Annotated in this window: 53 protein-coding genes and 5 tRNA genes (1 of these 58 only partly in view); 26 read left to right on the top strand and 32 right to left on the bottom strand. The window is 67.0% G+C overall.

Annotated elements, in window-relative coordinates; translation table 11 throughout:
* The 3 genes in view from yidD to rpmH are tightly spaced (each overlapping or abutting the next) and all read right to left on the bottom strand, a layout consistent with a single transcriptional unit that may run on beyond the window.
* Positions 1 to 31 carry the start of a membrane protein insertion efficiency factor YidD gene (yidD, locus tag ACOGI5_RS04985; RefSeq protein ID WP_419863357.1) on the bottom strand. The gene continues 254 nt to the left of window position 1, outside the view, so only the first 31 of its 285 coding nucleotides appear in the window; the start codon lies at positions 29 to 31; the stop codon falls past the left edge of the window.
* Entirely contained in the window at positions 28 to 372 is a 345-nt protein-coding gene (gene rnpA / locus ACOGI5_RS04980) for a ribonuclease P protein component (protein ID WP_419865431.1), read from the bottom strand. The genes yidD and rnpA overlap by 4 nt, the downstream gene beginning before the upstream one ends.
* Positions 372 to 506, bottom strand: a complete 135-nt coding sequence (rpmH, locus tag ACOGI5_RS04975; RefSeq protein WP_323673719.1) for a 50S ribosomal protein L34 — start codon at positions 504 to 506, stop codon at positions 372 to 374. Before rpmH ends, rnpA begins: the two co-directional genes overlap by 1 nt.
* Before the next feature lie 399 nt (positions 507 to 905).
* Between rpmH and dnaA the strand changes: the two genes are divergently transcribed.
* The 10 genes from dnaA (at position 906) to ACOGI5_RS04925 (ending at position 12,662) form a co-directional block, all read left to right on the top strand.
* On the top strand, positions 906 to 2,600 hold the full coding sequence (dnaA, locus tag ACOGI5_RS04970; RefSeq protein WP_419863356.1) for a chromosomal replication initiator protein DnaA: 1,695 nt from the start codon (positions 906 to 908) through the stop codon (positions 2,598 to 2,600).
* Between the two features lie 324 nt (positions 2,601 to 2,924).
* Complete coding sequence (gene dnaN, locus ACOGI5_RS04965; protein ID WP_419863355.1) at positions 2,925 to 4,034, top strand: DNA polymerase III subunit beta; 1,110 nt, start codon at positions 2,925 to 2,927, stop codon at positions 4,032 to 4,034.
* Complete coding sequence (gene recF, locus ACOGI5_RS04960) at positions 4,031 to 5,113, top strand: DNA replication/repair protein RecF (RefSeq protein ID WP_419863354.1); 1,083 nt, start codon at positions 4,031 to 4,033, stop codon at positions 5,111 to 5,113. The genes dnaN and recF overlap by 4 nt, the downstream gene beginning before the upstream one ends.
* Positions 5,110 to 5,448 carry a DciA family protein gene (locus ACOGI5_RS04955; RefSeq protein ID WP_419863353.1) on the top strand — a complete coding sequence of 113 codons (339 nt, stop codon included), beginning with the start codon at positions 5,110 to 5,112 and terminating at the stop codon, positions 5,446 to 5,448. Before recF ends, ACOGI5_RS04955 begins: the two co-directional genes overlap by 4 nt.
* A gap of 123 nt (positions 5,449 to 5,571) precedes the next feature.
* Complete coding sequence (locus ACOGI5_RS04950) at positions 5,572 to 7,530, top strand: DNA topoisomerase subunit B (RefSeq protein WP_419865430.1); 1,959 nt, start codon at positions 5,572 to 5,574, stop codon at positions 7,528 to 7,530.
* 34 nt (positions 7,531 to 7,564) lie between these two features.
* Positions 7,565 to 10,168: a DNA gyrase subunit A gene (gyrA, locus tag ACOGI5_RS04945; RefSeq protein WP_419863352.1), complete on the top strand. Its 2,604-nt coding sequence runs from the start codon at positions 7,565 to 7,567 to the stop codon at positions 10,166 to 10,168.
* Between the two features lie 102 nt (positions 10,169 to 10,270).
* Positions 10,271 to 10,696 carry a hypothetical protein gene (locus ACOGI5_RS04940; RefSeq protein WP_419863351.1) on the top strand — a complete coding sequence of 142 codons (426 nt, stop codon included), beginning with the start codon at positions 10,271 to 10,273 and terminating at the stop codon, positions 10,694 to 10,696.
* Between the two features lie 17 nt (positions 10,697 to 10,713).
* On the top strand, positions 10,714 to 11,361 hold the full coding sequence (locus ACOGI5_RS04935) for a DUF3566 domain-containing protein (protein ID WP_419863350.1): 648 nt from the start codon (positions 10,714 to 10,716) through the stop codon (positions 11,359 to 11,361).
* 54 nt (positions 11,362 to 11,415) lie between these two features.
* Positions 11,416 to 11,489 (top strand) — tRNA-Ile (locus ACOGI5_RS04930).
* Between the two features lie 186 nt (positions 11,490 to 11,675).
* Positions 11,676 to 12,662 (top strand): NAD(P)-binding domain-containing protein, encoded by a 987-nt coding sequence (locus tag ACOGI5_RS04925; protein WP_419863349.1) that lies wholly within the window; start codon positions 11,676 to 11,678, stop codon positions 12,660 to 12,662.
* 7 nt (positions 12,663 to 12,669) lie between these two features.
* Here the strand turns inward: ACOGI5_RS04925 and ACOGI5_RS04920 are convergent, their stop codons facing one another.
* Positions 12,670 to 13,407 carry a maleylpyruvate isomerase family mycothiol-dependent enzyme gene (locus tag ACOGI5_RS04920; protein WP_419863348.1) on the bottom strand — a complete coding sequence of 246 codons (738 nt, stop codon included), beginning with the start codon at positions 13,405 to 13,407 and terminating at the stop codon, positions 12,670 to 12,672.
* A gap of 51 nt (positions 13,408 to 13,458) precedes the next feature.
* Between ACOGI5_RS04920 and lgt the strand changes: the two genes are divergently transcribed.
* Positions 13,459 to 14,364, top strand: a complete 906-nt coding sequence (gene lgt, locus ACOGI5_RS04915; protein ID WP_419863347.1) for a prolipoprotein diacylglyceryl transferase — start codon at positions 13,459 to 13,461, stop codon at positions 14,362 to 14,364.
* On the opposite strand, the gene ACOGI5_RS04910 is transcribed toward lgt, so the two are convergent.
* From ACOGI5_RS04910 to ACOGI5_RS04895, 4 genes are all read right to left on the bottom strand, one after another.
* Complete coding sequence (locus tag ACOGI5_RS04910) at positions 14,287 to 15,183, bottom strand: TIGR03564 family F420-dependent LLM class oxidoreductase (protein ID WP_419863346.1); 897 nt, start codon at positions 15,181 to 15,183, stop codon at positions 14,287 to 14,289. The two genes, lgt and ACOGI5_RS04910, sit on opposite strands and share 78 nt — an antisense overlap.
* Positions 15,184 to 15,256: 73 nt before the next feature.
* The gene (locus tag ACOGI5_RS04905) at positions 15,257 to 16,159 is read right to left on the bottom strand and encodes an LLM class flavin-dependent oxidoreductase (protein WP_419863345.1); all 903 of its coding nucleotides are present in this window, start codon (positions 16,157 to 16,159) and stop codon (positions 15,257 to 15,259) included.
* 56 nt (positions 16,160 to 16,215) lie between these two features.
* Positions 16,216 to 17,253, bottom strand: a complete 1,038-nt coding sequence (locus tag ACOGI5_RS04900) for a methyltransferase domain-containing protein (RefSeq protein ID WP_419863344.1) — start codon at positions 17,251 to 17,253, stop codon at positions 16,216 to 16,218.
* 10 nt (positions 17,254 to 17,263) lie between these two features.
* The gene (locus tag ACOGI5_RS04895) at positions 17,264 to 18,478 is read right to left on the bottom strand and encodes an MFS transporter (protein ID WP_419863343.1); all 1,215 of its coding nucleotides are present in this window, start codon (positions 18,476 to 18,478) and stop codon (positions 17,264 to 17,266) included.
* A gap of 53 nt (positions 18,479 to 18,531) precedes the next feature.
* On the opposite strand from ACOGI5_RS04895, the gene ACOGI5_RS04890 reads away from it, so the two are divergent.
* The 4 genes from ACOGI5_RS04890 (at position 18,532) to ACOGI5_RS04875 (ending at position 21,210) form a co-directional block, all read left to right on the top strand.
* A complete protein-coding gene (locus ACOGI5_RS04890) occupies positions 18,532 to 20,253 on the top strand; it encodes a solute carrier family 23 protein (protein ID WP_419863342.1) in 1,722 nt (573 codons plus the stop codon).
* Between the two features lie 90 nt (positions 20,254 to 20,343).
* Positions 20,344 to 20,643, top strand: coding sequence for a DUF1330 domain-containing protein (locus ACOGI5_RS04885; protein WP_419863341.1), 300 nt, complete (start codon positions 20,344 to 20,346; stop codon positions 20,641 to 20,643).
* 74 nt (positions 20,644 to 20,717) lie between these two features.
* Positions 20,718 to 20,794 (top strand) — tRNA-Ala (locus ACOGI5_RS04880).
* Entirely contained in the window at positions 20,794 to 21,210 is a 417-nt protein-coding gene (locus tag ACOGI5_RS04875) for a DUF1801 domain-containing protein (RefSeq protein ID WP_419863340.1), read from the top strand. The genes ACOGI5_RS04880 and ACOGI5_RS04875 overlap by 1 nt, the downstream gene beginning before the upstream one ends.
* Positions 21,211 to 21,261: 51 nt before the next feature.
* Here ACOGI5_RS04875 and ACOGI5_RS04870 read toward each other — a convergent pair whose 3' ends face one another.
* The 5 genes from ACOGI5_RS04870 to ACOGI5_RS04850 are packed head-to-tail and all read right to left on the bottom strand — an operon-like array spanning position 21,262 to position 26,670.
* Positions 21,262 to 22,557, bottom strand: a complete 1,296-nt coding sequence (locus tag ACOGI5_RS04870; protein WP_419863339.1) for a tetratricopeptide repeat protein — start codon at positions 22,555 to 22,557, stop codon at positions 21,262 to 21,264.
* Positions 22,558 to 22,612: 55 nt separating this feature from the next.
* Complete coding sequence (locus ACOGI5_RS04865) at positions 22,613 to 23,611, bottom strand: WD40/YVTN/BNR-like repeat-containing protein (protein WP_419863338.1); 999 nt, start codon at positions 23,609 to 23,611, stop codon at positions 22,613 to 22,615.
* Positions 23,612 to 23,656: 45 nt separating this feature from the next.
* On the bottom strand, positions 23,657 to 24,544 hold the full coding sequence (locus ACOGI5_RS04860; RefSeq protein WP_419863337.1) for a UGSC family (seleno)protein: 888 nt from the start codon (positions 24,542 to 24,544) through the stop codon (positions 23,657 to 23,659).
* Positions 24,541 to 25,620 carry a hypothetical protein gene (locus tag ACOGI5_RS04855; protein WP_419863336.1) on the bottom strand — a complete coding sequence of 360 codons (1,080 nt, stop codon included), beginning with the start codon at positions 25,618 to 25,620 and terminating at the stop codon, positions 24,541 to 24,543. The genes ACOGI5_RS04860 and ACOGI5_RS04855 overlap by 4 nt, the downstream gene beginning before the upstream one ends.
* A 54-nt stretch (positions 25,621 to 25,674) precedes the next feature.
* Positions 25,675 to 26,670: a homocysteine S-methyltransferase family protein gene (locus ACOGI5_RS04850; RefSeq protein WP_419863335.1), complete on the bottom strand. Its 996-nt coding sequence runs from the start codon at positions 26,668 to 26,670 to the stop codon at positions 25,675 to 25,677.
* Between the two features lie 58 nt (positions 26,671 to 26,728).
* Here ACOGI5_RS04850 and ACOGI5_RS04845 point away from each other — a divergent pair, with 58 nt between their 5' ends.
* A complete protein-coding gene (locus tag ACOGI5_RS04845) occupies positions 26,729 to 27,481 on the top strand; it encodes an enoyl-CoA hydratase/isomerase family protein (protein WP_419863334.1) in 753 nt (250 codons plus the stop codon).
* Positions 27,423 to 30,050, top strand: coding sequence for a CoA transferase (locus ACOGI5_RS04840; RefSeq protein ID WP_419863333.1), 2,628 nt, complete (start codon positions 27,423 to 27,425; stop codon positions 30,048 to 30,050). Before ACOGI5_RS04845 ends, ACOGI5_RS04840 begins: the two co-directional genes overlap by 59 nt.
* A 122-nt stretch (positions 30,051 to 30,172) precedes the next feature.
* Here the strand turns inward: ACOGI5_RS04840 and ACOGI5_RS04835 are convergent, their stop codons facing one another.
* Positions 30,173 to 30,943, bottom strand: a complete 771-nt coding sequence (locus tag ACOGI5_RS04835; protein WP_419863332.1) for an SDR family NAD(P)-dependent oxidoreductase — start codon at positions 30,941 to 30,943, stop codon at positions 30,173 to 30,175.
* A gap of 38 nt (positions 30,944 to 30,981) precedes the next feature.
* On the bottom strand, positions 30,982 to 32,010 hold the full coding sequence (locus ACOGI5_RS04830; RefSeq protein WP_419863331.1) for a TIGR03617 family F420-dependent LLM class oxidoreductase: 1,029 nt from the start codon (positions 32,008 to 32,010) through the stop codon (positions 30,982 to 30,984).
* Between the two features lie 112 nt (positions 32,011 to 32,122).
* Between ACOGI5_RS04830 and ACOGI5_RS04825 the strand changes: the two genes are divergently transcribed.
* Complete coding sequence (locus ACOGI5_RS04825) at positions 32,123 to 33,754, top strand: class I adenylate-forming enzyme family protein (protein WP_419863330.1); 1,632 nt, start codon at positions 32,123 to 32,125, stop codon at positions 33,752 to 33,754.
* A gap of 145 nt (positions 33,755 to 33,899) precedes the next feature.
* Here the strand turns inward: ACOGI5_RS04825 and ACOGI5_RS04820 are convergent, their stop codons facing one another.
* Positions 33,900 to 35,204 carry an acyl-CoA dehydrogenase family protein gene (locus ACOGI5_RS04820; RefSeq protein WP_419863329.1) on the bottom strand — a complete coding sequence of 435 codons (1,305 nt, stop codon included), beginning with the start codon at positions 35,202 to 35,204 and terminating at the stop codon, positions 33,900 to 33,902.
* 179 nt (positions 35,205 to 35,383) lie between these two features.
* Here ACOGI5_RS04820 and ACOGI5_RS04815 point away from each other — a divergent pair, with 179 nt between their 5' ends.
* Positions 35,384 to 35,770 carry a DUF3499 family protein gene (locus ACOGI5_RS04815; RefSeq protein WP_419863328.1) on the top strand — a complete coding sequence of 129 codons (387 nt, stop codon included), beginning with the start codon at positions 35,384 to 35,386 and terminating at the stop codon, positions 35,768 to 35,770.
* On the opposite strand, the gene ACOGI5_RS04810 is transcribed toward ACOGI5_RS04815, so the two are convergent.
* Positions 35,767 to 36,027, bottom strand: a complete 261-nt coding sequence (locus ACOGI5_RS04810; RefSeq protein WP_419863327.1) for a hypothetical protein — start codon at positions 36,025 to 36,027, stop codon at positions 35,767 to 35,769. The two genes, ACOGI5_RS04815 and ACOGI5_RS04810, sit on opposite strands and share 4 nt — an antisense overlap.
* A gap of 37 nt (positions 36,028 to 36,064) precedes the next feature.
* Between ACOGI5_RS04810 and ACOGI5_RS04805 the strand changes: the two genes are divergently transcribed.
* Entirely contained in the window at positions 36,065 to 36,322 is a 258-nt protein-coding gene (locus ACOGI5_RS04805; RefSeq protein ID WP_419863326.1) for a hypothetical protein, read from the top strand.
* 90 nt (positions 36,323 to 36,412) lie between these two features.
* On the opposite strand, the gene ACOGI5_RS04800 is transcribed toward ACOGI5_RS04805, so the two are convergent.
* The 7 genes from ACOGI5_RS04800 to ACOGI5_RS04770 form a co-directional block, all read right to left on the bottom strand.
* Positions 36,413 to 36,679 carry a cell division protein CrgA gene (locus ACOGI5_RS04800; RefSeq protein WP_419863325.1) on the bottom strand — a complete coding sequence of 89 codons (267 nt, stop codon included), beginning with the start codon at positions 36,677 to 36,679 and terminating at the stop codon, positions 36,413 to 36,415.
* A gap of 93 nt (positions 36,680 to 36,772) precedes the next feature.
* On the bottom strand, positions 36,773 to 39,109 hold the full coding sequence (gene pknB / locus ACOGI5_RS04795; protein ID WP_419863324.1) for a Stk1 family PASTA domain-containing Ser/Thr kinase: 2,337 nt from the start codon (positions 39,107 to 39,109) through the stop codon (positions 36,773 to 36,775).
* A gap of 65 nt (positions 39,110 to 39,174) precedes the next feature.
* A complete protein-coding gene (locus ACOGI5_RS04790) occupies positions 39,175 to 40,455 on the bottom strand; it encodes a penicillin-binding transpeptidase domain-containing protein (RefSeq protein ID WP_419863323.1) in 1,281 nt (426 codons plus the stop codon).
* Complete coding sequence (locus ACOGI5_RS04785; protein ID WP_419863322.1) at positions 40,452 to 41,780, bottom strand: FtsW/RodA/SpoVE family cell cycle protein; 1,329 nt, start codon at positions 41,778 to 41,780, stop codon at positions 40,452 to 40,454. Before ACOGI5_RS04785 ends, ACOGI5_RS04790 begins: the two co-directional genes overlap by 4 nt.
* Positions 41,781 to 41,827: 47 nt before the next feature.
* On the bottom strand, positions 41,828 to 42,667 hold the full coding sequence (locus ACOGI5_RS04780) for a protein phosphatase 2C domain-containing protein (RefSeq protein ID WP_419863321.1): 840 nt from the start codon (positions 42,665 to 42,667) through the stop codon (positions 41,828 to 41,830).
* A gap of 49 nt (positions 42,668 to 42,716) precedes the next feature.
* Positions 42,717 to 43,184, bottom strand: a complete 468-nt coding sequence (locus ACOGI5_RS04775) for an FHA domain-containing protein (RefSeq protein WP_419863320.1) — start codon at positions 43,182 to 43,184, stop codon at positions 42,717 to 42,719.
* Positions 43,184 to 43,462 carry an FHA domain-containing protein gene (locus ACOGI5_RS04770; protein WP_419863319.1) on the bottom strand — a complete coding sequence of 93 codons (279 nt, stop codon included), beginning with the start codon at positions 43,460 to 43,462 and terminating at the stop codon, positions 43,184 to 43,186. The genes ACOGI5_RS04775 and ACOGI5_RS04770 overlap by 1 nt, the downstream gene beginning before the upstream one ends.
* A 50-nt stretch (positions 43,463 to 43,512) precedes the next feature.
* On the opposite strand from ACOGI5_RS04770, the gene ACOGI5_RS04765 reads away from it, so the two are divergent.
* Positions 43,513 to 43,596, top strand: a tRNA-Leu gene (locus tag ACOGI5_RS04765).
* 25 nt (positions 43,597 to 43,621) lie between these two features.
* Here the strand turns inward: ACOGI5_RS04765 and ACOGI5_RS04760 are convergent.
* The 5 genes from ACOGI5_RS04760 to ACOGI5_RS04740 form a co-directional block, all read right to left on the bottom strand.
* The gene (locus tag ACOGI5_RS04760; protein WP_419863318.1) at positions 43,622 to 44,332 is read right to left on the bottom strand and encodes a DNA alkylation repair protein; all 711 of its coding nucleotides are present in this window, start codon (positions 44,330 to 44,332) and stop codon (positions 43,622 to 43,624) included.
* A gap of 48 nt (positions 44,333 to 44,380) precedes the next feature.
* Positions 44,381 to 44,872, bottom strand: coding sequence for a methylated-DNA--[protein]-cysteine S-methyltransferase (locus tag ACOGI5_RS04755; RefSeq protein WP_419863317.1), 492 nt, complete (start codon positions 44,870 to 44,872; stop codon positions 44,381 to 44,383).
* A 65-nt stretch (positions 44,873 to 44,937) separates the two neighbouring features.
* Positions 44,938 to 46,383, bottom strand: a complete 1,446-nt coding sequence (locus ACOGI5_RS04750) for an AlkA N-terminal domain-containing protein (RefSeq protein ID WP_419863316.1) — start codon at positions 46,381 to 46,383, stop codon at positions 44,938 to 44,940.
* Positions 46,384 to 46,463: 80 nt separating this feature from the next.
* Positions 46,464 to 47,717 (bottom strand): DUF4349 domain-containing protein, encoded by a 1,254-nt coding sequence (locus tag ACOGI5_RS04745; RefSeq protein WP_419863315.1) that lies wholly within the window; start codon positions 47,715 to 47,717, stop codon positions 46,464 to 46,466.
* Positions 47,718 to 48,036: 319 nt separating this feature from the next.
* On the bottom strand, positions 48,037 to 49,209 hold the full coding sequence (locus tag ACOGI5_RS04740; protein ID WP_419863314.1) for an acyl-CoA dehydrogenase family protein: 1,173 nt from the start codon (positions 49,207 to 49,209) through the stop codon (positions 48,037 to 48,039).
* 92 nt (positions 49,210 to 49,301) lie between these two features.
* On the opposite strand from ACOGI5_RS04740, the gene ACOGI5_RS04735 reads away from it, so the two are divergent.
* Positions 49,302 to 50,060, top strand: a complete 759-nt coding sequence (locus ACOGI5_RS04735) for an MBL fold metallo-hydrolase (RefSeq protein WP_419863313.1) — start codon at positions 49,302 to 49,304, stop codon at positions 50,058 to 50,060.
* On the top strand, positions 50,060 to 50,890 hold the full coding sequence (locus tag ACOGI5_RS04730; RefSeq protein ID WP_419863312.1) for a sulfurtransferase: 831 nt from the start codon (positions 50,060 to 50,062) through the stop codon (positions 50,888 to 50,890). Before ACOGI5_RS04735 ends, ACOGI5_RS04730 begins: the two co-directional genes overlap by 1 nt.
* Positions 50,891 to 50,924: 34 nt before the next feature.
* Here the strand turns inward: ACOGI5_RS04730 and ACOGI5_RS04725 are convergent, their stop codons facing one another.
* From ACOGI5_RS04725 to ACOGI5_RS04715, 3 genes are all read right to left on the bottom strand, one after another.
* On the bottom strand, positions 50,925 to 51,671 hold the full coding sequence (locus tag ACOGI5_RS04725) for a nitroreductase family protein (RefSeq protein ID WP_419863311.1): 747 nt from the start codon (positions 51,669 to 51,671) through the stop codon (positions 50,925 to 50,927).
* 27 nt (positions 51,672 to 51,698) lie between these two features.
* Complete coding sequence (locus tag ACOGI5_RS04720; protein ID WP_419863310.1) at positions 51,699 to 53,372, bottom strand: chloride channel protein; 1,674 nt, start codon at positions 53,370 to 53,372, stop codon at positions 51,699 to 51,701.
* Between the two features lie 33 nt (positions 53,373 to 53,405).
* Positions 53,406 to 53,496, bottom strand: a tRNA-Ser gene (locus ACOGI5_RS04715).
* Positions 53,497 to 53,610: 114 nt separating this feature from the next.
* On the opposite strand from ACOGI5_RS04715, the gene ACOGI5_RS04710 reads away from it, so the two are divergent.
* From ACOGI5_RS04710 to ACOGI5_RS04700, 3 genes are all read left to right on the top strand, one after another.
* Positions 53,611 to 53,698: transfer RNA gene (locus ACOGI5_RS04710), tRNA-Ser, on the top strand.
* A 66-nt stretch (positions 53,699 to 53,764) separates the two neighbouring features.
* Positions 53,765 to 54,160, top strand: a complete 396-nt coding sequence (locus ACOGI5_RS04705; protein ID WP_419863309.1) for a RidA family protein — start codon at positions 53,765 to 53,767, stop codon at positions 54,158 to 54,160.
* Between the two features lie 261 nt (positions 54,161 to 54,421).
* Positions 54,422 to 56,218: a DUF262 domain-containing protein gene (locus ACOGI5_RS04700; RefSeq protein ID WP_419863308.1), complete on the top strand. Its 1,797-nt coding sequence runs from the start codon at positions 54,422 to 54,424 to the stop codon at positions 56,216 to 56,218.
* Positions 56,219 to 56,247 lie beyond the last annotated feature (29 nt).

Raw genomic sequence — 56,247 nt, 5'->3', positions numbered from 1 at the left:
TCAGCACCCGAGCGAGCGGCCCCGATGTCACGGTCGGCTGCTGCCCGAGTCGCTCAGGGCTCCGGCGGCTGACAGCAATCGCGTCAATTCGGCTCGAGTCCGCCGGTAGGTCAGCATCGATGCTGCCACGCGCACGCCGACGAGATAGCGGCCGGGCGCCAGATCGGTTGCGAATTCGCGAAACAGTGCTCTCAGCCGGCGGCGAAGTCGATTGCGCACCACTGCAGTACCCCGGTGTCGGCTGAGCGCAAACGCCACGCGCGGCCCGCTCAGACTGCGGTCGGCCGAGAAGGTCAACCACAGCAGCTCGCTGTCGAATCGACGACCGCGGCGCAGTGCTGCGAAGTCGGCCCTGCTGCGGCACGAATCGATCAGGCGCTCAGCCGTTGCCGGCCCTTGCGTCGGCGAGCGTTCACGATCGCCCGGCCCGCACGAGTGGACATGCGATGGCGGAAGCCGTGGCGGCGGGCCCGTCTGCGGTTATGGGGTTGGTACGTGCGCTTCACGCTGCAGCCTCCTGGAAGTTCAGGCCGCGGGCAGGTCCGCGAAATGCGGTGCGGCGGCCGGAGCGTGCCCGGGTGTCGACCCGAGAGCACTGACAGCCTACGGGTGCCGGTCCCCTTCGATGCGCGGTGAGGCACGCCTTCCGCGCGTCGGTGTCGGCCCGAGCGCGCGCGACGACGGCCGGCGCTCGCGCACCGAGCCGTCTCCGGCGTGCCGGACACCGGCGACAGCGCTCGTCACCAGAGCAGCAAACTTCGATGTCATCCCCTTGTTATGCGGGTGTTAGGGACCTGTCGCTGAACTGCCAAGCCCCCGTCAAGTCGCACAGGGTGCAGACGCCCAAAGACGCGCTTGCAGCAGTACCGACGCGGCCATAGGTTCCGACCACCGGATGCCGCTTGGTGCCCCGCAGGCGAACAACAGGTTCCCCGGGTGCACGACGGACAGAGGCGAACGAGGTTGTCGTGGTGAGTACTCCGCAGGCAGGTGCCACAGCGCATGAACCTGAGGATCAGCACCACATCTCGCACTCGGAGGATTCCCTGACGGCTGCTCATGTGGCTTCGGATACATCTCCGGCTGCTCATATGACTTCCGGTACCGCACCAGCAGCGCCCGAGACCACCCGCGCGAATACCGACGAGCTGTGGTCGCAGTGCCGTGACATTCTGCGAGCGACCGTGTCCGACGCGCTCTGGCTGGGCTACTTCCGCCACTTGCAGGCACTGCATATCGACACGGAACTGGCCGTGCTGATCGCGCCGAGCAACATGATCCGAGATCGCATCCAGCGGCGGTACATCCCCATGCTTCACGCCGCCTTCGAGCAACTGCCCGTACGCCCCCAGACCTATGAGATCGAGACCCGTCCCGAGCTCGGCGATCTGGACAGCGCCAACGGCACCGATGCAGACCCGCACGACGTGGACGCGACGCCCGAAGGTGATGCTGCGAGCCCGGGCGACGACGAGACCTGGCACCCTGCGACCGGTTCCGCCCGCCCGCCGGCAGAAATCGAGAGCGCCGTCACCGAGACGCCGGCGTCAGATACCAGCGCAACGCCTCGCAGAGTGCCGGGCGTTGACATCACCAATCCCCGGTACACCTTCGAGAGTTTCGTCACTGGCAGCAGCAACCGGTTCGCGCAGGCGGCGGCACTTGCAGTTGCCGAGACCCCCGGCATCGCCTACAACCCCCTGTTCATTCACGGCGGCACCGGCCTCGGCAAGACCCACTTGCTGCAGGCCATTGTGAACTTCCTCGGCACCACCCTGCCGGGGCATCGTGTCCGATACGTCTCTACGGAGACCTTTCTCTCAGAGTTCATCGAAGCCATCCGCACGAACACGACGCCGGCGTTCAAGAGGCGCTACCGCGAACTCGATGTGCTGCTGCTCGATGACATTCAGTTCATGGAGGGCAAGGAAGGCCTGCAGGAGGAACTGTTCCACACGTTCAACTCGTTGCATGTCGCCGGTCGCCAGATCGTGATCTCTTCCGACCGCCCGCCTCGCAGTATCTCCACTCTGTCGGATCGCCTGCGCAGCCGATTCGAATGGGGCTTGATCACTGACATCCAGCCGCCCGATCTCGAAACCCGAGTGGCCATCTTGCGGAAGAAGACTGAGCACGGCCATGTGCCCGATGAAGTGCTCGAGCACATCGCACATCTCATCACGAACAACATCCGCGAACTCGAGGGCGCGCTGGTGCGCGTCACGGCGTACGCCAGCCTCACCAGGAATCCTGTCACGCTGGAGATGGCACAGCAGATCCTGAGCGATGTCCGTGAGCCGCAGGAGACGCCGATCACTACCGACCGGATTCTGAACATGACCGCAGACATGTTCGGCTACGACGTGAGTGAGCTCACCAGCCAGCGCCGTCAGCAAGGCCTGGTCAACGCTCGCCAGATCAGCATGTACGTCATGCGGGAACTCACCGACCTGAGTTACCCGGCGATTGCCAGTGTCTTCGGCGGGCGAGATCACACGACCGTCATGCATGCCGTCAAGAAAATCAACAGCCTGCTGCCTGCTGAACGCAAGGTGTACGACCAGGTCGCTCAACTGATAGCGCGCGTTCGGGCTGCTTGAGGCTGATCCGCCGGGTGCTGTCCGCTGCGGGGCCGGTGACTGGATCTAGGGTGTCTCCACACGCTGTGGACAATGAGTGGAAAAGTTCTCGACAAACCTCGGGAAAAGTCGTGCTTTTCCACGATCGCGCCGGCCGTGCAAGAAAAGGAAGGGTGCAACTGTGGACGCGCAGGCAAGACTGTTGACAGGCCACGTGGCGCTGATCTGCGACAACGGCTGGATATCCACAATTCACAGCCCCTACAACCACTACCGAATAAGTCTCAACCTTCTCATTGAGGATGATCTGTCTCATCGGTCTTGCACGGCCAAGGAGAACTGCCCGTGAAATTGCGCATTGAACGAGACGCACTGGTCGACCAGCTGACTTTGGCGAGTCGGGGGGTCAATGTGCGCGGCGGCGGCTTGTTCGTGCTGACTGGATTGCACCTGCGAGCCGACAGTGAGGGTCTGACGGTCACGGGCACCGACCTCGATCTCACTGTTCGTACGCAGCTGCGTACGGCAGTGGAGGCGGAGGGCGAAGCCGTGGTGCCGGCCCGGCTGCTGACCGACATCGCTCGAGCGTTGCCTCCGGGCGAAGTGGATGTTCAGGTTCACGATGACGAAGTCCAGATCACCAGCGCGAGAGCGCAGTTCTCCGTGCGGACGCTGCCGACTGCCGATTTCCCCACCCTTCCGCGACCGACGGGAGACGACGTCACGGTGCCCGCTGGCGACTTGGCACAGGCCTTCCGCCAAGTGGTCCGCGCAGCAAGTTCGGATGATGCCCGGCCGATCCTGACCGGTGTGCTCATGGCGGCTCGCGGCGACGGATTGCGGCTGGTGGCGACCGACTCGTACCGGCTCGCCCTGCGGGACCTGCCCGAGGCTCAGGTGCTCGACCCAGGACAGCAGGTACTGGTGCCGTCTCGGGCTCTGGAGGAACTGGGTCGCATCCTCGATTCCAGCAAAGACGTGACCATGCGGCTCGGAGAACGGGAGGTCTCCTTCGAAGTCAGTGACGATGCTCAATCGGCCCAGGTGACGTGCCGTCTCATCGCGGGTGACTTCCCCAGCTACGAGCCGTTGATTCCCGATTCTCACGACAACCGGCTGGAGGTAGACCGAGCTGCGTTGCTTGACGGAGCACGCCGGCTGCGCCTGCTGGCCCGTGACACCAATGCGCCGCTGCGAATGGAGCTGCGTCCTGACAGCATCGAACTGACGGTCATCAGTCAGGATGTCGGCAGCGCGAGCGAGGAAGTTGATGCCAGCTACGAGGGAGAGCCGACCACTGTTGCCTTCAATCCCGACTACCTCATCGAAGGGCTCGACGCGGCTGGCGGCGACACTGTCGAGCTGGTGCGTCTGGATGCCCTGAAGCCCGCTGTGCTGCGGACGCCCGGGCAGGGCGAATTCCTGTATCTGCTGATGCCCGTCCGGGTGTCGTGATCATTGCTTGGCTGAGCATCGAGAATTTCCGGAACCACCGGTCCACCAAGCTGCCGCTCGACGCAGAGCGGACGCTCGTAGTCGGGCCCAACGGACACGGCAAGACCAATCTGCTGGAAGCCATCGCACTGCTGGATGGCTCGGGTTCGTTCCGCGGGGCGAGTGCGGAGACGCTGGTGCGTTCCGGCTGCGATCAGGCCTTCGTGCGTGCTGAGATCCGGCGAGAGCGCCGGACGCGCCTGGTGGAGATGGAGATCGCAGCGGCCGGCAGATCGCGGGCGCAGGTGAACGGGCAGCGGGTCCGGTCATTGCGCGACCTCGCCGATGTGGTCAGCACAGTGGTGTTCTGCCCGGCCGACCTGTCGATCGCTGCGGGCGGACCTTCAGTGCGGCGTGAGCTGCTCGACAATGTTCTGACCAGTACTGACCGTGAATACCGGGCAAAGCGGCTCGATTTCGAGCGGGTGCTGCGGCAGCGCAACAACCTCCTGAAGCAGACCGGTCATCGCGCCGACGACGAGGCCCTCGCAACGCTTGATGTCTGGGATGCGCAGCTCGCGGACGTCGGCGAGGCCATCGCGCAACGGCGCGACGCGCTGTGCACAGCGTTGGCATCTCCGGCCCAGGACGCGTACTGCCAGCTCGCCGGATGCGATGCGAGTCTGAGACTGTCCTACGCGGCTGAGTGGCGCGACAGCGGCCTCGCGACCTCACTGGCGCAGGCCCGCCCGGACGACTTGCGGCGCGGCACCACCACCGTGGGCCCGCACCGCGACGACATGACGATCTGCCTGGACGGCCTGCCGGCACGCACTCACGCCTCGCAAGGGGAGCAGCGCAGCATTGCCTTGGCGCTGCGGTTGGCCCAGCACCGGTATGCAGCGCAGACCAGCGGGATCGAGCCGGTTGTGCTGTTGGATGACGTGTTCTCCGAACTTGACGAAGGCCGGGCCCGACGTCTCGTCGCTTGCCTGCCTGCCGCGCAGACTGTGGTCACCTCGGCCACTGGTCACGTTCCTTCCGGAATCGAAGCCCACAGCCATGTCCAGATCCGCGACGGCGAGGTGATCTCAGGATGAAGAAACGCCGTCGCGCAACAGGCGGCCGTGAGCCGCGGTCGATCGGCGATTCGCTCAAGGCGGTTACTGCCGGTTTCGGTTCGCGGGGCCGCGCGATCGACCTCAACGAGCGCTGGACCGAGGCCGTCGGCGAGGCCATCGCGGTGCACGCGCAGCCCGAACGGCTCGAAGCTGGCCGGTTGACGGTCGTTGTCGACGATCCCGCCTGGGCGACCGAATTGCGCTACCACTCGAACCGGATTCTGGCCGCGCTGAACGCCGAATCGGGAGCGGTTGCGATCTCTGAGCTGCACCTCCGTGTCCATCCTGGAGCTGGACACAAAAAACGTCTCTGACCTGCGGGTTTACTGGTACTGAATCGGGTGCTCCTTCACCGAGAATCGCCCCCCGTCCGGTAGACTGGCCGCACTGTGACCGACACGACCCTGGCACCCGCGTCGGCACGCACCGGCGACGGCATGGTGGGTGCAGGCGGCGCTGACGACATCGTTGCCGGCGACTACAACGCCGATGCGATCACGGTGCTCGAGGGTCTCGAGCCGGTCCGTGAACGTCCTGGGATGTTCATCGGCTCGACCGGCCCCGGAGGTCTTCACCATCTCGTCTACGAGGTGGTGGACAACGCCGTCGACGAGGCAATGGCAGGGCACTGCAGCTCCATCGAAGTCACCCTGCGAGCAGACGGCACGTGCAGCGTCACCGACAATGGTCGCGGCATCCCCGTCGAGGCTCATCCGCAGTATCCCGAGAAGTCGGCCGCCGAGGTGGTCCTGACGGTGCTGCACGCCGGCGGCAAGTTCGGCGGCACCGGGTACAAGGTGTCGGGCGGGCTGCACGGCGTCGGCGTGTCCGTGGTGAACGCCCTGTCCTCCGAACTGGAAGCCGTCATCGATCGGGATGGCCGGCGCTGGAAGCTGCAGTTCCGCGATGGAGGCGAGCCGGTCGGCGAGCTGACCGACATCGGTCCGTCGCCTGAGGGCAGCACCGGCACCACCATCACGTTCAAACCCGATTCGACGGTGTTCGATCACGTCGAATTCCGGGCCCAGACCCTGACCGAGCGGCTGCAGATGATGGCGTTTCTCAACGCCGGCCTCTGCATCGGCTTCACCGACGAGCGGCGACCCGAACCAGTCCGCCACGAGTATTGCTACCCAGGCGGCATCCGCGACTTCGTCCGCCATCTCAATGAGTCGTCCGAAGCGCTGTTCGACGAGGTTGGATTCCTCTCGGCAGCCGAAGACGGCGACGAGGTGGAGATCGCCTTCCAGTGGAACACCGGCTTCAACACCGATGGCATTCACAGCTTCGCCAACGGCATCAACACGGTCGAGGGCGGCATGCATGCCGAGGGTTTCCGCTCGGCGCTGACGTCCGCGATGAACAACTACGCCCGTGATCGCAAGATGCTGCGCCCCGACGACGACAACCTTCAGGGCGATGACATCCGCGAGGGCCTCACCGCGGTGGTGAGCGTTCGCTTGGAAGCACCGCAGTTCGAAGGTCAGACCAAGGCAAAGCTGGGCAACACCGCTATGCGCAGCCTCGTTCAGAAGGCCGCCTACAGCGGGCTCAGCGAATGGCTCGAAGAACATCCGACCGAGGCCAAGCTGGTGACCGGCAAGGCCATCGATGCTCGCCGGGCACGCATCGCCGCGCAGAAGGCGCGCAATACAGTGCGCAAGTCGGCCCTGGGGGGTGTCGGCCTGCCTGGCAAGCTCACCGACTGCTCCTCAGGCGACCCTGAAGAGGCCGAGTTGTACATCGTGGAGGGCGACTCGGCCGGGGGATCGGCCAAGGAAGCGCGCGACCCCGCGACTATGGCGATCTTGCCGATCCGGGGAAAGATCCTCAACGTTCAGCGAAGCCGTCCCGAGCGCATCTTTGACAACAACGAGATCAGCGCGCTGATCTCAGCGATCGGTGCCGGCGTCGATGGCGCGACCGGCGAGAACGGTTTCGACGACACCAAGATCCGCTACCACAAGGTGATCCTGCTGTGCGATGCCGATGTCGACGGCAGCCATATCCGGACGCTGCTGCTGACGTTCTTCTTTCATCGGATGCGCAAGCTGCTCTCGGGCGGCTATGTGTACATCGCCCAGCCGCCGCTGTACTCCACCAAGGTCGGCACCGAGACGGTGTATCTCAAGGACGACCGGGCCAAGGACGCCTTCCTGTCGGACCGGCCCAACCACCGCAACGAGTTCCAACGCCTCAAGGGTCTCGGCGAGATGGATGCCCAGGAGCTGTGGGACACCACCATGGACCCAGCCAGCCGGACCTTGCTGCGCGTCTCACTCGAAGAGGCCGTCACAGCTGACCGCATCTTCAGCGTCCTCATGGGCGACGACGTGGATGCCCGCCGGGGCTTCATCCAGGACAACGCCAGCGACGTTCGCTTCCTCGACGTCTGATCGTGGCAGGCAGACGGATCCGGCTGGAAGCGCCATGAGCGACGGCGAACCCGACACCAGCCCTGGCTCGCCTGACGAGAGCGGCGCCATCGGCAGCGACGGCTCGCTTGCAGCCGGCGGCATCGGCAGCGACGGCTCGCTTGCAGCCGGCGGCATCGGCATTGTGGACGTCGAGATCCAGACCGAGATGGAGCAGTCGTTCCTGGATTACGCCATGTCGGTCATCACCTCGCGGGCGCTGCCCGATGCGCGTGACGGCCTGAAGCCGGTGCACCGCCGGATCCTGTGGTCGATGTTCGACACCGGTCTGCGGCCGGACCGGCCCCACAAGAAATGCGCCACGGTGGTCGGCGATGTCATCGCCAACTACCACCCTCACGGCGACGGATCGATCTACGACGCGCTCGTGCGGATGGGTCAGTCGTTCAGCTTGGCCAACACCTTGATCGATCCGCATGGCAACTTCGGCTCGCCGTCGGACCCGCCTGCTGCCTACCGCTATACCGAGTGCCGCCTGACCGACCTGGCCATGACCATGGCCGAGAGCATCGATGAGCAGACGGTGGACTTCGCTGCGAACTTCGACGGCTCCCGCACCGAACCGATGGTGATGCCGTCGCGGTTCCCGAACCTGCTCGTCAATGGCAGCCAAGGCATCGCGGTGGGCATGGCCACCAACATCCCCACGCACAACCTCGGCGAGATCATCGACGCCACGATTCACCTCATCGGGAGTCCCGAGGCCTCCGTTGAGGAATTGATGGAGTTCGTGCACGGGCCCGACTTCCCGACTGGCGGGCGGATGCTCGGCCGAGCCGGCGCCCGTGAAGCCATGGCAACCGGACGCGGCTCAGTGAAGCTGCGGGCCCGAGCCGAGATCATCGAGAACGGCAAGCGGCCGAGCATCGTGGTCACCGAGATCCCGTACCAGACCTCCATCGAGAACATCGAGCGCAAGATCGCCGATGCGGTGAACCGCAAGGTCATCGAAGGCGTCACTGCGCTGCGCAACGAGTCCGCACGGGGTGAGATGCGGTTCGTCATCGAGCTGCGACCGTCGGCGCCGGCGAACGTGGTGCTGAACAACCTGTGGAAGCACACGCCGCTGCAGTCCAGCTTTGCCGTGAACATGGTGGCGCTGGTCGACGGGGTGCCCCGCACGCTCAATCTCAGGGAAGCCCTGGTCGCGTATGTCGACCACCAGATCGAGGTGGTGACGCGGCGCAGCCAGCACCGGCTGGACGAAGCCAGGGCGAGAGCACACATCGTGCAGGGCCTGCTGCGCGCGCTCGACCTGATCGACGAGATCATTGCCCTGATACGCGCCAGCGACGATCGGGCCGCGGCACTCGCGGCGCTCTGCGACGAGCCGATGTCGTTCAGCGCCGAGCAGGCCAATCACATCCTTGACATGCAGCTGAGCCGCCTGACCCGGCTGGGCCGCGCGCGGCTGAGCGCCGAGCTGGCCGAGTTGACCGAGACGATTGCTGGGCTGGAAGCGATCTTGGGCTCGGACGAGCGGCTGCGACAGGTGATCATCGACGAGCTGAGCGCGTTGCGCGACGAGCATCACACGCCTCGCCGCACCGAGATCGTCACCGATCCTGGCGAGATGGACGCAGAGGATCTCATCGAGGACGAGCCGTTGGTGGTGACGCTGACGCGTGAGGGATACGTGAAGGCGACGTCGCCGGACATGTTCCGCACCCAGGGACGGGGCGGCCGCGGGGTGCAGGGCGCCCGGCTGAAGGACGACGACGTCGTGGTCCGCGTCCTGCTGACCACAGCGCATGCCTGGCTGCTGTGTTTCACCAACCGTGGCCGGGTGCACCGGTTGAAGGCCTACGAGGTACCTCTCACCAACCGCACAGCCCGGGGCACGGCGCTGGTGAACCTGCTACAGCTCGCGGCTGACGAACGAGTCGAGGCTGTCGTGGAAGCGCGGGAATTCCCGTCGGATCGGTACCTGATGTTTGTGACTCGTCGCGGTCAAGCGAAGAAGACACCGTTGAGCGCGTACGAGAACATCCGCGCCAATGGCTTGATCGCACTGAGCCTGCGTGAAGGTGACGAGCTCGTGCGCGTGCTCGAGACATCCGGCAATGACGACGTGTTGGTGGTGTCGCGAGCGGGCCAAGCCATGCGGTTCGCTGAAGATGACGTCCGGTCGATGGGCCGCAACGCAGCCGGCGTGCGGGCCATGCGGTTGCGCGAGGGCGACGTGGTGGCTTCGGCCGACGTATTGGACCCCGAAGATGCCCGCGACCTCTTGGTGGTGACCAGCACCGGAGCCGCAAAGCGCACGGCGGCCAACGAGTTTCCACGCAAGGGTCGCGGCGGCCTCGGCGTGATTGCCGTCAAGTTGCCTGATGCCGAAGCCCACATAGTGGGGGGCCGTCTCGTCGACGCCGACGATGAGGTGCTGTTGGTGTCGTCCAGCGGCGTGTTGATCCGAACGCCGGTGAGTGAGATTTCCCAACAGGGTCGCCTCGCGACTGGCGTGCGAGCCATGGCGCTCGACGACGACGAGGCTGTCGTGGCCATCGCGCTGGTGGAGCTTCCGGACATTCCAGAGCGCGACAATTCCGGCAGCGAGCCCCGCGAAAACCCTGCGGGCGAGGTGAGCTCGACGGCATAGCTTCGGCCGATGCCCACGACGAGACAGAGCCCCGGCTTCCGAAGATGCCGAGGCTCTGTCGAGTTTCTGTGGGGCCGCTGGCAGGTGCCAGGGCGTCACGGCTTGCCACCCTACGTCGAGGATTCGAGTCCCTCCGGCTCCACGCGCTCACGGTATCACGGCGGGCAGGCGGCGCTGCCGGTGGCGTTGCTGGCGCTTGCACTGCTCGTCAGCATTGGCCTGGTGGCTCGCTGGGGTCAGGCCGCGCTGGCGAGCTCACGGGCCCAAGCCGCCGCGGATGCCGCAGCGCTGGCGACACTCGTTGCCGCCGATGGCGTCGCGATCGCACACGGCGCTCTCCCAGATGACGCAGTCGCGGCGGCCGTGGCCCTCGACGCCGGCGGGGAGTTGGCATCGTTCGAGCTGCGTGTCAGTGATGGCACGGTGCAGGTGGAGGTCATGGTGGAACTCGACGGCCAGCGGGCGTCCGCTGGCGCCGCGGCACCGTTGCCATTGACGGATCCGGCGACCGGGGGTGCCGCGGGCTGACTCCTACACTGCGAAGCGTGGCCGATGCGACATCGGGTGGGGAGCCGCCGTCGCCGGAGCCGGGCGGGCCGACTCCCACCGACGAACTCTTCGCCGAGGCGCTGGGGATTACCCCAGCGAGCAGCACCCGTCGTCGCCGTGGCCGCACGCCCGTTCCGCAGAACCCGGCGCCCGGCGCTCCCGTGCCGCCCCAGATCCCCCCGTCGCAAGGTCAGATGGTGCCGCCCCCCTCAACCTCCGCATCTTCCGAAGAGGCCCCGGCGGTGCGCTGGACATGGTTGAGCCAGCGTCGAGCCCGCGTCCGGCGAACCCACCGGATCCTGCGTCATATCGATCCGTGGTCGGTGTTCAAAGTGTCGGTGCTGCTGTACGCGTGCCTGTATGTCGCGGTGCTGGCGGCGGGCGTGCTGCTCTGGAATGCGGCGCAGCGCTCAGGTCTCGTCGACAAGGTGGAGTCGTTCATCACCGAAGTCGGCTCCTATGAGAGCTGGACCATCGACGGCATGGTGATCTTCCGGCGCGCCAGGATCATCGGGCTCATCGTGGCCACGGTTGGCGTGGCCTTCAACGTGGTCATGGCGATCATGTTCAACCTGATCAGCGATCTCACCGGCGGCGTTCGGGTCACCGTCCTCGAAGACGAACGCCGCCCCCCCGCCCGCTGACAGACACAGCGGCCGCAACTCTCGGCGCGGGAGCTGTAGTGTGTGCGGCTCCGCGGGGCTATAGCTCAGTCGGTTAGAGCGCACCCCTGATAAGGGTGAGGTCGTTGGTTCGATTCCATCTAGCCCCACACATGGACCAGCAGCCGGCACCGTGAGCTTTCTGCGTCGGGCGCTGCTCGCCGTCGTTGTGGGTGGATTAGTCACGGTCGTTCTGCGGCTGCGTTCGTCGCAGGACATTCCTCGCCGTGAAGGCAGCTGGCGGGAGCTGGCCGGGCCCGACCTGCGGTGATCGCTGAACGCATGAGCCCAATTTCATGAGCACAGTCGCGGTCATCGGCGCAGGCGCGGTAGGGCAGCGAATCGCTCGCCAGCTGGCTTCACGGCCCGACGTTGATCGTCTCGTGCTGGGATCGCGCCACACTGCTCGACTGCGCGGCCTCGCTGCACAGCTGCTCGACGTGGATGTGGAGGTGCTGGAACCCGGTGCATTGCCCGAAGCTGACGTAGTCGTGCTCAGCTTGCCGAGCGGCGGCCACGCCGCGCTGGCCAACAAGGCTCTCGAACGTCATGCGCACGTGGTGTCACTGTCGGGTGCTGTGGCCGACGTTGAGCAGTTGCTGGATATGAACAAGCGAGCCATGAACGCCAAACGGTCCGTCGTGGTGGGTGCGGGCTTCTCGCCGGGGTACAGCTGCCTGCTCGCCCGCCACGGCGCGGCCAGATTCGAGCTGGTCACCGAGGTGCACATCGCCCGGGTCGGCACCGGAGGCCCGGCATGCCAGCGGCAGCTGCACCGTGCCAGGACTGGAACATCGGTGGACTGGCGCGACGGGCAGTGGCGTCGCCGTCGCGGCGGATCGGGCCGGGAGCTTGTGTGGTTCCCGGATCCGCTCGGCGCCCACGATTGCTACCGGGCGGCGTTGGCGGACGCGCTGTTGCTGGTGCCGGCGTTCGGTGATGTCGAGCGGGTAACCGCCCGGGTGGCGGGCACGCGACGCGATCGCCTCACGGCCATGCTGCCGATGTTGCGGCCGCCCCATCCCGAAGGCGGGCCGGGGGGCGTACGGGTGGAGCTGCGCGGCGTACGAGACGGCCGCCACTGCACCGACGTGCTCGGCGTCATCGATCATCCGAGCGCTGCTGCTGCTGCGGTGGCGGCCACCGCTGCGGGCTGGGCACTGGCCGACGAACTGCCGACGGGGGCGTGGGGGCTCGGCATGCTTGACGATCCATTGCCGTGGCTCACTGAGCTAGCCGAGCGGGGCGTCCGCGCCGCCGCCTACGAGGGAGCGCGCCTGTAGCGCTGCATCAGAAGCGCACGTCCCGCTGCCAATCGTCCAGCAGGTCGGTACGGCCGAACGTTTCGAGCCGGTCGGGGCCGATGCGACCCCACACGAAGAGCAGGAGGTCCTGCGCCGGGCCCCGGGCCGCGACATCGGACTTCGCATGCGCACGCTCGACCTGCATGCCGTCGGGTGTGCGGGTGATGACCCATTCTCCGTGCGCGTCGGTGGCGTGCAGGTGCACGGTTTCGCCGTTGCCGGCGAATGCGTCCGGTCGTCTCAGGCGCACGTAGACGTCGAAGAGTTCGTCGACACCGTCGACAGCGAGTTCGGGTGCTATCGATGCCGGCGTGATGCCCAGGGCGGCTTCAGCGTCCCACCGGTGCATCGTGCATTCGTGTGCCATGCGCCGCCACCAGAAGCTCATGGACTGTTCTTCGGGATCCCAGGTCCAAGCTTCGGCGTCAGGCGGGCGTCCAGTCATGAGACCGGTGAGTGCGTCGAATGCGTCTGCGTGCCACTGCGACACGGAACCGGGAGGTCTGGCGACGGTGGCGGGGTCAACGCGCGCTCCTGCGGTGATGCTGCTGCGCACAAATGTCCAGACCGTGGCGCAGTGCGCGATGAGCGCTTCGAGGGTCCAGTCCCCGCAGCTGGGGACCCGCCGGCTCCACATGTCCGGCGATCGTTCGGCATCCGCGGCGATCTCGTTGAGTCGCGCGCCTTCCGCAGCCCGCAACCCTGCGTACTCTGTGGCGTTCATGGCCTGTGATCTCCTGCTCCTGCCGGTCGCGCCATCGGCCGCAGCCATGACGTGAGCGGGCTCTTGGCGTCGATCCCGAGCCCGTCGCGCAGCTACATCTCGCTCGGCCCGCTGGACATTCGAGCCTATGGCGTTGCTATTGCAGTGGCGGTGCTGGTCGCGCTCTGGATTACTTCCCGCCGCTGGCGCAGGGCCATCGCAGACCGGGACGATGCGTACCGGGCTCCCGCCAACGACCTGGTCGGGACGATCGCAATCTGGGCGGTTCCTGCCGGCCTGATCGGCGCCCGGCTGTATCACGTCATCACTGACTTCGATCGATACCAGGGCAACCTCGTCGATGCGCTGAAGATCTGGCAGGGCGGCCTGGGCATCTGGGGCGGCATCTCGGTTGGCGTGCTGGTTGCGGTGTGGATGCTGCGCCGTGGCGGGCACAGCACCGGGGCGATGCTCGACGCGCTGGCGCCCGCGCTCGCGGTGGCGCAGGCCATCGGCCGGCTGGGGAATTGGTTCAACCAGGAGTTGTACGGCCGTCCCACGGACCTGCCGTGGGGGCTCGAGATCGACGAGGCGCACCGCGTCGCGGGCTTCGGCCTCGAAGAGACGTTTCATCCGACGTTCGCCTATGAGGCCCTGTGGAATCTGTGCCTGGCGGCGACGCTCGTCTGGGTGATTCCCAGGGTGCTGCCGCAGCTGCGCACCGGCTACCTGTTCGCGGTGTACGTGCTGGGTTACACCGTCGGGCGGCTGTGGATCGAGTTGCTGCGCATCGACACGGCCAACGAGCTGTGGGGCGTGCGGATCAACGTGTGGACCAGCATTGTCGTCGGCTTGGCAGCGCTGATTGCGGTGCTGGTGGGCCTGCGCCGCGGCCCCGAATCAGCGCAGCAAGCCGATCAGGGTCTCGCGGGTGGCGGCCTGCTCGTCGAGGGTGCCGAACGCCGACCCGGCGAATGACGTCACGCCGCAGTCGGCCAGCGCATTGATGCGGTCGCTGACCTCGGCCGCACTGCCGATGACGGCGATGTCTTCGGGCCCGCTGAGACCTTCCCGGTCGAGCATTGCCCGGTAGCTGGGCAGCGTTCCGTACACCACCAAGTCCTTGGCGGCACGCTCCCGGGCGGTGTGCGTGTCATCGGTGACGCACACCGGGAAGCCGGCCACCACTTGCGGCGCTGGCCGCCCGGCCTCGGCTGCTGCCTCGTTGATGGTCGGCGCGGTGTGATCCCGCAATGTCGCGGGCCCGGTCATCCAAGTGAACGTGCCATCGGCCATGCGGGCGGTCAGGCGCAGCATCTGGCTGCCCAGCGCCGCCACGAACACGGGCGGTGCGTCGGCAGCAGGGGGAGTGATCTCGCCGCGCCCGACGACCGCGTCGCCGCCGTGAGAGACGCGACGATCGGTGATCAGCTTCGTCAAGATCGTCAGGTAGTCGCGCATGTGCGCTATGGGCCGGTCGAACGAGTAGCCCCACATGCCCTCGACTACTGGTTTGTGCGACGGGCCGATGCCCAAGTCCAGCCGGCCGCCGATCACGGCCTGGGTCGTGAGCGCCTGCTGGGCCAGCATCATGGGATGCCGCGGGTACGTGGGCACCACCGCGGTGCCGAGGCGGATGCCCGGCACCCCGCGGCCGGCCACGGCGATGGTGGTCAGCGCGTCATGGCCGAAGATCTGCGGCGTCCAGTAGCGCCGGAAACCCTGCTCGGAGGCCTCGCGGATGCTGGCCTCGAAGCGCTCAGGAGTGGTGTCGAATCCGAACAGCTCGATGTGCATGCCCGGCAGCGTAACGGTGCTCGGTGGCGTGACCGAGTTGTCGCCTGGCCTCCAGATGCTCAGGTGTCAAGTCTCAGGCAAAGGTGTCGAAGAGCTCCTCGAGCGCCTTGAGCTGGCCGCCGCTGGTGCTGGAGGGCACAAGGATCGGCGTCTTGCAGCCGGCGTCGAACCATGCCTCGACACCGTCACGGACCTGAGCGGCCGAGCCGTACAGCGTTGCATTCGACAACCATTCGTCGGTCATCGCCCGGTTCAGCGCCTCAGTGTCGCCCGCAGCGATCGCCGTCTCGGCTGCTTCCATCTCGTCGATCCAGCCCGCTTGCTTCCAGTAGTTCCGGTAGTTCGGCAGTGACACGTAGCCGGCGAGCGTCTTGCGATTGCGGGCTGCTCCAGCGGCCCGGTCGTCATCGATGACGGTGGGGATCATGTTCCCCACGAAGAAGTCATCGCGACTCGCCGCGTCGCCGAGGTGCGCCACCGAATTCTGGAAGTCGTTGCAGCTCGCGTTCGCCCACACGGCTCCGGAGCTGATCTCGGCCGACAGCTCGGCCATGCGCTGGCGCAGCGTGGCCAGCACGATCGGCGGCAGCTCGCCGTGCTGCGCTGACGCCGCCTGCATCTCAGCGATGTACTCGCGGATGTCGCTGAGCGGCTTGCCGGGCGTGATGCCGAGACGTTCGTGCACCGGGCCATGGGTGACGCCGATGCCCAGCCAGAAGCGTCCGCCCGAGATCTCATGGATGAACGCAGCGGTCGAGGCCATGTCGACGGGGTTGCGGAAGTAGATCGGCTGCACCGAGGTGCCGAAGTGGATCTCGTTGGTGACGTGTGCGATCGCCTGGCACAGCGCCACTGGGTCGCCCATGGACGGGCAGTAGATGCCGCTGAATCCTCGTTGCTCGATCTCGGCGGCGATTTCCAGGGTGCGTTCACGGCGGCCGCGCACGGCGGCCAGCGAGATGGCAGGCATGTTCATGCGGGGTTTCCTAGCAGACGTGCCCGATTGTCGCCGTTGGCTGTGCCGCGGGGCTCTCAGGGAGACTTGCGGGCCACGAAGCAGTACAGCGTCGTGAAGATTCCCGTCTTGCCGCCGGCGACGTAGGCGTCGGCGGTGCGATCGAGCAGCTTGGCGATCTCGGCGGTGCCTCTGGGCAGGATCCTCAACGTTTCAGCCACGCGTGCAGCCCGGATCGCGAGTTGTCGACCCAACGGTGTTCCTCGCAGGGTGATGCGGCGTGTACCGCTGCGCGCCTCCATGGGCTGATACCACGGCGTTGTCGATCCGTTTGCTGTGGTTCCGCGGTCAATTCCTTCGATGACTTCGAATCCTGCTGTTTCGAGTGCTTGGTTGACTTCGGCGAATGTTGCGATCTGCTTGAGCGCGATCCCGCGCATCAGTTCTCGCTTGATCTCCTGATGATTCGCGTTGTCGGGATCGAACGTGTCTGTCAGGCACATTTCCTGACCCCACAACAGCGCACCGGGCTTCAGCACCCGCGAGATCTCGGTGAATGCGCCGACCTTGTCCGGCGCATGACAGGTCGACTCGATCGCGTAGGCCCGGTCGTAGGTGCCGTCTTCGATGGCACCCATGTCCATGAAGCTGGTCTCTACGTAGTCGATCATGTTGCCGAGGCCTGCTTCGGCGGTCAACTCCCTCGCCCTGGCCAGCTGGACTTGGCTGCTGTTGATGCCGGTGACCTTGACACCTGCTTCGCGGACCACCGTCCGCATCGGTCCGCCGATCCCGCACCCGACGTCGATAACCGACATGCCCTCGCGCAAGTCCAGCTTGCCGATCATCAGCCGCTGATGCCGAAGCTTGGAATCTTCCAAACTCTCCTGTGGAGTCAGCGGTGCGAAGTGGAGCGATTCACCCCAGCCGTAGATCATGAGGTGGCTGCAGATGTCGTAGTACTCCGTTGCCGTCTCGGCGTGGTCGGAACTCGGGCCGTCGCTCGGCGCGTACGTCTTGTCGAGTCGGCCGTTCAGCAACGCCACCCGGCTGCGCAGATCCGAGTCGCGGTATGACGCCCTCAGCCCGCGGGCGACCTGCCAGATGCTGCTCACCCGGGGGAGCCTAAGAGGCAGAGCCGGCAGCGGAGGACGTGCCGAGCAACGGCAGCGCCAGCAAGGCGAGCGCAATCAGGCTCGTCACGGTGACCAGGCCGATGGCAGGCCCGAATCCGGCGGCATCGATGACGAATCCGCACACTGCGGGGCCGACCAGCCCGCCCACCCCGAGCCCGGTGTAGTAGATGCCGATGACCCCGCCGAGGTTCTCCACGCCGTACCAGCCCGCCAGCACCGAGGGCGTGGCGGTCACCCACACCGCCCAGCCGACGCCGTGCGTCACGGCGCTCGTGATGAGCAGCGCGACATCGCCGCCTGAGATCCACCAGATCGCCAGGGCACCGGTCAGGCAGGCAAATGCGGCCCGGCACAGCCACATGGGATCGATGCGGTTCCCCAATGCGCCGCACGCCAGGCGTGCAGCGACGCTGGTGGCCCCGGAGATGCCGACCAGCCCGGCAGCCAGCCCGGGCGCCACCCCGGCGTCGACGGCGTAGTCGTTGTAGAACGCGACCGGCGCGTAGAAGCCGGGCCCGATGGCGACGACCGCCGCGAAGAACAGCAGGAAACGGGGCGACCGCGCCAGCGTGCCGACGCGCATCAGCCGTGCGCCCGAGGTGCGCACCCGGTCGCCCCGTGTTGCAGCCCAACCGATGGTCACCAAGGCCAGCGCGGCCAGCAGGGCATACGTCGAGCGCCACCCGATTGCCGAGATCAGCTGGTGCCCCAGCCACGGCATCACGAGCGTTCCGGCGCCGACGCCGGCCAGCAGGAAGCCCATCGCCGCCGGACGGCGCTGTTCGCTGAAGCTGCGGCCGATCAGCCCGATCATCGAGGGGTAGCAGAACCCGGTCGCCAGGCCAACGAGCACGCCGAAGGCGGCATAGGTCTGCCACAGCGCTCCCGAGGCGGCCGTTCCGAGCAGGCCCAGCGACATGGCAAGCGCGGCAATGGCCACCAGCGGGCGAGCGCCGAACCGGTCGCCGATGCGGCCTCCGATGGCACCGCCTAGGTAGTAGGTGCTGATGGCCGTGGAGAACAGCGCGGCGACGGGTCCGGTGGTGGTACCGAAGTCTTCGGCGATGGGTGTCAGGAACACCCCGAATGAGAACAGGATTCCGAACGTCACGAAGTTCGCAGCGAAAGCCGCCGCCGCGACCGACCACGGGGTCGCGGTCTCCGCTGGCTCGCTGGCGGACGGCAGGCTCGTCGTGTCGGACACTCAGATGCAAGCCTGCCCTGTCAGTACCGTGGTCCGCAGATCGGTCGGTGCCCGTGAACGACGACATTCGCTTCGAACCAGACGAACGCCCGCCCGCGCTGCTGACGCTCAACGTGGCGTTCCAGGGAGCGGTGCTGATCGTCACCAACGTCGTCACGTTCATCGTCATCTACTCCGCCGCCTTCGACGACGATGGCAGCTACGCCGAGTGGGCGGTGGTCGGCTCGTTGGCGGTGGCCGGTGTCCTCACTGCGCTCCATGCATCACGCCTGGGTCCGGGGTATCTCCTGCTGTGGGGATCGGGCATTCCCTTCATGGTCCCGTGCATCCTCGCCGTCGAGGCGGGCGGACCGGCACTGGCTGCGAGCCTGGCGGTGACCTCGTCATTGCTGCAGCTCGCCATGGCAGCAGGGCTGGCACGGCTGCGGCGGCTGATTACGCCGGTCGTCGCCGGTGTGGCATTCATCATGATTTCCCTGTCGGCGATGCCGATCGCCATGCGACGGATCAGCGACGTACCCGACGGCGCTTCCGAGCTGGCCGGCACCGCAGTCGGGGTGACCACGCTGGTGGTGGCCGCGCTGGCGATGCTGCGGGCCACCGGGCTGTGGCGTCTGTGGGCTATGCCGATCGCCATCGTGATCGGCTGCGCCGGATCTGTCGCCCTGGGCGTGTACGACGTCCAGCCGGCACGCAACGCTCCATGGCTCGACCTCCCCGATGTCGGCAGCTGGCCCGGATTCGCCTCCATCGCCGATGCCGACTATTGGTCGCTGCTGCCGGTGTTTCTGGTGATCAGCGCCGTGGTGGCGGCCCGGGCCACCAGTGAAGGTGTATCGGTTCAGGAGATCTCCCACAGCACGGCGCGCGCCGTGGACTTCCGCGGTGTGCAGCGCACAGTCGGCGTGGGCGGCCTGGCGGTGTTCCTGTCGGGAATCGCCGGCACCCTGCCCGCAATCTCGTACCTTCCGGCCACGATCTCGCTGCTCAGCTTCACCCGGGTGGCGGCACGCCGAGTCGGTCTGCTGATGGGCGCGATGCTGATCGTGCTGGCATTGCTGCCCAAGGCGGTCGCTGCGCTGATCACCATTCCCCGCCCCGTCAGCGGAGCGCTGCTGATGGCGATCTTGGGGTTGCTCTTCATCGAGGGTGTGCGGGCTGTGACGCGCGATGGCCTGAGCCGCCACCGCGGCTTCATCGTGGGGCTGTCGCTCTCGGTCGCTGTCGGATTGCAAAGCCAGCCGAGCTTCCTGGATCTCCTCGGCGGTCCGGTAGCGGCGCTCCTGGGCAACGGCGTACTCGTCGGCGTGGGCATCGCCGTGTTGCTCACTGGAGTGTTCGAGGTGACGAGCGCACGGCGCCAGCGCTTCGAGACAGTGCTGGACCGCTCGGCGTTCGTTGACCTCGACGGGTTCTTGCGCACGCTGGGCGACGGCATGGGATGGAACAGTGCATCGGTCGAGCGCTTGCGTGCCGCCGGGGAAGAGACGCTCACGGCGATGATGCAGCTGCTCGAGGACAATCCGGGTGATGTGCCGCCGAGAGTGGTGCTGAACGCTCGGCCCGGCACCGCGTCAGCTGAGCTGGAATTTCTGGCGCTGTTCTCCGAGGAGAACATCGAGGACCGGATCTCGTATCTCAACGAGCAGGCCTCCACGCCTGATGTCGGTGACCTTTCGTTCCGCTTGCTGCGGCTGCATGCCGCGGCCGTCCGCCACCGCAGGTACCACGGCATCGACGTCGTCACCGTGGAAGTCGAAGGCTCTGCGGCCTGACAGCAACGCATCAGGCTGGCCCGAGGCCAATGCGGCGTCGAATAGCGTGCGTGCACGAATCTGCGCACTCATTGGAAGGGGACAGCAGGCATGAAGGGCTACGTCGTCATCGACAACGAGATACTCGACCGTGAGGCATTCGCGGAGTTCGCCGCGAAGGTTCCCGACGCAATGGCCGCCTATGGCGGACGGTTCGTCGTGCGTGGCGGCAACCCGGAGGCCGTCGAGGGGGACTGGGCACCGGACCGGCTTGTCATCATGGAGTTCGACAGCCGTTCGGCGGCCAACGCCTTCGCTGCCTCGGCCGAGTTCGCCGCCCTCGCCGAGCTTCGTGGCCGCGCACTGAAGTCCAGGCTGCTGGTGGCCGAGGGGTACGACCCCGCCGGCTGAGCCGCCCTCTGAACAGCCCGGCTCGCCCTGATTCGCTCGCTGGACCGGCCGGTACCCTCAAGCCTCCGATCTGCGGGGCTGTAGCTCAGATGGCAAGAGCACCTGCTTTGCAAGCAGGGGGTCACGGGTTCGAGTCCCGTCAGCTCCACCATGTCCGACGGTCCGGGGCCGAAGCTGCTGGCTGGCGGCAACCCACAGATACCCAAGGGCGACGGCGACGGCCCAGTGCAGGCCTATATCGAGGCGATGCCGGAATGGAAGGGCGTCATCGCTCGCCAACTTGATGATCTCATTGAGCGCGTCGTGCCGGACGTGCGCAAAGCGGTGCGATGGAACTCGCCCTTCTACGGCGTCGAGGGGCGCGGTTGGTTCGCGAGCTGTCACGCGTTCACGCGCTATGTCAAGGTGACGTTTCTGAACGGGATGTCCTTGCAGCCCGTGCCACCTGGCTCGGGCAAGGACCCTGATTCGCGCTGGGTGGACATCGGCGAGGACGAGTTCGACGCTGCTCAGATGGAGACGTGGATACGTCAATCGGCGGCGGCCGACGGCTGGCACGGATTCTGAGCGCCGCCGGCCGAGAGTTCGCGGTCCGGCCAGCCAGGTGTCAGATCCGGGTCAGGCGGCCACGAGACCCTGGACCGGGCGTGAAGGCTGCCGATCAGTGACGCGTTCGAGGAAGGCGCGGGCGTCGTCGGGACGATCGGCCTTGACGTAGGCGGCGAGCAGTGTGTTCGTCATCAGGTCGCGCTGCGCCCGGCTGCCGCCGATGCGGACGACTTGGGGGATCAGCGGCTCGAGAACATCGATGGCTGTCGCCCAGTCGCCGTTCTCGAATGCCGCGTATGCCCGGGTGAGGCTGGCCCCAGTGGTCCCGGCGGGGAGCTGTGCAGCCTCGCCGAGTTCTTGCAGCTGGGCGATGCATGCCTGCAGCTGTGCAGTCTCGCCGAGGACGGCGTAGACGAGACCGACGTGGGCGTCCACGAACACCATGGGCTGCGGGAAGCGCTCTTCGTAGAACTCGCGCACCCGCTGCCAGGCGTCGCGATCGCGAGGCTTGCCGGCCAGCTCTGACCGCCACATGAACGACGATGAATCGGAGAACACCGTGATCGGCGGGCTGGTTGTGGCCCCGGGGAGGCAGTTGTCGCGGAACGCCTGCCAGGCATCGTCATGGCGGCTGACCGCCATGAGCACCAGTGCGTAGTGCCACCAGATGTGGCAGTGCAGCACACTCGCCCGGCTGGATTCGGCGAGCCACCCATCGAGGAAATCGACCGCTTCGTCATCAGCACCGGCTTCAAAGAGCGCGTGGACCAGCGTGTGGGCACCGTGGGGTGTGCTCGGGCGTTGTCCGAGCGCATGCTCTGCGAGCTGCCGGCCCCGATCCCACTGGCCGGTCTCGATGAGGGCGAAGGCATGCACGGTGGCGAACCACCAGTCGTCGCCATAGTGCGTGGCCAGCGGCTCGAGGAGCGCGAGCAGTTCGGCTTCCCTGCCGATGCGGCCACTGAAGCCGATGGCGCCGAACACGCCGCAGGCAGGTGCGAGAGCGAACGCATCCCGTGGGTAGTCGATGATGTGTTGACGGATGAGGTCGAGTGCCTGGGGCACCTGGCCGGCAACGAGCAGGCGGACGATCTCGACGTGCTGCTGTTCCCTGGGTGTCGTCCCGTGGCTCAGCCGAACAGCAGTCTCTGCAGAGGCCCGAGCCTCGGCGGGCCGCACGTAGAGCTGGTGATGGCGTGCAAAAGCGGCATGGGGAAGGGCGAAATCCGGGTCTGCTGCAATTGCCGCCGACAGGCACTCTTCGACCCCGGCCTCTGCCGACAGCATCCGATCGATGCCCTCGACATAGGAGTCACGCGCGCTGGCGGACGAGGTGCTGAGTTCGAGGCCGTAGCGATCGTTCATGCGTTCGGTCTCCAGCGTCGCCGACGTCGCAGTGCTCTTGGCCCTTGGGGACGCGTCAGACCACCGCCAGCGACCAGACCAGCGGGAGGCCCGATCCGAGCTCGGTCCACTGGGCGTCGTCGGACACCTGCCACACCTCGCCGGTGTCGGTGCCGACAAGCACGCCGCCCACGTTCTCCGGGTCGGGGACGAGGCCATGGAAATTGACCGGCGACGGCGAGTGGGCCTCGTCGCAGAGCGACCGCCACGACTGGCCGTGGTCGTCAGATCGATAGAGGGCGGCCTGTGCCCCGCCGTCGTCTTTGTAATGGGAGAAGGCCGTGGGGGCACTGGCGACGGTGACGCTGTACGGCTCGCGGCGGTCGATGCACAGCGGCCGCGAGTAGCGGGGGGTCACACCCTTCCACGCGTAGGTCCATGTCTCGCCGTAGTCGTCGGAGCGGAACACGCCGGCGTTGCCTTCCAGCTCTTCGGCGACACCGTCGAAGCGGCCGTAGCCAGTGCTGGTGAACAGCACGCCCGGCTCGGCCGGATGGGCGAACATCATGTGGATATCGGGGTTGTCGCCGGGAAGGTCGACCTTCCAGCTCTGCCCGCCGTCGGTGCTTCGTGCCACGCCGCCGACTTCGACGCCGACCCAGATGCGATCGGGGTCGCCCTCGTCGATGACGAGAGCACGGGCTCGACCCGGCTGGGGAGGCTCGATCGGCACGCACCAGCGCTCGGCTTCGGGAAGGCCGGCGAACGCCTCGATCTCAGACCAGGTCACGCCCTGGTCGTCGCTGCGGAACAGGGCGGCCGGCTCGGTGCTGGCGTACAGCCGGCCGTCGCTGGCCGCCCGGATCTGCCACACGTCTCGGCCTTCGAGCTGAGGTCCGGACCAGGTGCGACCGCCGTCATCGCTGGTGAACAGGCCACCGGCTGATCCCGCGAGCACGCGCCCGTCCAGGTTGACGAGGTCGCGGACGTGCCGGACTTCGAGCGTCTGTGCGGACCCCGCGCCGTCCACGATGAAGACACCCTTCGTAGTTCCCGCGAGCAGCTGACCGTTCATGGGTTCACCCTAGATCGCACGCGGAAATGGCGGGTTCGGACTGGGTCAGTCGTGCACGGGACCGCTGTGCTCAGGCTCGCGGGGGTCGTCGAGGGTGATCGTCCAGCCTGGGCCGAGCGCGGTGTCGAATCGGTGCTGGAACATGGGCACGAGCGTTGACGCTGGCAGGACGCACTCAGCACAGGCTTCGTCGGGAATGTGGAGGCTGAGCGTGATGTGTCGCCCCGTGATGGAGGCAGTGAGGTCGGCACGATCGGCGCGCAAGACGGCGGCCAGGGCTTCAACGACGTCGGCGGGCGCGAACCCGGCTGTTTGTGATTCCGCTGCGCCGGTGATGGTCAGCTCGTCACCGCGTGGCAGCTGGGCATCGGCGCCGGATGATTCGTCGCCGAGGGCTGATCTGGCATCAAGGGCGGTGAGCAGGCCCAGCACGGTCGCGGTGACGGCGTCGGCAAGGACGTCTGCCTGCGCTTTGGTGAGGCTGCCGATGGGGTGCGGCACGGTGGCGAACGGGTAGTCAGCGAACCCTTGGAGTTCGGCTATGGCGGTGCCGGTGGCTGCGAACGGCTCGGTCAGGATGGCCGCGGCAGGCACACCCAGTGCTTCGAAGTTCACGGCGTCGAGCACACTGCTCGACGAGCAGCTGCCTCAGTCGCCGATAGCGGCGATGATCGCCGTGACGTCGGCCGCCAGTGCTTCCACCTCCTCGGGCGCAGCCGGCAGGTTGGCGGTGGGCTTGAGCATCAGCACGGCGTCGCGGGCGCCATGTGCCTCGATGAGGTTCTGAGCGACGCGCTGGAGGATCCCAGGTGCGTGGGTCTTGCCGTTGCTGACGAGCCCGATGACGGCACCCTCCAGGGAGGCGGGACGGGTGGCGAGCGCTGCCGCGTCGCCGGATGGCGTCAGCGTCGGGTCCACCAGGGTGACGGTCATGGCGTGAGTATCTCCTGGGTGATAAGCGGGACGCTGCGGTCGCGGCTCCACGTCGGGAAGAACGACGAGTGGCCGCCGGCGTCGCCGCCGCCCACCATGAGGGCGATGTCGTCGGGACACGTCCCGCGGGGAACCGTGATGTCCTCGTCACCGGGCTGCACCTCTGGGCTGGTCTCCATCCACTGGGTGGGATGGAATCCCGAGACGTTCCCCGCGGCCTCGACCTTGCCGCCCCGCTTGACTTCGGCATAGGTGCGGGTGGCGTGGCTGAACAGGTATTCCTGGACCTGTGGTCGGCTCCAACCGGCGGCCCCGAGCTTGCGAGCGTGCTCCGGAGCGAACACCACCAGCGACCGCCCCGAGCTCAGCGATCCGAGCGCCGACATGGTGTCGGCAAACGTGCCGAGCAGGCCTTCGGCATCGGGCGAGGCGTGGTTCAGCACGTTGTGGCCCGACTCGGCGGCCATGACGGTGACTGTGCTCTGGTCCGGCGAGTAGCCCAGCGATACGTGGTATGGCTCCCACGGGCTGGTGGCCTCGTCCTCCCCGAAGCACATCGCGTATTTTCCGGCCCAGCCTTGGGTGCTCTTGTCGAGCTTGCCGGGAATGGCAGCGAGGCAGTTCCTCAGCACCAACCGCACCGCACGGCCGATGGTGCCGTTGGCGCGGAATCCCGGCCCGAACAGGTTCTCCTTGCAGTGGATGCCGATCTGGTCACGGATCGGCCCGTTGATCGCGATGAGGATGGCAGCGCCGCCGGTGCTGGCCGATACGGCGTGCAGTTCGAAGGAGGGGGCACCGATGGCAGCGAGTGCAGCGCCGACGACCGGGAAGTACTCGGGCCGGCACCCGGCCATCACCGCGTTGGCTGCGGCCTTGCGGGCTGTGACTTCGAGGCCGCGTGCCGGTTCGGTCAGCAAGACAGCGTCGGCATCCCACACGCCGCCTGCCACCATGGCATCCACCAGTGGCTCGGTCGGCGGCACCACAGGCAGCCCGTCGGTCCAGCCGGCCTCGTAGCACGCCTCGATGGCCTGCCACGGGTCGCTCAGCTCCACGTCACGGTCTGCGGTCATCGCGATCGAGTGCATCTGCTGCGGGCCGGTGGGCGCAGCGACATACGGTCGGCCTCAACCGCGGTCTCGGCGTCGGCGCGGCCGTCGTCGCACCAAGCGTTCGTCGAGGGCGGTCTTGGGATTGAGGGTCACTTCGACTGACGGCGGTGCTTCCTCGCCGGCGAGCACAGCGACCATCTTGGCGGTGTGCTCCGGTGTGCTGCCACAGCAGCTGCCGATCACGTCGACGCCCGATATGTGGGCGCGGTGTGCATGCACGGCCAGCAGTTCGGGAGTGCCGTCGTAGACCAACGCGTCCTTGCGCCAGACAGGCACGCCGGCGTTCGGCTTCGACACGGTGAGCGTGCCGCTGCCGGCGTTGGCAATCGCGATGACCGCCGCTTCGGTGTCGGGCACGTTGTTCCCGCAGTTGGCGCCGATAGCCGCGAGCTGCAGCGCCCCCAGGCGGTCAACCATCTCCCTGCCGGTGACGCCCATCATCGTGCGGCCGGCGGTGTCGAAGCTCATGGTGGCAGCGATCGGCAAGTCGCACACCGAGCGTGCACCACGAACCGCAGCCTCGATCTCGTCGAGGGCGCTCATCGTCTCGATCCACAGCAGATCGACGCCACCCGCCGCCAACCCAGCAGCCTGCTCGGCGAATGCAGCTTCGCACGCACCCGCCTTCATGGTGCCGAGGGGTTCGAGCAGCTCGCCGGTGGGCCCCATGGAGCCCGCTACGAGCACCTCCCGCTCTGACCGCTGCATCTCAGCGTCGGCCTCGAGCCGGCCGATGTGCGCAGCGGCCCGGTTCAGCTCGTCCACCCGCCCTTCGAAGCCGTGCAAGCTCTGCCTGAAGCAGTTGCCGCCGAAGCTGTTGGTCACGATCAGGTCTGCGCCGGCCTGGAGGTATCCCCGGTGGACGGCCCGTATCTCATCGGGGTGGCTGAGATTCCATTCCTCCGGCGACCACCCTGCCGACAGCCCAGCCGCGAACAGCTGCGTGCCCATGGCGCCGTCGGCCACGACGTAGCCCTTGGACATCACCAGTGCCATCAGTGTCGTTGTCATTGGTCAGTGCATCCTCTCACTGTGCAACCATTTCGCCAAGCGAATTAAGGAGCGGGCTATGGACGAGGTGACCTACGAGGTTGACGGGCACGTGGCGACGATCACGCTGAACCGGCCCGACAAGCTCAATGCGATGACCGATGAGATGTATCAAGCCATCGGAGCGGCATTGCTGGCGTCCGATGCCGATCCCGCGGTGCGGTGCACGATCGTCACCGGGACCGGGCGGGCGTTCACCTCGGGTCACGACCTCGGCGAGTTCGCCGACCGGGAAGCGTGGATGCCGTGGCGCCCCGACCGGTTTGACATCGGGCTTGAGGTGGCCAAGCCCACGATCGCCGCCATCCAGGGCTATTGCTTGGCGGGCGGCCTGGAACTGGCCCTGTTCTGCGACATCCGGGTATGCGACAGCACGGCGCAGTTCGGCTGCCCGGAGGTGCGCTGGGCCATCCTGCACGGCTACGGGGCGTTGCGGTTGCCGGGCTTGATCGGCTCGTCCGACGCGATGCGGCTGCTGCTGACCGGTTCGTTCATCGACGCCGCCGAGGCGCTGCGCATCGGGCTGGTCAGCGAGATGACCGCTCCGGTCGACCTGCAGTCGACCGCTCGGGGCATTGCCGACCAGATCGCCGCGAACGGGCCCGCTGCCATCCGCATGACCAAGGAGATGGCCCTGCGCGGCCGTGAGATGTCGCTGGCTGACGGCCTGCGCCTCTACCAGGAATACACACGGGCTGCGTTCGCTTCGGCGGATGCGAAGGAGGGCCTGCGCGCCTTCGCCGAGCGCCGCGACCCCGACTACGGCGCCTAGCGCGACAGCGCCGTCGTCGCGAACGGCTTCCGCGGCGGGCGCCCAATGGCGTCGGTACGATCCGGGCCCGCTGGGCCGACAGCGATGCAGGGGTGACGTGCGAGGCGTTCGGGTATTGGATCTGAGCGACGGGCGCGCTGGCGCATACTGCTCCCGACTGCTCGCGATGACCGGTGCTGAAGTGGTTGTCGGCGAGCCACTGGAGGGTTCGCATCTGCGCCGGTCACGCATGGTGGATACCCGCGCTGGACCGGTTTCCGTGGCGTGGGAGTACCTGCGTGCCAACACGGCGAGCGTCGTGGTGAATCCTGGCACCTCGCTGACCGAGCTGGCTCGTGACGTCGATGTCGTGGTGCTGGACGTCCATGGGGATCTGACTCCGGCCCGGGCGGAGATCGCATCGGCCCGCAACGCGCACCCCCGGCTGGTGGCGGCTGTCATTACTCCGTACGGGTTCACCGGGCCGAAATCGGCGTGGCGTGCGGGTCCGCTCGAGCACTGGGCGCTGGGTGGGCACATGAGCCTCAACGGCGAGCCTGACCGGCACCCGCTGCCGGGCGGCGGTCCGTGGCTCACGCACCTGGTCGGCGCGACCGCCGCCATCGGCATCCAGGCGGCGCTCGTGCACGCGGCGGCGACCGGCCGAGGCGATCTGGTGGAGATTTCAGCGCTGGAGGCGCTCGCCAACGCTCACCAGTGGAGCTTCAGTCTCTACACCCACAACGGCGTCAACAAGCGACGGTGGGGGAATCGCTTCGGCGAGCAGCACCACCCGCTGGCGCTCTATGAGTGCATCGACGGCTGGGTCTGCATCGCGGCTGTCTCGATCCACCAGTGGGAAGGCTTCTGCATCGCCATGGATCAGGTGGAGCTGCTGGCCCGCGACGACTTCTATGTCCCGGCAGTGCGGTTCGACCACGCCGATGAGCTGGATGAGATCATCTCGGCCTGGGCTGCCACGAAAACGGTCGCCGAAGCAGTCGCCGACCTGCAGGCCAACCAGGTTCCTTCCGGACCGGTGGCCAGTCTCGACGACATGCTGGCCAGCCCGCAGCTCGCCGCCCGCGGCTACTGGGCCCACCTCGCCGCCGCTCACGCGCCAGTCGGCGATGCCCGGCAGGACGAACCGGGCGCTGGCGGCGTGCCGACGGCGCGACTTCCCGGGCCGCCGGCACATATCGAAGGTGCGACGCCGCCATTCCGGCGTGCGCCGGCACTCGGGACGGGTCTCGACGGCACCGCGTCGGATGGAAGGAGCTGGCCCGCTGGTGCCAAGCCGCTGGCGGGCGTGCGGGTGATCGAGTTCACGATCGCTTGGGCAGGCCCACTGGTCTGCCGGATGCTCGGCGATCTCGGTGCCGATGTCATCAAGATCGAACACCCCACTGCGCGAGGCCTCGCCATGCCGCCCGCCGAGATGATCCTGGCCGAGCGAGGCGGCTGGGAATGGGGACAGCTTCCCGGTCCGTTGTCGCGCAACGGGATCTTCCTGAACAACGATCCCGGCGACGACTGGTTCAACCGGCTCGGCCACTGGAACAAGATGAACCGCTCGAAACGCGGCCTGTGCCTGGATCTGAAGGCGCCCGGCGGGCGAGATGTGCTGCGCAAGCTCGTCGAGACGGCCGACATCGTGGTGAACAACTACAGCCCCCGCGGCGTTCGATCGGCTGGCATCACGCGCGCGGAGCTCCGCGAGATGAATCCGGCGATCGTGACGCTCGACATGTCCGGCTTCGGCGCCACCGGACCCGACGCCGAGCGCATCAGCTGGGGTCCGGTGCTCGATGCCGCCTCGGGCCTGGCGTCCGCCACCGGCTACCCGGACTCGGGCCCCTACAAGCAGGGCATCGCATTCCCAGATGTCGTCGGCGGCCTGCACGGCACCGTCATCGCACTGGCTGCCCTGTGGCAGCACTGGCGTACCGCCGAGCCTGTCGGTGTCGATCTGTCACAGCTCGAGACTGCGATCAATGTCGCAGGCGACCAGTTCGTCGAAGCCTCCATGCGCCCGCCCGGCGCGCCTCACCCGCCTCGCCGGGGTGCGCGTACTGCGGACGCCGCACCGGCGGGTGTGTACCGGTGCCGCGGCGACGACGCTTGGCTGACGCTGACGGTCGATGACGACGCGACGTGGAAGTCGTTGGCTGAGCTGCTCGGCGACGCCGAGTGCGAGCCCCGTTGGACGACCGCGGCGGCACGCCATGCCAACCACGACGTCATCGACGCCGTGATCGAACGCTGGACAGCGACCCGGGATAAGCACGAGGCCGCCGCTGAACTGCAAGCAGCAGGCATCTCAGCATCAGCAGTCATGACCATCGCCGACATCGTCAACGACGACCACAGCGCTGCTCGCGGCCTCATGGTCGACCACGCACGCCCCGGCGAGCAGCCGCAGCTCTTCCCCGGCATGCCGTTCCGATTCGACATGACACCAGCCGCTCTCAGCCCGCCCCCAAGACTGGGCCAGCACAACGAAGACATCCTCACCGAACTCGGCTACACCCCAGCCGAAATCACCGACCTCTACAGCCGCAACACCATCGCCACGGCACCACCCGACTAGGGACGCGAAGGCAAAGGCACAAATGCCAGAGCTGCAGAGGCGGCAGGGGAACTCTGCGAGGTTGGAACCTGCCGGATTCCCGGAGCAGAGGGCCCCTGCCGCCTCCGCAGCGGGCGCAAAGTTCAAGCCATCGTCAACCCACCACTGACCGACAGCGTCTGGCCAGTGATGTAACCCGCTTCCTCGCTGCACAGGAACACCACCGCCGCCGCCACCTCATGCGGCTGACCGATCCGCTTCATCGGCACGGCCCGCGCCATCGCCCCGATGATCTTGTCGCTCGTGTCGGTGGCCGAGGCGATCTCTTCCAGCAGCGGGGTATCCGTCGGCCCCGGGCACACCACATTTGCCGTGATGCCGCGGCGCGCCACCTCGCGGGCAATGGTCTTGGTGAAGGCGATGACGGCACCCTTGGCGCCTGCGTAGACCGCTTCGCCCGAGGAGCCCACCCGTCCGGCGTCGGAGCCGATGTTCACGATCCGCCCGAAGCCCGCTTCGATCATGGCGGGCAGGCAGCCGTGCGTCGTGCGGAGCGGGCCCTTGTAGTTGATCTCGATGATCCGGTCCCAGAAGTCCTCGTCGGTCGCCACGAAGGGTGTCAGCACGTCCCAGCCCGCGCAGTTGACCAGCACTTCGACCGATCCCAGTTCGTCGGTCACCGACGTCAGGCCTGCCGAGACAGCGTCAGCGTCGGCGACATCCATCTCGACGGCGATCGCCGTACCGCCTTCGGCGTTGATCGTGGTGGCCGTCTCGGTGGCCTCGGGAACCCGCAGGTCGGCCACGGCCACCTTCTGGCCAGCTCGAGCCAACCCCAGGCAGATCTCCCGGCCGATGCCTCTGCCGCCGCCCGTCACCAGGGCCACCCGGGCTGTGCTGTCTGGGTCGCTCACGTTGTCTCCTGTCGTCAAGTGCTCGGCCGGGATGCGTTCTAGGAGCGCGTGGCCTGCGCCACGTCACCCCACTTGTGGACCATGTCTGGGTCCTTGCGGATCTGCTCCTCCGCCAGGTACATGACGACCCGGCTGGCGGTGCCCGTGTAGCGGTCCTTCAACCGGTCCGCCATCTCGTTCCACGGGGCAACCAGCGCGAAGTGCTCCAGCATGTCGTCGGTGATGCAGTCGGCCATGCCTGCGATGTCGCCCGCGGCCATGCGCTCGCGCAGCGCGGCGGTCACGCCTTCGTACCCCAGGTCGGTGAACTGGAACGAGTAGTTCGGCGTGGTGCCGTAGAAGGCGATCTGCGTCTTGGCCCGCCGGACGAGCGGCGCCAGCTCTTCGGGGGAGTCGCCTGGCGCGGCGAACACCGGCACGATCAGGTCGATCTCGTCGACGTCGCGGCTGGCCCGCTCGGCGCCCTGGGCCACCTCGGGCAGCAGCCGCTCGCGGATGTAGTGCATGGTGTGCATCGGATGGACATGCACGCCGTCGGCGACCTCGCCGGCCACGCCGTTCATGATCGGCCCAACCGAGGAGATGTCGACCTTCACGTCGCCGTAGTCGTGGCTGCGAGGCGCCCACTGGGCCGGCAGCAGGCTCAGGTTGAAGAACTCGCCCTCGTAGCTGAGCTTCTCTTCCCGCCGGAAGGCACGCAAGCACGCCTGCACTGCTCCCACGTAGTCGCGCATGCGTGCCGCTGGCCGGTCGAACTCAGCCGCATAGCGCCGCACGATGTGGCCCTTCACCTGGCTGCCGAGCCCCAGTCGGAAGCGGCCGTTGGTCTCGCCGGCCAGTTCCCAGGCGATCTGGGCCGACACCATCGGGCTGCGGGGGAACGCCACGGCGATGCCGGTGGTGAAAGTCAGGCTGGGGGCTGCCATGGCGGCCGCAGCAAGCTGCATCCACGGCACTTGGCCGGTCTCGGTGTAGAGCATCCCGGAGAAGCCGGCGCCCTCCACCTTGCGGGCTAGGTCGGCCGCATCGCCCCAGGTGGATGAGCCGGTCATGAGATCGAATTCCACTTCGGGGTCTCCTTCAGGCGGGGGCACGAACCCGCTCAACGTAGCCCCCGCTGCTTCGGCGTGTAGCGGGCCGACTGGGCGTAGGGAGGGATCGCTGGCATACGCTGCGGCGATGGCTGCGAACGCGACCTACGACTGGCTGCTGCTGGGCGACGCCGTCGACCGGGCGGCCCGCAAGTGGGGGAACCGCCCGGCGGTGGTCTTCGGCGACCGCCATTGGACGTACGCCGATTTTGCCGTCGAAGTGGACAGGGTGGCCAAGGGGCTGATGGCGCTCGGCGCCCAGATCGGCGACCACGTGGCGGTGTGGATGACCAACCTGCCCGAGTGGCTGTGGCTGCAGTACGCCATCCCGAAGGTGGGCGGCTGCATTGTGCCGCTCAACACTCGGTACCGGACCGACGACGTCGCGTACACGGTGGCGCAGTCGGAGAGCCGGTTCATGATTTCGATCGACCAATCCGGCCCGATCGACTATCGCCAGATGCTCTGCGAGGCCTACCCGGAGATCACCGCAGCCGGCCACCTGGAACGGCTGGTATTCACCGGCGCAGATCGTGACGACGCCTTGGCCGATGCGATGAGCTGGGATGATCTGCTCACCGCGGGGGAGAGCGTCTCCGACGATGAGCTGGCAGAGCGCGCCGCCAGCGTGACCGTCGACGACCGCATGATGCTGGCGTACACCTCGGGCACCACCGGTCATCCCAAGGGTGTGGTGCACACCCACCGCCCGCTGCGCAACAGTCGTGAGCGCTCGATGCTGCTGGGTCACACCGCCAACGACATTCACATGAGCTACTTGCCGCTGTTCCACCTGTTCGGCTACGGCGAGGTCTCGATCCAGTCGGTGCTCACCGGCGGTTGCCAGGTGCTGTTCGACGTCTTCGACCCGGCAGCGGTGCTGGCAGAAGTGGAGTCACGGGGCGGCACGGTGCTGCATGGGTTCGACTCGCACTGGGGCGACCTGCTGCGGGCTCAAGACGAGCACCCCCGCGACGTGTCCAGCCTGCGCATGGGAACGCTGGCCGCTGGCATGGAGTCGTCGACCCCCATTGCTCGTCGAGCGCAGGAGGTGTTCTGCCCGACCATCTCCGGTTGGGGCATGAGCGAGTCATGGGCGTTCGTTAGCTGCAGCCATCCCACCCACACCGTTGAACAGCGAACAGAGGCCTCGGGCTACCCGATGGACGGCATCGAGTACCAGATTCGTGACCTGGAAACCGGCGAAGAGTGCGCGCCCGATGTGCCAGGAGCGCTGTTCGTGCGGGGTTATACGGTGATGGAGGAATACTGGCGCCGCCCCGAGGCCACAGCCGAGGTGCTCGGCGACGATGGCTGGCTCGACACCGGCGACATCGCACGGATGCGGCCCGACGGTCACGCCGTCTTCATCGGCCGCCACAAGGACATGCTCAAAGTAGGCGGCGAGAACGTCTCACCCGCCGAAGTAGAGGGGTACCTGCTCGAAGTCGACGGCATCGAGCAGATCGCCGTGGTCGGCTACCCCGACCCCCGCCTCGTAGAGGTCCCGGTCGCCTTCGTCCAGCTCACGGAGACTGCCCCAACAGACATCACCCCGGAATCGCTCATCGACCGCTGCCGCGGCCGAATAGCCAGCTTCAAGATCCCCCGCCACGTGATCTTCGTGAAAGAAATGCCGGCCACCCCCTCCGGCAAGATCCGCAAGGTCGAACTCAGAGACTGGGCCCTCCAAGACCTCGGCGACCCCACCCACGCCTGAGACCCGACGATACGAGAGGCGGGCGGAGGCATGGCCTCCGCGCGCAGTTATGAAGCGCCCCTCGCACATCCAGATTGCGCACGAAGCGCTTCATCTGTTTGAAGCACGGAGGCCATGCCTCTGTTCGCCTCGGTCGCGGAGGCGGTCAGGGGCCAGAGAAGGCCATTGCAGGCTGGCGAGGCCCGTCCAGCGTGTGATCGGCAGCGAACCCCATGGCCCGCTCCGACTCGCGAGTGCGAACCTCAGCCCGAGCCACGACGTGGTGATGCACCTCGTCTGGCCCATCGGCCAGCCGCAGCGTGCGCTGCGCATGCCACATGTCGGCCAGCGGGAACCACTGCGAGACGCCGGCCGCGCCATGCATCTGGATGGCCTCGTTGATGATGTCGCAGCACTTCTCGGGCACCATCGCCTTGACGGCGCTGACCCACACCCGGGCCTCGGCATTGCCGAGCGTGTCCATGGCCTTCGCTGCCCGCAGCACCATCAGCCGCATCGCCTCCACCTCGATACGTGACCGCGACACGATCTCCATGTTCTTGCCGAGGTTGATCAGCTTCTTGCCGAAGCCTTCCCGATTCACACCCCGATCGACCATCATCTCGATGGCCTTCTCGGCCGAGCCGATCGAGCGCATGCAGTGGTGGATGCGACCCGGGCCCAGCCGCAACTGAGAGATTTCGAAGCCGCGGCCCTCGCCGAGCAGGATGTTGTCCTTGGGTACGCGCACGTCGTCGAACACGATGTGCATGTGCCCGTGGGGAGCGTCGTCGGCACCGAAGACGTGCATCGGCCCCAGGATCTCGACTCCGGGCGTGTCGATCGGCACGAGGATCTGCGACTGCTGCTTGTAGGTGTCCGCGTCGGGGTTGGTGCGAACCATCGTGATCATGATCTTGCAGCGGGGATCGCCGGCGCCCGAGATGTAGAACTTCTCTCCGTTGATCAGCCACTCGTCGCCGTCGAGTACGGCGTTGGTCTGCACCTGCTTGGCATCGGAGCTCATGACCGCCGGTTCGGTCATGGCATAGGCGGAGCGGATCTTGCCTTCGAGCAGCGGTTCCAGCCATTGCGCCTTCTGCTCAGGCGTGCCGACCCGCTCCAGCACTTCCATGTTGCCGGTGTCGGGCGCGGAGCAGTTGAGGCACTCCGAGGCGAGCCGGTTCTTGCCCAGCTCGTTGGCGATGTAGGCGTAGTCCAGGTTGCTCAGCCCTTCGCCGGTGTCCGCGTCGGGCAGGAAGAAGTTCCACAGTCCCTGCTCACGTGCCTTGGCCTTGGCGCCGTCCAGCAACTCGAGCTGGCCGGGTGCCCAGCTCCAGCGGTCTTCGCGGTTCTCGCCCATCCGGTGGAATTCCTCGGTGATGGGGTCGACCTCGTCGCGGATGAACGCCTTGACTGCCTCGTACAGCGGCTCGACCTCGGTGGACATCCGAAGATCGAAATCGTCCATGCTCGCGGACTTCAATGCTCCGCCAACCACAGCTGCTCCCCTCGTGTGCTCGCCAGCTGCAGGTCTGCTTCTGGCGCAGTGAACCCTAGCGAGATCGGTTCGGCGGCACCGGGCTGCGGACTCGAGAGCGGACCGCCTATCCCTTCTCGGACAGGGGCGCGCCGGTACCTTCGAAGGCCATGTTGCAGTGTGTTCGAGGGATGTGCACCGAGATGGCCACCGCAGGGCTGGGCTACGACGTGCCGGGAACGAGGGCGTGGCTCTACGACCTCGACGCCGCCACCATTGCTGGCACTTCCCGCCAGCGCGACATGATCATGCCGCTGTGCCGGGCCCATGCGAACCGGATCAAGGTGCCGGTTGGCTGGGTGCTCGATGATCAGCGGGCCCCCGAACCGGAGCCAGTCGTGGCCCAGTCTGAGCCGAGCGCCGCCGCCGAGAGCGCTGCGCCGCTTTTTGCGCCCCGGTCCCGGCCCGAGCCGGCCGAGATGTCGCAGCAAGAGCCCGAACCGGCAGCGCCGTCGTCGCTGCTCGAACGAGCCTTCCGGGCAGCACCGTCTCGCTAGAGCAAGCTCGCCTTCCGCGCCGCGGTCAGCACCAGCCGCCCCCGGGGGTTCAGGCTCGCCCGGTAGCGAACCCCCTCGGCGTCCACCAGCACCAGCTCGTTGCCGTCGCTGGCAACCCGGAGCTCGACGCCGAGCTCTGCCGACAGTTCAGCCCGGCTGGCCTCCAGCGCAGCCCGCATTGCGCTGCGCCGCTGCGCTTCGTAGAGATCCATGTCGTACTCGACAAAGTCTCCCGGTTCAGTCCCAGAAGGCCGCACAGACAAACAATGTCACAAGCACCGTTAGCGTGATGCCGTGAGCCTGTGGCTGGCCGTGCCGCTCTCGCTGGTGTTCATCTACATCGTGTACCGGCTTGGCCTGCGAATGATGGCCACGTTCTCGAGGCCGATTCCCCCGCCGCCCCCGCCAGGAGAGCTGCGACGGGTGCGCCTCACCTACCGGTGCAGTCTCTGCGGTACTGAGATGCGCATGACGCGTGCTCCGGTGCAGCACCCGGAGCCGCCCCGCTGCTGCAGCGAGGACATGGATCTCGTCGCCAACGCCGACGAGTAGGAGCTCACCCGGCGAGCCACAGATGAACCGGCAGCGAAGGCGGCAGTTCCACAGGTTTTCCACAGACTGGGGAAAGTCACATACGTGTGATTACCGCCAGCGTGTGGCGAGCAGGATGCCCACCAAGACGATGGCCAAGCCGACGGCAATCCACGCGCTCGCCGGACTGCCCGGCAGCCAGCTCATGTAGTTCGCCACGATCACCGCTGTGCCCGCCCCGAGCAGCGCCACGATCAGCCAACCGAACCACGAGGCGCTCTGAGGGGCATCGCTTCCGATGCTGTGCTGCTGGGCTGGCGCGTTCTGCGGTCGAGTGCCCTTGGGCGTGATGCGGCTGGTCTTGCGGGGTCGGGCCATGGCCGATCAACCTAGTGGTATGCGGTCAAGATGCCCGCTGTCGCGATGACGGCGAGATCACTTGCGTTGCGCGGGTTCTTGAGCGCAGCGCCCTCAGGACCCGTTTGCGGCGCCCTCGGATGGTGATTCGGGCTCGTCTTCGTTCGGCGGCACGTCCGGCGAGCTTGCCGTTGCCTCTCCGATGACGAGTGTCACGCTCTCGAAGTTGACTCGGATGCTCGTCCCCGGAGCCGGTTCGAGAGCGATGACCTGGCCGTCGCCGGCATCGCCTTGCGGGACTGGCTGAGTTCGCTGGTCGACGGTAAAGCCCAGTTCGGTCATTGCGGCGGCGACTTCGTTGGGCTCGAAGGTCCCCAGGGTCTGCAGGCTGGGAACCGTGGCGATGGTGGGGGGCGTGAGCAAGAAAATGATGACCTCGGACCCGGCGATCTGCCGAGTACCGGGAACGGGGCTCAGCTCCCGCACCTGCCGAGTATTCACCTCTGGATCTTCACTCTCTTGCACGACGCGCCGCACAGCGAATCCGAGCGTTTCCAGCGCCTGTTGCACGGCATCTGCATCGGCTGTGCCGAGGTCGGCGAGCGATGGCACGACAAGCTCCTCGGGACCTTGTGACACCACGAGGGCGATCACACTGCCGCGTTCCACGGCGGCCCCAGCTTCAGGGCTGCTGCGAATGACGGTTTCCGCGCCGAATTCGGTAGAGAACTCACGCTCCACCCGGTCGACGAGCCCGAGGCGGGCCAGCGTGACTCTGGCGTCGTCGATCGTCTGTCCGGCCAGTCGCGGCACCTCGACTTCGCCCCGGCCCGCGGAGACCGTCAACGTCACGATCGTGCCTGCCGGACGCTGCTCGGTGCTCGGGATGCTCTGCTCCGTCACGAGTCCGATCGCCAGATTGTCGTTGCGGACGTCGATGCGTTCGACGCTGAAGCCCGCGGCGACGAGCATCGCCTCGGCCTCGTCATAGGTTCGTCCGACCACGTTGGGCAGCAGGATCAGGGTGCGAGGCGCTGCCACGAACAGGGTGATCGGATTGTCGGGATCGTTGGGTTCGGCGAGCAGCAGCCCAGCGCGCGGATTCTGCTGAAACACGATGTTCTCGTCGACGTCGTCGCGTTCGGAGAATTCGATGCTGACGTGCTCGAAGCCGACATCGGCGAGCTCGCGCTCAGCCTCGGTGAAGTGCAGACCCACCACGCTGGGCACTCTCAGCCTCACATCGGAGGTGCTCTCTGGTGCGGTGACCACGCCCGGCTCACCACGGTCGTTGACCAGCAGGAACACCAGCCCCGCAATCACCAGCAGCAAGATGACGAGCAGCGTGATCCACATGGGCGTGCGATCCGGCGGCTCGACAGCGCCAGGCGGCGGAGCCTGCGGGTACTGCGGTGGGTACTGCGCCGCGCCGTACTCGCCTGCACCGCCTCCATGGCGGCCGTAGGGCGGCGTGGAAGGTGCCGGAGGAGGCTGTTGGTATGCCTGCGACGGCGCGGCGGCCGGCTCAGCGGCTGGCGCAGGTGCTGCGGCCTCCGGCGCGGCGGCTGTCACTGCCGGGAAGTACGCGGTGACGTCGGTCGCCGCGGCGTGGGTCGGCTGGCCCGCCCGGAAGCGCAGCAGATCGTTGCGCAGTTCGGCGGCCGAGCCGTAGCGCGCGGCAGGGTCCTTGGCGAGTCCGCGCAGGCAGATGGCCTCGAGCTCGTGGGGAACGTCGGCGTTGTAGCGCGAGGGCGGGACCGGCGCTTCCTGAACATGCTTGTAGGCGATGGCGACGGGACTGTCGCCGGTGAACGGCGGCCCCGCGGTCAGCACCTCGTACAGCACGACGGACAGCGAGTAGACGTCGCTGCGCGGATCCGCTTCCAGCCCCTGAGCCTGCTCGGGCGAGAGGTACGTGGCGGTGCCCATGACAGAGCCCGTACGGGTCAGGTCGTCGTTCCCGCCGCCGAGCGCTCGTGCGATGCCGAAGTCGGCCACCTTGACCTGGCCGGACTGCGTGATCATGACGTTGCCTGGCTTGATATCGCGGTGCACCACGCCGTTGCTGTGAGCGAACGCGAGTGCAGCGGCAATGTCGATGGCGATGTCCGCAGCCCGGTCGGGATGCAGCGGGCCGTCGCTCCGGATGACCTCCGCGAGGCTTCGGCCTTCGACGTACTCCATCACGATGTAGTAGGTGCCTTCGTGGTTGCCCCAGTCGTACACGCCGACCACATTCGGCTGGCTCAGGTTCGCGGCGGCTTGGGCCTCACGTCGGAACCGCTCGACGAACGACGAATCGGTTGCGAACTCGGGGAACAAGACCTTGACGGCGACGGGCCGGTCGAGCAGGCGGTCGCGGCCCAGGAACACTTCTGACATTCCGCCCCGCGCGATGCGGCTGAACAGCTCGTAGCGACCGCCGAATATTGGGTTGTCGGTGTCTGCCATGAGCGGGGGGCAATTGCTGCCAGATCGGGCCGTCAGACCGGCGGGGTGACTGCGAAGTGGGCGGGCTAAGGGCGGTCAGAGTCAGGGACTGCCCGCAGCGCCAGGGTGGCTTCCGCTGCGGTCGCAGCGATCATCGTTGCCAAGGTATCGCTGCGGGGGCCGTTGCCGATGTCAAGGGTGGAGTCGGGCTCGATGAGCACCGCCACAGCAACTGTGGGCGCATCTGCGGGGGTCAGCAGCACCGCCCAGCTCCCGGTATGCGTGCCGGCCTCCGACGGATCAGCCAACGGGCCATTCGCGACGGCTGCTGTGACTTGGACCCCGTCGGCTGGTTCGAGTCTGATGGAGGCCTGCTGCGCTGCAGCGGCCATCCGCGCCAGCAGTCCGGGCGTGCTGGCAGCGTCGAAGAGGCGCCCGGCATCGCGCGGCCTGGTCTCGACCGACGCATCGGGGGTTGCCAGTTCACCGTCGGTGGAGCGGCCGTCGACGCGGCCCACGACGTGGGGGCGCAGCCGGATCCCGTCGTTGGCGACGGCCGCGGCCGCAGCCGCCAGCTGCAGGGGTGTCAACCGCACCGGTGCTTCATCGCCACTGCCGATGTCGGTTCCGTCCAGTTCAGTCCCGTCCGGTTCGCCTGGCAGGTCGACGCCGGTCGGACCAGGCTCTCGGCGGGCGCCCGTCAGCAATTCGACACCCGCCCTGCCGAGTGATTCGTCGGCGGCGATGGCGTAGTGGCGCTGGTAGGCGCGTGCCACCGGAAGCCGAGCACCGGCTTGAACAGCGCCGGGCGCTGGTGACACCAGTGCCTCGGGATCGAAGCTGGGGCGCGACCACATCGCGATGAGAGCACCAGTGGCGGTGTCGATGACAACGACGGCGCCATCACGGTCGCCGAGCGCGGCACGCGCGGTGAGCTGAACACCGTGGTGCAAGGTCAGCACTACATCGCCGACGCGACTGCTGTCGGCGAACAGATCGGCCAGCTCCTGTACTGCGATGCCAGTCGCTGCGCCTGACAGCTCGCTGTCGTAGCTGCGCTCGATCCCGCTGGCTCCGGCCGCGGCTCCCAGATAGCCCACGACGTGCGCGTACAGCGGTCCGTGCGGGTATTCGCGGAGCCGTCGTTGACCGGTGTCGTCGTGATCGATGGGGAGTGCGAGGACCTCGCCGTCGGCGCTGATGATCGCACCGCGCGGGTTGCCGATGGCAGCCGCCGCGGCACGCGTGTTGAGCTCGTGACTGCGCAGACCGTCGGCGGAGACGAAGCCCAGATTGGTGAGCTGTGCCAGCATGATGGCGAAGCCAGCGGCAAGCGCGACGGTCAGCCGGATGATGCGCCCCCTCACGGATCACCGCGCAGCAGTTGCTGAGACTCGGCTCGGGGAGCATCGCTGGCGTTGGAGACGGCGAGCAGCAATCCGGCGGCGATGCAGTTGCCGACCATCGCCAATGGTCCGTAGGCCACAAAGGGCAGCGCACCGACGGTGTGCGGCAGCAACCGCAGCACGTCGGCAATGGCGAGAAGTGCTTGCAGCCCGATGACTGACGTCGCGGCGGCCGCCAGGAGTCGATGGGTTCGGTGCGCGCGCTGAGCAATGCCCCCGCCGACCCCGATGAGCAGCGTGAACGCGACAAGCAGCGCGCAGCCGCCCAGGATGCCGAGCTCTTCGGCGATGACGGCGAAGATGAAATCGCTGTGCGGTTCATGCAGGTGCTGCGGCGCGCCGAGGCCGGGGCCCACCCCGCTGATGCCGCCTGCGCTGATGGCGAAGGCCGCATCGACCACCGTCGCGCCCTCAGCTTCGGTCCACGGGTTCAGCCAGTAGTGCACCTGTGCGGACAGCCGGTCGTACACGGTGGTGAGTACGACGACACCTACGGCGTAGCTGATGATGACCCCGCTGAGCGCGGTTGCACGCGTCGACCGGGGAACGGTCGGCACGTCACTGCCGACGAGGTCGTCTCCGTCGAGCCACAGCGGCAGCCAGGCCGCCGCAAACACGATGACCGATGAGGCAAGATCGGCGCCGATGATGAGCAGCGCCCACGCGCCGACCGCCGCGGCGCTCGCACCAGCGACATGGCGGTGTGGAATGAAGCGCGGACGAAGCCAGCGCGGGGCGGTCGCCGTGAGTCCGCAGGCGGCGATGACCACGACGATCTTGGCGAGGCCGTAGGGCTGGACGCTCAGCATCGTCCCGAGGTTCAGCCACTGGCGCGGCGGTTCGTACGCGCCGGCTGAGAGATCAGCCCCGCCGGAGAAGCTCCCCGCGGCAAGCAGTGCGGCAGCGACGACGACGCATGCGCCAGGGCGATCCAATAGCCAGTCGAGCCGCCGGGCGGCGATCGAGGTTCCGGCAATGGCTGCGAACCCCAGCAGCACAGCGACTGCTTGCTCGGATGCCAACGACGCATCGACTCGCGCAACGAAAACCCAGCCGATGCCCATGAGCAGCCCGATGATCCCGAAGAGGGTTTCGTTGCTGTTCGGCGCCCATCGCCTGATGGCGACATGAGCTGCGGCGCCGCCGGCCAAGACGGCTGCGAGCCAACCGGCGCTACTCCACAACGATTCGGTTGCACCTCGCCCGCCGGCGCCGCCCCAGACCGAATTCTGTTCCACACCCAGCGCGGCGACAGCAAACGTCGTGCAGATCACCACGCCGGCCATTGCGGCGAGCGCTGCCTCGGTACGGCGTCGGACCCGCAGCGGAGGCCTCAGCGTGAGCGTGAGCGTCGCCAGCCGCGCCGTCTCGGCGTTCGCTGGGAGCTGCCCTCGGGCTGCGGACCGTCGGGCTGCGTCGAGGTCGGCTCGTGTGCGGCCCCTTCGATGTCGACATCGACCACCAGTGCTGTGGAGTTGTCGCGCCCCCCGCGGTCGTTGGCCTGCCGGACGAGGGCGCGTGCCACGTCTGAGGGATGCTCATCGATGTCGAGCAGCTCGGAGATGTCGGACTCGTCCAATTCGTTGGTGACGCCGTCGGTGCAGAGCAGGAAGCGGTCGTTGCCGGTGAGCTCGAGGATCCAGTCGTCGACCATGACCTGCGGCTCCACGCCGATGGCTCGAGTCAGTGTGTTGCGCCGCGGATGGTCCGCGGCCTGCTCGACTGTGAGGTCGCCGGCCCTGATCATCTCGGCCACGAAGTTGTGGTCGATCGTGAGCTGGGTGAGCTCGCCCCCTTGGTAGCGGTAGACGCGGGAATCGCCGACGTTGACCAGGCACCACACGCGGTTGTCGTCTTGCTGCACCACCGCGATGGCACACAGCGTGGTGCCCATGCCTGACAGGTCCGCATGAGCGGTTGACCGGTGATGCACTACCTGGTTGGCATGGCGAACCGCCGCCAGCAGCTCAGCCGGTGTCGAGGGGGAGTTTGCGGCGACGGTCTTCACAGCGAGACTTGAGGCCACGCTGCCGCCAAGGTGGCCGCCCATGCCGTCGGCTACCACGAACAGGCCGATGTCTGCATACATGGCGTCCTGGTTCTCTGCTCGGCGCAGGCCCCGATCCGACGCCCCGCCCCAGCGAATGCGCATCTGGCGAGCGGGGGCAGTCATGACCTTGCAGTCTCGTCGCTGTGCGATGCGCCGGCACCGTGGGCACCAGTCATGTGCCGACCTCGAAGACGGTAGAGCCGACCTGTACGAAATCACCGATGCGTACAGCCGTTGCGTTGTCGACTTTCTGTCGATTCAGATACGTGCCGTTGGTCGAGCCCAGATCCTCCAGCAGGTGCTGGCTGCCGTCGCGGAACAGACGCGCATGAGCCTGCGACGAGTAGCTGTCTTCGATGATCACGTCGCACTCGGGACCGCGCCCGATAGTCAGCGTGTCAGCCAGCAGGTGCCGTTCTCCTTGAGAGCTCAACGGCGAGCGGACGACGAGCGCCATCGGCTGCGGGGCTGCGTTGCCGTTCGCGGCTCCACCGCCGCGCAGTGTGCGCAGCGACCTCCAGCCGAGGTGATTGCGAGGTGTCGCCACTACCGCCCACACGGCGCGCATGACACGGAAGAAGAACAGGTACAGCAGCACGAGCACGCACAGCGCGAGCAGTCGCACCAACTGCTCGGACATCAGTCCAGCTCCAGCCGCAGATCGTGGGTGCCGATGGTGACGACATCGCCGTGCGACAGGCGCTCGCTGGTGATCTCGATCCCGTTCAGCAGCGTGCCGTTCACGCTGGCGAGGTCCACCAGCAGCAGGCCGTCTGCACTGGAGCTGATCTGCGCGTGCCGCCGTGAGACCTTCGGCCCGTTGAGCACGATGTCGCAGTCGTCACGCCGTCCGATGACCGTCGAAGCGCCCAGTTCGTGGCACTGTCCGTCGCTGTCGACCAGGCTGGCGCCGCCCACGACGGCTCAGTGTAGGAGCGGAGGTTCGCGGGCTAGTCTGTTCGCCCCACGCGCGAGTGGCGGAATTGGCAGACGCGCAGGCTTCAGGTGCCTGTGCCCGCAAGGGTGTGAGGGTTCAAGTCCCTCCTCGCGCACTGCGGTGAGGGTGGCCGTGGCGGTCTACGAAGAGCGCCGGATCTTGTCGGCGTTCTTGAGAGCCTCGCGGGCTGACAGCGTGCTCAGGCGGTCGTGGTTGCGGGCGACATAGTCCTCGACGGTCCGCAGGTCGGTCCACGCGAGCGAGCGCAACGCCCACCCGATGCCCTTGCGGATGAAGAAGTCCTTGTGCGACAGGTTGGGTTCGATGCAGTCGAAGAGGAGGCCGAGATCGGTCTCGTCTTTCCTGTTGATCTGGCAGATGATCGACGACCTGCGTTTCCACATATCGCTGTCGCTGCTCCATGAGCGCATCTGGCCGGCCATGTCGCTGGGGTAGTTCTCGAGGAGTTCACGCAGTCGGCGCGTAGCGACCTCGTCGACGTAGTCCCACCAGGCGCCGGTCACGACGAACTCCTCGAAGATCGGCAGCGTGTCGAGCGTGCGGAACACCTGGCACTTGGGCGCGCCGGCGATGGCGAGCGCGACGTAGCGTTCTTCACGGAATTCGGCGCTGCGCCAGAGTTCCAATACGGTGCTCTGCCAGGCTCTGCCGTCCTCAAACGGGTGGATGCGCAGGATTGCGTTGACCAGGTTGGTTCGGGCCGGTTTCTGGACGCCGCGAAAGGGCATCTCGGACTTCATGTAGGCGCGCATGGGTTCGGCCTTGTCGGGATTGGCATGGTCGGCCAGCGCGCGGCGGACATCGTCGACGAGATGAGTGTTCACCGTCACCAGAAGAGTTCGCCTGTGTCTCTTGCGCGATCCTGCGTGCCGCGTCGACTACAGCGCGCCCTCGTGCTGGAGCAGCTGGGTCTTGAGATCGAGTCCGCCTCCGAAGCCCACGAGCGAGCCGTTGGCGCCAATGACCCGGTGGCACGGCAGCACGATCGGTACGGGGTTGCGGCCGTTGGCCTGGCCTACGGCACGCACGGCCTTGGGTCGGCCGATCAATGCCGCCTGCTCGCCGTAACTGCGGGTCGCACCGTATGGAATATCGCCGAGTGCCCGCCAGGCCGCCTCTTGGAACGGCGTGCCGCGCAGGTCGAGCGGTACGTCGAAGCTGGTGCGGTCGCCGTCGAAATACTCGCTGAGCTGATGCGCTGCTTGGCGCAAGATCGGATGATCGGGGTCTTCGACCATGTGGTCGGGCAGCTTGACGGACGTCTCGTCGCCGCGCCACGACACGGCGCGCAGTCCCTCGTCGGTCGCCACCAGACCCAACGGTCCGATGGGGCTGTCGACGGTTGTGTGCCAGTGGGTGTCAGTGCTCATGTTGGCTCCTGGGTTGGATTCCGAAGGGGGTCTGTCGCGCAAGAGGCCGATCGCGGACGGGCAGATCAGCGAGGGGACTGGTGGCCGGCATGCCAGAGATGCTGTGCGGCCCACGAACGGTACGGCCGCCAGCTCTGCGACAGAGTTTCGAGTTCGCGAGCATCGACCGGGTGGCCGACCAAGCGCTCCGCTGTACGCCGCAGGCCCAGGTCGGACGCCGGAAACGCGTCGTCATGGCCGATGACACGCATGGCGATGAGGTGCGCTGTCCACGGGCCGATCCCTGGCAGCTCGCAGAGTCGGGTGACAGTGGCATCCAGCGTGTCCGCGGCGGTCAGATCCAACTCGCCGCTGGCCACTGCTTGGGAGAAGCCGACGATGGTGTCGATGCGCTGCTGGGTGAATCCCAGGCCGGCTAACCCGGCCCCTCCGGCGCTCGCGAGTGTTGCAGCGCCCGGGAACATGTGCGTGAGCGGTACCAAGACGTCGTTGCAGCACTCCAGCACAGGGTCGATCGGCGTGCCGAAGCGCTCGGCAATGCGGCCGCTGAGCGTGGAGGCCGCGGCGAGGGAGATCTGCTGCCCCACGATGATCCGTATGGCGGTCTCGAAGCGGTCCCATGAGCGCGGCACACGCAGCCCCGGCGTCGTCCGCACGAGCGGGCCGATGAGCGGATTGTCGCCCAGCACGGCCGCCGCAGGGGCGGGATCTTCATCGGTTCCCAACAGCGCGCGCACCCGGCTCACGGCATCGATGATCGAGTCGTAGGTCGGCAGGTGCAGCCGCAGTTGCAGACTGTCGCCGCCGCTCGGCAGTGCTGCTACCTCTGCAATGCCTGGATGCCCGCACGCACTGAAGCTGCGTACGTAGGTCGACCCGGTCTCGCTGCCGGCCACGGCTTCCACGCCGGGAATCGACCGGCACTCCTGGTGCGCGACGAACGTGCCGAAGTCGTACGGCGCCAAAGCGGGCACCTCCAGGACCAGGCCCCCGTCGAGCTCGGTGTATCCGCCGCGGCTGCGCTTGGAGCGCAGCTCGGTCGGTGTGAAGCAGAACACCGAGGTCATGGCCCGGTGCAGCTGTCGAGGCCCGCCGAATCCCGCGGCGCGGGCGATCTCGGCGAATGTCAGATCGGTGTCATCGATGAGGCAGCGCGCGAAATGCGCTCGCCGTGAGCGGGCGATGGTGGTGGGTGTGGCACCGACATGATGCTCGAACAGTCGCCGTAGCTGGCGGGCGCTGTACCCCACATGAGCCGCGAGCGCCTCTTCGTCGTGATCGTCCAGAAAACCGTCGTTGATCCGCAGCAGGGCCGCTTCGACCGGCGCCGGCACGTCCAGATCGGCGAGCGAGCCGGCGCGACGCTCCGGATGGCAGCGCAGGCAGGGACGGAAGCCGTTCACCTCGGCGGCCACCGGATTGGAGTAGTGCGTGACGTTGTGCGGCAGCGGTTGCGCCGAGCAGTCCGCTCGGCAGTAAATCCCCGTCGTGCGCACGGCCGATACCTGCATGAGGCGAGTCTGGCAGGCCGCATCGGACACAAACGGACATGACCAATGGAGGTCCGAATATGTCCGATGCCGTCCGGCTGCTATGCGGCTGAGTCCTGGGCCCGGCGGCGACGCAGCCACCACCACGCGACTGCCAGCGCGATCGCGATCACTGGCAGGAACGGCAGCAGCGCACCGATGACCAGCAGCACGCCGTTGCCCACGGCCACGAGCGCGTTCCAACCGCCGCTCAGTGCATCTCCGAAGCCGGGTGGCGTGTCCTCCTCCTCGACGAAGAGATACAGACCTTGGCTGCGGGCCAACTTGGCCAGTTCGGTGCCGGTTTCGGTGACCGGCACCGCGCTCAAACGGACGTTGATCTCCAGCCCGCGGGTCGCCACCCGCCCAGCGATGCGCCCATCCGTCACGGGCAGATTCAGCGTGGCGACCGCCCGCTCGCCAGGTTCGATTCGCTCGAGCACTGTGCCTTCGGCGACGCTCACGTCGTCGGTGTTGAATCGCAGCTCATTCGAGCTCAGCATCACCTCGGTGAGCACGGTTTCGCCTTCGTTCTCCAGCTCGAAGCAGAAACCCACATCAGCGTCTGGCGGCGTGGCCAGATCGGTGAATCCGAGGCACGGGTCGTCTTCGCCGGCCGCCATCCAGGCTCGCAGGATCACCGAGGTGCGGGGCACCGCCTCGACAGACTCCGTGATCGACAGCGTGATCGTGGCCAGGTCCACCCGGTCGCGCAGAGAGCGCAGTTGTCCACGGAGCCGTTCCAGGTTGGTCTCGCGGTTCGCCAGCTCGCGTTCCAGCTCGGCCACGCCTTCCACGTCAGTGGCCTGCGACAGGAAGTCGCGCAACCGGTTCACGCTGATCTCGGCGGTCGAGATGCGGCTGTTCAGGTCCACGACGATGTCGGTGACATCCTCGGCGTTCACGGACTGCTCGACGAGTTCGCCCACGTTGGACAGCCGCTCCAGCGCAGTCGAGAACTGCTCGGGCCGGACCTTGAAGGTCAGTGTGGTGTAAGCCCGGTCTTGGGTGCGGGTGTCTTGGGAGAACGTGAACCCGCCGAGTCCTTCGATGATCGAGTTGGCCTGTGCCGCGGCAGCAGCCACGTCGGCGGTCTCCACTGCGATCCACGCTGTGTAGATGATGTCCCGCCCGAGATCGGCAGGGACAGCGGGCACGCCAGCCGCCAGGGCATCAGAGCCGGAGTCGTCCGACATGTCCTCCTCGGCGGCGGCGCCGCCCGAAGTCAGCCGGACTTCCCTGGCTGATTCGTCCATGTCCATCATTTCCTCGTCAGCCATCTCTTCCGAAGCGGCTTCGAGAGACTCTTGAGACATGGCGACAGTCGCGGCTGGTGCGTCTTCGGCGGCGGACGCGTCGCTGTCATCGCTCCCGCCACCGCAGGCTGCGGCAAGGACTGTCACGGCCAGTACTGCCACGGCTACGGCCAGCCATCGTGCCCGTGTGCCTGAGGAACTGCTGGTCCGGCAATTGCTTGGAACGATCATGGCGTCCCCTTCCTCGGTCGGCCGCTCATCGAGCGGCTCTACCGGAGTGACGCCCATGGTCCCGTCGCAGTTCCCGCAGCGCCATTGCAGTTCAGTGTCGGTCCCGAGACCATGGCGCGACCCGGCCGTCATGCGCGCCGGAGCGCCGTCAGCGGAACGCGGGGATGTTGGTGATCTGCTGGCCGAGGATCAGCCCGTGGATCTCCTCGGTGCCCTCATAGGTCATGACCGATTCCATGTTCGCCGCATGGCGCATCGGCGCGTACTCCGTTGAGACGCCGTTGGCGCCCATCATCGCTCGGGCAGTGCGAGCCGTATCGATGGCCACCCGGCAGTTGTGCCGCTTGGCCATCGAGATGTGGTGCGGTCGCAGCCGGTGCTGTTCCTTGAGCTGGCCCAGCCGCATGGCCTGCAGATTGGCGTTGGTGATGTCGGTGAGCATGTCGGCGAACTTGATCTGGCTGATCTGGAAGCTGGCCAGCGGCTTGCCGAACTGGGGACGCTCGAGCTGGTAGCTGAGCGCCTGCTCGTAGCAGCAGCGGGCCACACCGACGGCGCCGAAGGCGATGCCGAAGCGGGCCTCGGACAGGCAGCTCAGCGGCGCGCCGATGCTGAGCGCATCCGGCAGGCGCATCGACTCGGGCACCTCGACGTCGTCCATGTAGAACTCGCCGGTCACCGAGGCCCGCAGCGAGAGCTTGTTCTGGATCTTGCGAGCCTCGAAGCCGGGCGAGTCGGTGGGCACCAGGAAGCCCCGGAAGCCGTCGTCGGTGTTGGCCCACACGATGGCCAGATCGGCCAGCCCCGCGTTGGTGATCCACCGCTTGGCGCCGTTCAGGACCCAGGTGTCGCCCCGGCGCACTGCCCGCGTGGTCATCGAGGCCGGGTCGGAGCCGTGGTCGGGCTCGGTCAGCCCGAAGCAGCCGATGATCTCGCCTGCGGCCATGCGGGGCAGCCAGTGCTCCTTCTGCTCGGTCGAGCCGTAGCGCCAGATGGGGAACATGCACAGCGATCCCTGCACCGACACGAAGCTGCGCAGCCCGCTGTCGCCGGCCTCGAGCTCCCGGCAGGCCACGCCGTACGCCATCGCCGACGCTCCCGCGCAGCCGTAGCCGTCGAGGTGCATGCCGAGAAGGCCCATGTCGGCGATCGTCGGGACGAGCTCCATGGGGAAGGTGCCTGCCTCGAAGTGGTCGCCCACGATCGGGTCCCATTCCTTGGCGACGAACGTGGCGACGGTGTCGCGGATCATGGATTCCTCGTCGGACAGGACTTCGTCCATCTCGTAGAAGTCCGACAGCGGCGCAGGCGTTTGGCTCATGAGCGCATACTGCCGCGCTGGCGCCCGGTGGGCCAACCCGTCGCCACGGCGGGCGTGCCTCTCCGCGCGGCTGGTGAGTACTGTGCGCTGCCATGGGTGACGACACCGCCGACGGTCCGCAGGCACGCCAGCCCGACGAGAGCCGGCTCTACTTCCGCCAGCTGCTGTCGGGCCAGGACTTTGCCACCAGCGACCCGATCGCCCGCCAGATGGTCAACTTCGCCTACCTCATCGGCGACCGGGAGACCCGCGAGGCGGTCGTGGTGGACCCGGCGTATGCCGTCGACGACCTGCTCGACATCCTGGCCGAAGACGAGATGCAGCTCACCGGCGTGCTGGCCACGCACTTTCACGCGGATCACATCGGCGGGAACATGATGGGCTACAGCATCGAGGGCGTCGCCCAGCTGCTCGAGCGCCAGGGCACGAAGATCCACCTGCAGGCGCCCGAGGCCGAGCTGGTGCGCAAGACCACCGGCATCTCCATGAGCGACATGGAGCTGCATGCCCCCGGCGACGTGGTGTCGGTGGGCGCCATCGACATCGAGCTGCTGCACACTCCCGGGCACACACCCGGCAGCCAGTGCTTCCTGGTGGGCGGGGCGCTCGTGGCCGGCGACACATTGTTCCTCGACGGCTGCGGGCGCATGGACCTGCCCGGCAGCGATCCGGCAGCGATGTACCGATCGCTGCACGACACGCTGGCCAAGGTGCCCGACTCGGCCGTGCTGTTTCCCGGGCACCGGTACTCGTTCGAACCCAGCGCCACCATGGGCCAGACACGCCAGATGAACTACGTCTTCAAGCCACGCAGCGAACAGCAGTGGCTGATGATGTTCGGGCAGGGCTGATGGCGCCGCTGCCACCCGTGGTGAGCGCCGCTGACATCGCGGGCCGCGACGACATCGTCCTGTGCGACGTGCGCTGGTACCTCGACGGAAGGTCCGGTTACGACGCATACCTCGAGGGCCATATCGCCGGAGCCATCTGGGTGGATCTCGACGCGCATCTGTCGGCACATGGCGCGCCCGCGCATGGCCGCCATCCGCTGCCGGCAGCGGACGACTTCGCCGCGTCACTGGGGAGTCTCGGAATCGGCCCCGATGATCCGGTGGTGGCCTACGACGATCTGAACGGGACGGCAGCGGGCCGGATGGTGTGGATGCTGCGAGTGCTCGGCCACGATGCCGCACTGCTCGACGGAGGACTGGGTTCGTGGACCGGCGCCACCGAGACGGCAGCGAACGCACGCGCCGCGGCCGAGTGCCCGGTGCGGCCCTGGCCGGCGGGCGCATTCGTCGACATCGACGACGCGGCCGGCGCCGGCGCCAGCGCTGACGTCGTGCTCATCGATGCCCGCGGCGGCGACCGCTATCGAGGCGAGACCGAACCGGTCGATCCGCGCCCCGGCCACATCCCCGGCGCGGTCAACGTGCCGATGACCGACAACCTCAGCTCCGACGGCCGCTTTGCCGACGCTGAGACGCTGAGCGCCCGCTATGCGGCTGAGGGTGTGCAGGAGGCCGGCGGCAGCAACAACGCGGTCGTGTACTGCGGCTCAGGCGTCAGCGCCTGCATGGACGCCCTGGCCATGGAGCGCGCCGGCCTCGGCCGCCCGCAGGTGTACATCGGCTCCTGGTCGCAGTGGAGCCACACCGACCGTCCCGCCGAGACCGTCTGAGCGGAGTCTCCTGCCGCCTCCACGGCGAGCGTGCTCAGGTAGGCGAGCCGGGCGGCGGACCTGCTGAGGCGAAGCGCGTGCCGGGCGGGTCGACCGCCCACTGCGCGACCTGTTCCCAGCGATCCTCGTACACCACCTCACCCAGCGGTCGGCGCCGCACCGGGCCGTGGCGCCCTGCGGGCCGGCCGAGCGGGATGGTCGCATGGATCGCCACGCCGTCGGGGATGCCGAGCAGCTCTCGCAGCTCGTCCTCGACGTCGCGGTGCCAGCCGGTGATGACGCCGCCGTAGCCGAGCGCCCGGGCCGCCAGCAACAGGTTCTGCACCGCCGGGTACACCGATGCGCCCTCGGCGTAGGTGGGCTTCCGGTAGCGCACCAGGCACGCCAGGATCACGACTGGCGTCTCCTCGAAATGGTCGACGAAGTGCTGCATGGTCCGGGCCATGCGGGCCTTGGGCGAGTCGTCGTCGGCGCCGGAGCCTTGCGCGTAGCCGTCGCCCGAACGCTTCGAGTTCCACCCGTCACGAAAGCACTGGCCGAGCAGTGCCTTGGCCTGCTGCGCTGCCGGCCCGTCGCGCAGCACGATGAACCGGAACATCTGGCGGTTGGAGCCGCTTGGGGCCCGGCCCGCGTGCCACAGGATCGACGCGAGATCCGCGTCGGGAATCGGATCCGGCAAGTAGCGCCGGATGGCCCGCGTGGTTGCCAGGCCTTCCAGCAGACCGATCGGCCCGGGCCCGTCTTCGGCCTTGGATCTGGTTTCCGACTCAGCCTCGCTCATCGTCTGCCCTGTCCCGTTCTGGCGAGCTCACCGGTCGCCCTGTGTCTCATTGAGGAAGTCCACCAGCTTGACGATGGCGTTCTCGGTAACAACACCCGCGATCCGCCCGCCGCTGTCGATCACCGGATACAGCTCGATGTCGGCGTCAGCCATGGCCTCGGTGACCTCGCGCAGCGTCCACGACGGGCGCGCCGGGGTGATGTCGGTGGTCATCACCTCGCCGCACGTCACCGATATCCAGTCGTTGCGGTCCACGTCGCGGGTGTCGCTGAGCCGGATGACGCCGAGGAACTCCCGCTCGGGCCCGGTCACGACGGCTTCCAGCTGTCTGTGGGGCATCGCCACTCCCCACACGAAGTCTGTCAGCGGGGCGTCCGCGTTCACCGTGGGCACGTCGGTGGACATCGCCGAGTTGACCGGCATCTCCAAACGGCGTTCGAGATGCCCCGTGCGGCTGTCCCGCTGAAACTGCGAGACCGAGGCATTGCCGATCAGCACCTGTGACACGGCAACGGCCACCAGCGCGGGCACCACGAACAGCGGCGCGCCGGTGGACTCGGCCACGAACATCACCGCGGCGAGCGGGGTGCGATAGCCGGCCGCCAGGAATGCGGCGACGCCGATGAAGGGGAAGAACGCCAGCGATTCAGGTCCCAGCTCGATCCATCCGCCGACCAGGCGGCCCACGATCAGCCCGAACACGGCGAGCGGGATGAACACGCCGCCCACGCCGCCGCCTGCGAGCACGGTCGAGGTCGCCACGATCCTGATGATCAGGAGGGCGCCCAGCAGCCACAGCGACGCCTCGGGATTCAGCGCCCAGTCGGTGAGCTGTCCCTCGGCGGTCGGGCCCAGCGACAGCGGCGCGTCGAACAGGATCTCGCAGAGCGCAGCGAGGCCCACCAGGATTCCCCCGGCGCACAGCGCGACCATCCACCACGGTCGATCGGAGGCGTGAATCCGCTTGGCGATCGCCAGCACCCGGCAGAACGCCGACGCCAGGAGCCCGCAGAGGGCGCCCACCACCGCTGCACCCAGCAGCTCCTGGCGGCCGAACTGGACGCTCACCATCTCGGTGCCGATCTCGAAGGGGCGGTCGTCGAAGCCGGTGACCAGCACGTATACGACGTAGCTGGAGGCGCTCGAGAGCAGCGCGGGCAGCAGCGCCCGGCGTCCCAGATCGCTCTTGTAGGGAGCTTCGAGCGCGAACAGCACGCCGGTGGCGGGCGCCTGGAAGATGGCGCTGACACCCGCTGCTGCGCCGGCCACCAGCAGCGCGTAGCCCTCCCGGCCCCGGAACAGCCGGCGCACCACCCGCTGGATCGCGTTGCCGGCTGTGGCGCCGGCGTAGATGGACGGACCCTCGAGACCGACCGCGCCGCCCGAGCCGACCGTCACGATGCCCGCGAGCAGGCGCGCAGGCAGGTCCCGGAACCGCATCGGGTGATTGCGGTCGTGGAAGGCGCGTATGTATTCCTCGGAAGTGGACGGCGACAGCCGGCGGCCTGCCTCGGCCCAGCGCAGCAGGATGACGGCGCCCCACAGTCCGAGTGCCGGCGCGATCATCCGCTGCCAGGGCGGCAGGTGCAGCACTCGCTCGAGCAGCACTTTCTCGGTGAGCACGGCAACGGCCGCCACGATGAACCCCGTCACGACACCCACGGCGACATATGTCGCGAACCGAAGCAGCCGGTTTCTCATGCAGGTCGTTTCACTTCGTGTGATGAGGAGGTGCGGAGAGGGTGGGATTCGAACCCACGAACCACCTTGCGGCAGTTACTTCCTTAGCAGGGAAGCGCCTTCAACCGGACTCGGCCACCTCTCCGTTGCAACCAGCCGACAGTGGCCGGTGCGCCGACTCAAGATAGCCCCACCTGAGCACGGACCGCGATGCGGCCGCTCTCCGGTGCCGACCAGCCGGGCCGGTAGGTTGGCCGGCGGAGGGGTGGCAGAGTGGACGATTGCGACGGTCTTGAAAACCGTTGAGGCGCAAGCCTCCGGGGGTTCGAATCCCCCTCCCTCCGCCAAGTCGTTCAGGCCAGCGAGCTTGTGACGGCCTGTGCAGCGGACATTCGAAGGAAGGAAACGACGCAATGAAGAGGACGCCAGTCAACCCGTGGCCGTGGTCACTGAACTTCGGTTTCAACCAGGCCGAGATCATCGAGGGAGCGAGCAGGCAACTGGTCTGTTCAGGTCAGACATCGGTCGATGCCGAGGGCAGACCGCAGCACGCCGGGGACATGCGAAGCCAGATGACGCTGGCGCTCGACAATCTCGAAGCCGTCGTGAATGCCGCCGACATGGATCTCACCAACATCACGCGGCTCACCGTCTACGTCACCGACATGGACGAGGCGCTGAAGCACTTCGGCGCGTTCGGCGAACGGTTCGGACCGCTGGGCGCAACCCCTCCCATGACGTTGATCGGGGCCACCCAGCTCGCCTTCCCCGGACTCATGATCGAGATCGAGGCCCTCGCCGCCGATTGAGACACCAGGCCAGCCGGCCGTCCGCAATTCGCGCGCAGCACCAATGTCGCCTCCATGTGCAAGCACGGTCAGCCTCCGCAACTTGACGTAGTAGTGAGCGGTCCAGTCCTGACCGGGATCAGGTACAGGAAGCTCAATGCGCAAATCGGGCAGTCCCGGACCCGGGCTTAGCCTCATGACCTCAGCCTGAGAATCAATTCCACCAGCCCTGCGAGACTTTCAGAGACGGCAGTTCGCCACCGGAGTAGGAGGTTCGTCGCATTGCAGCCGCAAGACCAAACACTGGCTCAGCTCTTCGACGGGAAGCTCGTGTACATCGTCCCGAACTACCAGAGGCTCTACGTCTGGAATGAGGAGAATCAGTGGGAACCCTTGTGGCTTGATGTCCGAGACATCGCTGAGAAACTCATCGAGAGCGCCGCTGGGACCGAACTCGCTGATGCCGACCACAACGGAGTGGAGCCCCATTTCATGGGTGCGGTCGTGTTCAAGATCAGCGGGTCCACCCCGGACCTGGCGAGGAAGTATCGCGTCATCGACGGGCAGCAGCGCCTGACGACCCTTCAGATTCTGATGGCCGCGGCGGCGTCCGCCCTTGATGTGGCTGGCCTTACCGAGCCCGCCGACAACCTTGGCAACTTCACCGTCAATGATTCAGCGAGCCAGCCTCTGAAGATCCAATACCAGACGCACAGGAGAGGCCATGACTATGAACGCTTCCCTGATGTCATGGGTGCGGCACGTGACGGCGATGGCAATCCCAGAATCGACGGTCCCATAGCCGACTGCTATCGGTACTTCGAGAGCGAGATCCACGAGTGGCTCCATCGCCATGACGACCGGATGAACGTGGCGGGCACCGCGCTCGTACAGACGCTCGCTCTGAAGCTCCGTGTAGTCGCCATCTATCTGGATCCCCACGAGAAGGAGCACGCGATCTTCGAGAGCCTGAATGCTCGCGGAGAGCCGCTGACCGAATGGGACAAGATCAAGAACTATCTGCTGTACAAGGCGGACGAGGACCGACGCCTGAGCCAGGAGACGTTCTTCGAGCACTATCTGGATGCCTTCGATGATCCCTGGTGGCGTCAGCTGATCGGGCGCGGCGTCCAGAGACCGCGGATCGATGTCTTCGTCGACTACTGGCTCGAGGCTCAAACCGGCAGGTCTGTGGCGGTGCGGCGAGTGTTCCGCGAGTTCCAGCACTACGTGGATCGGAGCGACGATCGCCTCGAGGAGATCATGGAGCAGCTGCTGGACGACGCGTGCTACTTCAAGGAGTCAGAGACGGTGGAGTCTGGAGCAGGAGGCCGCGAAGCGCTGTTCCACGAACGCCGCCTCGCCATGGGAGCTGGTGCGGTATGGCCGCTACTGCTGAAGCTGCGACACTTGGATGTCGACACCGATGACCGGGCGGCGTGCTTCGAAGCCCTCGAAAGCTACTTGGTGCGCAGGCTGCTGACCGGGTACCAGGCGCGCAGCTACGACCAGGTCGCCCTCGAGTTGATCGAAGCCCTATCCGAACAGGCTCAGACCCCAGAGACACCGAGTAAGGCAATACGCACGCACCTCTTGGCGTACTCGGAGAACGCGAATCTGTGGCCAAACGACGCGGCCACCATCCAGGCTGTCTCGCAGCGGCATCTCGCGCTGTACGCACGACGCCTGGTGCTGACCGCCTTGGAGAGGAACCTGATCCCACCGATGGCGGGCAACCAGAGTGTTCCTGCCGGTCTCCATGTGGAACACCTCTTACCCCAAGGGTGGGGGCCGGAGGAGTGGCCGCTGCCGAGCGGGATCGACCCGGAGCAGGCACAGGAGAAGCGAAGCCAAGCGCTGGCCACGCTAGGGAACATGACTCTGCTAAATGCGCCACTGAACTCGTCCGTCAGCAACAGGGCGTGGGCCGTGAAACGCGAGAAGATCCAGGAGTCCGACAACCTGTTCTTGAATCGGCGGCTCCTTAAGGAATCCGGCGACCGGTGGACCGAGGACGAAATTGAGCAGCGCGGACGCTGGATGGGCGACATGATCGTCAAGATCTGGCCGCGTAAATGACGCTGGCGGACTGGCTGTCGGCGTCGGTG

The sequence above is a fragment of the Candidatus Poriferisodalis sp. genome (genome assembly GCF_965208925.1).
Taxonomy (GTDB): domain Bacteria; phylum Actinomycetota; class Acidimicrobiia; order Acidimicrobiales; family Poriferisodalaceae; genus Poriferisodalis.
Note: the sequence above shows the minus strand (reverse complement) of the source record. Positions and strands in the feature narration are given on the sequence as shown.

What these genes read in the sequence shown, in the direction of transcription:
- ACOGI5_RS04885 (WP_419863341.1), top strand. Translation starts at nt 20,344, where the DNA reads ATGAAGGGCTACGTCGTCATCGACAACGAGATACTCGACCGTGAGGCA.
- ACOGI5_RS04920 (WP_419863348.1), bottom strand. Translation starts at nt 13,407, where the DNA reads ATGAACGCCACAGAGTACGCAGGGTTGCGGGCTGCGGAAGGCGCGCGA.
- ACOGI5_RS04840 (WP_419863333.1), top strand. Translation starts at nt 27,423, where the DNA reads ATGCGAAGGAGGGCCTGCGCGCCTTCGCCGAGCGCCGCGACCCCGACT.
- pknB (WP_419863324.1), bottom strand. Translation starts at nt 39,109, where the DNA reads ATGGCAGACACCGACAACCCAATATTCGGCGGTCGCTACGAGCTGTTC.
- ACOGI5_RS04850 (WP_419863335.1), bottom strand. Translation starts at nt 26,670, where the DNA reads ATGACAACGACACTGATGGCACTGGTGATGTCCAAGGGCTACGTCGTG.
- ACOGI5_RS04725 (WP_419863311.1), bottom strand. Translation starts at nt 51,671, where the DNA reads ATGAGCGAGGCTGAGTCGGAAACCAGATCCAAGGCCGAAGACGGGCCC.
- ACOGI5_RS04755 (WP_419863317.1), bottom strand. Translation starts at nt 44,872, where the DNA reads ATGAGCACTGACACCCACTGGCACACAACCGTCGACAGCCCCATCGGA.
- ACOGI5_RS04950 (WP_419865430.1), top strand. Translation starts at nt 5,572, where the DNA reads ATGGTGGGTGCAGGCGGCGCTGACGACATCGTTGCCGGCGACTACAAC.
- ACOGI5_RS04825 (WP_419863330.1), top strand. Translation starts at nt 32,123, where the DNA reads ATGGCTGCGAACGCGACCTACGACTGGCTGCTGCTGGGCGACGCCGTC.
- ACOGI5_RS04775 (WP_419863320.1), bottom strand. Translation starts at nt 43,184, where the DNA reads ATGTCCGAGCAGTTGGTGCGACTGCTCGCGCTGTGCGTGCTCGTGCTG.
- ACOGI5_RS04800 (WP_419863325.1), bottom strand. Translation starts at nt 36,679, where the DNA reads ATGGCCCGACCCCGCAAGACCAGCCGCATCACGCCCAAGGGCACTCGA.
- ACOGI5_RS04750 (WP_419863316.1), bottom strand. Translation starts at nt 46,383, where the DNA reads ATGCAGGTATCGGCCGTGCGCACGACGGGGATTTACTGCCGAGCGGAC.
- ACOGI5_RS04820 (WP_419863329.1), bottom strand. Translation starts at nt 35,204, where the DNA reads ATGGACGATTTCGATCTTCGGATGTCCACCGAGGTCGAGCCGCTGTAC.
- ACOGI5_RS04955 (WP_419863353.1), top strand. Translation starts at nt 5,110, where the DNA reads ATGAAGAAACGCCGTCGCGCAACAGGCGGCCGTGAGCCGCGGTCGATC.
- ACOGI5_RS04785 (WP_419863322.1), bottom strand. Translation starts at nt 41,780, where the DNA reads ATGGCCGGCGTGGTGATCTGCACGACGTTTGCTGTCGCCGCGCTGGGT.
- ACOGI5_RS04910 (WP_419863346.1), bottom strand. Translation starts at nt 15,183, where the DNA reads ATGCACATCGAGCTGTTCGGATTCGACACCACTCCTGAGCGCTTCGAG.
- ACOGI5_RS04745 (WP_419863315.1), bottom strand. Translation starts at nt 47,717, where the DNA reads ATGTCTCAAGAGTCTCTCGAAGCCGCTTCGGAAGAGATGGCTGACGAG.
- ACOGI5_RS04780 (WP_419863321.1), bottom strand. Translation starts at nt 42,667, where the DNA reads ATGACTGCCCCCGCTCGCCAGATGCGCATTCGCTGGGGCGGGGCGTCG.
- ACOGI5_RS04720 (WP_419863310.1), bottom strand. Translation starts at nt 53,372, where the DNA reads ATGAGAAACCGGCTGCTTCGGTTCGCGACATATGTCGCCGTGGGTGTC.
- ACOGI5_RS04815 (WP_419863328.1), top strand. Translation starts at nt 35,384, where the DNA reads ATGTTGCAGTGTGTTCGAGGGATGTGCACCGAGATGGCCACCGCAGGG.
- ACOGI5_RS04865 (WP_419863338.1), bottom strand. Translation starts at nt 23,611, where the DNA reads ATGAACGGTCAGCTGCTCGCGGGAACTACGAAGGGTGTCTTCATCGTG.
- ACOGI5_RS04925 (WP_419863349.1), top strand. Translation starts at nt 11,676, where the DNA reads ATGAGCACAGTCGCGGTCATCGGCGCAGGCGCGGTAGGGCAGCGAATC.
- ACOGI5_RS04735 (WP_419863313.1), top strand. Translation starts at nt 49,302, where the DNA reads ATGGGTGACGACACCGCCGACGGTCCGCAGGCACGCCAGCCCGACGAG.
- ACOGI5_RS04730 (WP_419863312.1), top strand. Translation starts at nt 50,060, where the DNA reads ATGGCGCCGCTGCCACCCGTGGTGAGCGCCGCTGACATCGCGGGCCGC.
- ACOGI5_RS04870 (WP_419863339.1), bottom strand. Translation starts at nt 22,557, where the DNA reads ATGAACGATCGCTACGGCCTCGAACTCAGCACCTCGTCCGCCAGCGCG.
- ACOGI5_RS04705 (WP_419863309.1), top strand. Translation starts at nt 53,765, where the DNA reads ATGAAGAGGACGCCAGTCAACCCGTGGCCGTGGTCACTGAACTTCGGT.
- ACOGI5_RS04855 (WP_419863336.1), bottom strand. Translation starts at nt 25,620, where the DNA reads ATGACCGCAGACCGTGACGTGGAGCTGAGCGACCCGTGGCAGGCCATC.
- ACOGI5_RS04905 (WP_419863345.1), bottom strand. Translation starts at nt 16,159, where the DNA reads ATGAACATGCCTGCCATCTCGCTGGCCGCCGTGCGCGGCCGCCGTGAA.
- gyrA (WP_419863352.1), top strand. Translation starts at nt 7,565, where the DNA reads ATGAGCGACGGCGAACCCGACACCAGCCCTGGCTCGCCTGACGAGAGC.
- ACOGI5_RS04875 (WP_419863340.1), top strand. Translation starts at nt 20,794, where the DNA reads ATGTCCGACGGTCCGGGGCCGAAGCTGCTGGCTGGCGGCAACCCACAG.
- ACOGI5_RS04845 (WP_419863334.1), top strand. Translation starts at nt 26,729, where the DNA reads ATGGACGAGGTGACCTACGAGGTTGACGGGCACGTGGCGACGATCACG.
- ACOGI5_RS04740 (WP_419863314.1), bottom strand. Translation starts at nt 49,209, where the DNA reads ATGAGCCAAACGCCTGCGCCGCTGTCGGACTTCTACGAGATGGACGAA.